The 55001-nt window shown below is 64.6% G+C and carries 64 protein-coding genes (2 of these 64 running past the window's edge); 26 read left to right on the top strand and 38 right to left on the bottom strand.

Annotation, left to right across the window (positions count from 1 at the left end):
* Positions 1-919 carry the 5' end (the start) of a molybdopterin guanine dinucleotide-containing S/N-oxide reductase gene (locus MLB1_RS01135; protein ID WP_180747923.1) on the bottom strand. The gene continues 1439 nt to the left of window position 1, outside the view, so only the first 919 of its 2358 coding nucleotides appear in the window; the start codon lies at positions 917-919; the stop codon falls past the left edge of the window.
* Positions 920-1029: 110 nt separating this feature from the next.
* On the opposite strand from MLB1_RS01135, the gene MLB1_RS01130 reads away from it, so the two are divergent.
* Together MLB1_RS01130 and MLB1_RS01125 are read left to right on the top strand one after the other, a co-directional pair.
* Positions 1030-2184 (top strand): acyl-CoA dehydrogenase family protein, encoded by a 1155-nt coding sequence (locus MLB1_RS01130; protein WP_180747922.1) that lies wholly within the window; start codon positions 1030-1032, stop codon positions 2182-2184.
* A 6-nt stretch (positions 2185-2190) separates the two neighbouring features.
* Positions 2191-2739 (top strand): GNAT family N-acetyltransferase, encoded by a 549-nt coding sequence (locus tag MLB1_RS01125; RefSeq protein WP_180747921.1) that lies wholly within the window; start codon positions 2191-2193, stop codon positions 2737-2739.
* Here MLB1_RS01125 and lexA read toward each other — a convergent pair.
* The gene (gene lexA / locus MLB1_RS01120; RefSeq protein ID WP_180747920.1) at positions 2736-3410 is read right to left on the bottom strand and encodes a transcriptional repressor LexA; all 675 of its coding nucleotides are present in this window, start codon (positions 3408-3410) and stop codon (positions 2736-2738) included. The two genes, MLB1_RS01125 and lexA, sit on opposite strands and share 4 nt — an antisense overlap.
* A gap of 229 nt (positions 3411-3639) precedes the next feature.
* On the opposite strand from lexA, the gene MLB1_RS01115 reads away from it, so the two are divergent.
* Both MLB1_RS01115 and nrdR read left to right on the top strand, forming a co-directional pair.
* The gene (locus MLB1_RS01115; protein WP_180747919.1) at positions 3640-4128 is read left to right on the top strand and encodes a LysM peptidoglycan-binding domain-containing protein; all 489 of its coding nucleotides are present in this window, start codon (positions 3640-3642) and stop codon (positions 4126-4128) included.
* Positions 4129-4258: 130 nt separating this feature from the next.
* On the top strand, positions 4259-4723 hold the full coding sequence (nrdR, locus tag MLB1_RS01110; RefSeq protein ID WP_180747918.1) for a transcriptional regulator NrdR: 465 nt from the start codon (positions 4259-4261) through the stop codon (positions 4721-4723).
* A 26-nt stretch (positions 4724-4749) separates the two neighbouring features.
* Here nrdR and MLB1_RS01105 read toward each other — a convergent pair whose 3' ends face one another.
* The 4 genes from MLB1_RS01105 to sthA form a co-directional block, all read right to left on the bottom strand.
* A complete protein-coding gene (locus MLB1_RS01105) occupies positions 4750-5433 on the bottom strand; it encodes a PhzF family phenazine biosynthesis isomerase (RefSeq protein WP_180747917.1) in 684 nt (227 codons plus the stop codon).
* Positions 5434-5519: 86 nt separating this feature from the next.
* Entirely contained in the window at positions 5520-6593 is a 1074-nt protein-coding gene (locus MLB1_RS01100) for an alpha/beta fold hydrolase (RefSeq protein ID WP_180747916.1), read from the bottom strand.
* Positions 6594-6647: 54 nt separating this feature from the next.
* Entirely contained in the window at positions 6648-7673 is a 1026-nt protein-coding gene (locus tag MLB1_RS01095; RefSeq protein ID WP_180747915.1) for a PAC2 family protein, read from the bottom strand.
* A gap of 139 nt (positions 7674-7812) precedes the next feature.
* Positions 7813-9231: a Si-specific NAD(P)(+) transhydrogenase gene (gene sthA, locus MLB1_RS01090; RefSeq protein WP_180747914.1), complete on the bottom strand. Its 1419-nt coding sequence runs from the start codon at positions 9229-9231 to the stop codon at positions 7813-7815.
* A gap of 122 nt (positions 9232-9353) precedes the next feature.
* Between sthA and MLB1_RS01085 the strand changes: the two genes are divergently transcribed.
* Positions 9354-10097: a hypothetical protein gene (locus tag MLB1_RS01085; RefSeq protein WP_180747913.1), complete on the top strand. Its 744-nt coding sequence runs from the start codon at positions 9354-9356 to the stop codon at positions 10095-10097.
* Between the two features lie 86 nt (positions 10098-10183).
* On the opposite strand, the gene MLB1_RS01080 is transcribed toward MLB1_RS01085, so the two are convergent.
* Positions 10184-11293 carry an alanine/ornithine racemase family PLP-dependent enzyme gene (locus tag MLB1_RS01080; protein ID WP_180747912.1) on the bottom strand — a complete coding sequence of 370 codons (1110 nt, stop codon included), beginning with the start codon at positions 11291-11293 and terminating at the stop codon, positions 10184-10186.
* Positions 11290-12465, bottom strand: a complete 1176-nt coding sequence (locus tag MLB1_RS01075; protein ID WP_180747911.1) for a DUF1611 domain-containing protein — start codon at positions 12463-12465, stop codon at positions 11290-11292. The genes MLB1_RS01080 and MLB1_RS01075 overlap by 4 nt, the downstream gene beginning before the upstream one ends.
* Before the next feature lie 373 nt (positions 12466-12838).
* Between MLB1_RS01075 and MLB1_RS01070 the strand changes: the two genes are divergently transcribed.
* Entirely contained in the window at positions 12839-13876 is a 1038-nt protein-coding gene (locus tag MLB1_RS01070) for a DUF4192 domain-containing protein (protein WP_180747910.1), read from the top strand.
* Between the two features lie 16 nt (positions 13877-13892).
* Here MLB1_RS01070 and MLB1_RS01065 read toward each other — a convergent pair whose 3' ends face one another.
* From MLB1_RS01065 to MLB1_RS01055, 3 genes are all read right to left on the bottom strand, one after another.
* The gene (locus MLB1_RS01065; protein WP_180747909.1) at positions 13893-14579 is read right to left on the bottom strand and encodes a metal-dependent transcriptional regulator; all 687 of its coding nucleotides are present in this window, start codon (positions 14577-14579) and stop codon (positions 13893-13895) included.
* 134 nt (positions 14580-14713) lie between these two features.
* The gene (locus tag MLB1_RS01060) at positions 14714-15685 is read right to left on the bottom strand and encodes a sigma-70 family RNA polymerase sigma factor (protein WP_180747908.1); all 972 of its coding nucleotides are present in this window, start codon (positions 15683-15685) and stop codon (positions 14714-14716) included.
* A 147-nt stretch (positions 15686-15832) separates the two neighbouring features.
* Positions 15833-16225 carry a DUF3099 domain-containing protein gene (locus MLB1_RS01055; RefSeq protein ID WP_180747907.1) on the bottom strand — a complete coding sequence of 131 codons (393 nt, stop codon included), beginning with the start codon at positions 16223-16225 and terminating at the stop codon, positions 15833-15835.
* Between the two features lie 25 nt (positions 16226-16250).
* Between MLB1_RS01055 and MLB1_RS01050 the strand changes: the two genes are divergently transcribed.
* On the top strand, positions 16251-16487 hold the full coding sequence (locus tag MLB1_RS01050; RefSeq protein WP_180747906.1) for a DUF3039 domain-containing protein: 237 nt from the start codon (positions 16251-16253) through the stop codon (positions 16485-16487).
* Here the strand turns inward: MLB1_RS01050 and MLB1_RS01045 are convergent.
* Positions 16484-17446, bottom strand: a complete 963-nt coding sequence (locus tag MLB1_RS01045; protein ID WP_180747905.1) for a YihY/virulence factor BrkB family protein — start codon at positions 17444-17446, stop codon at positions 16484-16486. The two genes, MLB1_RS01050 and MLB1_RS01045, sit on opposite strands and share 4 nt — an antisense overlap.
* 62 nt (positions 17447-17508) lie before the next feature.
* Complete coding sequence (locus MLB1_RS01040; RefSeq protein ID WP_180747904.1) at positions 17509-17703, bottom strand: hypothetical protein; 195 nt, start codon at positions 17701-17703, stop codon at positions 17509-17511.
* A 162-nt stretch (positions 17704-17865) separates the two neighbouring features.
* Here MLB1_RS01040 and MLB1_RS01035 point away from each other — a divergent pair, with 162 nt between their 5' ends.
* The 4 genes from MLB1_RS01035 (at position 17866) to MLB1_RS01020 (ending at position 19865) form a co-directional block, all read left to right on the top strand.
* On the top strand, positions 17866-18243 hold the full coding sequence (locus MLB1_RS01035; RefSeq protein WP_180747903.1) for a DUF952 domain-containing protein: 378 nt from the start codon (positions 17866-17868) through the stop codon (positions 18241-18243).
* Between the two features lie 62 nt (positions 18244-18305).
* Positions 18306-19202, top strand: coding sequence for a DUF692 family multinuclear iron-containing protein (locus MLB1_RS01030; protein ID WP_180747902.1), 897 nt, complete (start codon positions 18306-18308; stop codon positions 19200-19202).
* Complete coding sequence (locus MLB1_RS01025) at positions 19195-19623, top strand: hypothetical protein (RefSeq protein WP_180747901.1); 429 nt, start codon at positions 19195-19197, stop codon at positions 19621-19623. Before MLB1_RS01030 ends, MLB1_RS01025 begins: the two co-directional genes overlap by 8 nt.
* Entirely contained in the window at positions 19620-19865 is a 246-nt protein-coding gene (locus MLB1_RS01020; RefSeq protein ID WP_180747900.1) for a hypothetical protein, read from the top strand. The genes MLB1_RS01025 and MLB1_RS01020 overlap by 4 nt, the downstream gene beginning before the upstream one ends.
* Here MLB1_RS01020 and MLB1_RS01015 read toward each other — a convergent pair.
* Genes MLB1_RS01015 through MLB1_RS01005 form a run of 3 tightly spaced genes read right to left on the bottom strand, consistent with a single transcriptional unit; the run spans position 19862 to position 21635 of the window.
* Positions 19862-20554: a sterol desaturase family protein gene (locus MLB1_RS01015; protein ID WP_180747899.1), complete on the bottom strand. Its 693-nt coding sequence runs from the start codon at positions 20552-20554 to the stop codon at positions 19862-19864. The genes MLB1_RS01020 and MLB1_RS01015 overlap by 4 nt on opposite strands.
* Positions 20551-21279, bottom strand: coding sequence for a GntR family transcriptional regulator (locus MLB1_RS01010; RefSeq protein WP_180747898.1), 729 nt, complete (start codon positions 21277-21279; stop codon positions 20551-20553). Before MLB1_RS01010 ends, MLB1_RS01015 begins: the two co-directional genes overlap by 4 nt.
* A 50-nt stretch (positions 21280-21329) precedes the next feature.
* The gene (locus MLB1_RS01005) at positions 21330-21635 is read right to left on the bottom strand and encodes a Rid family hydrolase (RefSeq protein ID WP_180747897.1); all 306 of its coding nucleotides are present in this window, start codon (positions 21633-21635) and stop codon (positions 21330-21332) included.
* A gap of 55 nt (positions 21636-21690) precedes the next feature.
* Here MLB1_RS01005 and MLB1_RS01000 point away from each other — a divergent pair, with 55 nt between their 5' ends.
* A complete protein-coding gene (locus MLB1_RS01000) occupies positions 21691-22521 on the top strand; it encodes an LLM class F420-dependent oxidoreductase (protein WP_180747896.1) in 831 nt (276 codons plus the stop codon).
* Here the strand turns inward: MLB1_RS01000 and MLB1_RS00995 are convergent.
* From MLB1_RS00995 to ppgK, 9 genes are all read right to left on the bottom strand, one after another.
* Positions 22510-23166 carry a hypothetical protein gene (locus MLB1_RS00995; protein WP_180749612.1) on the bottom strand — a complete coding sequence of 219 codons (657 nt, stop codon included), beginning with the start codon at positions 23164-23166 and terminating at the stop codon, positions 22510-22512. The genes MLB1_RS01000 and MLB1_RS00995 overlap by 12 nt on opposite strands.
* Before the next feature lie 48 nt (positions 23167-23214).
* Entirely contained in the window at positions 23215-24591 is a 1377-nt protein-coding gene (locus MLB1_RS00990) for an FAD-containing oxidoreductase (protein WP_180747895.1), read from the bottom strand.
* Positions 24588-25070, bottom strand: coding sequence for a DUF4126 domain-containing protein (locus MLB1_RS00985; protein ID WP_180747894.1), 483 nt, complete (start codon positions 25068-25070; stop codon positions 24588-24590). Before MLB1_RS00985 ends, MLB1_RS00990 begins: the two co-directional genes overlap by 4 nt.
* Before the next feature lie 64 nt (positions 25071-25134).
* Positions 25135-25689, bottom strand: a complete 555-nt coding sequence (locus MLB1_RS00980; RefSeq protein ID WP_180747893.1) for a methylated-DNA--[protein]-cysteine S-methyltransferase — start codon at positions 25687-25689, stop codon at positions 25135-25137.
* Positions 25690-25737: 48 nt separating this feature from the next.
* Positions 25738-25947, bottom strand: coding sequence for a hypothetical protein (locus MLB1_RS00975; RefSeq protein ID WP_180747892.1), 210 nt, complete (start codon positions 25945-25947; stop codon positions 25738-25740).
* Between the two features lie 20 nt (positions 25948-25967).
* Positions 25968-26906 (bottom strand): hypothetical protein, encoded by a 939-nt coding sequence (locus tag MLB1_RS00970; RefSeq protein WP_180747891.1) that lies wholly within the window; start codon positions 26904-26906, stop codon positions 25968-25970.
* Positions 26907-27039: 133 nt separating this feature from the next.
* Positions 27040-28005 (bottom strand): sulfite exporter TauE/SafE family protein, encoded by a 966-nt coding sequence (locus MLB1_RS00965; RefSeq protein ID WP_180747890.1) that lies wholly within the window; start codon positions 28003-28005, stop codon positions 27040-27042.
* A gap of 192 nt (positions 28006-28197) precedes the next feature.
* Entirely contained in the window at positions 28198-29616 is a 1419-nt protein-coding gene (locus MLB1_RS00960) for an RNA polymerase sigma factor (protein ID WP_371750584.1), read from the bottom strand.
* 115 nt (positions 29617-29731) lie between these two features.
* Positions 29732-30535, bottom strand: a complete 804-nt coding sequence (gene ppgK, locus MLB1_RS00955) for a polyphosphate--glucose phosphotransferase (RefSeq protein WP_180747888.1) — start codon at positions 30533-30535, stop codon at positions 29732-29734.
* A 125-nt stretch (positions 30536-30660) separates the two neighbouring features.
* On the opposite strand from ppgK, the gene MLB1_RS00950 reads away from it, so the two are divergent.
* Entirely contained in the window at positions 30661-31500 is an 840-nt protein-coding gene (locus MLB1_RS00950; protein ID WP_180747887.1) for an inositol monophosphatase family protein, read from the top strand.
* Here the strand turns inward: MLB1_RS00950 and cei are convergent.
* Positions 31497-32144, bottom strand: coding sequence for an envelope integrity protein Cei (gene cei, locus MLB1_RS00945; protein WP_180747886.1), 648 nt, complete (start codon positions 32142-32144; stop codon positions 31497-31499). The genes MLB1_RS00950 and cei overlap by 4 nt on opposite strands.
* Positions 32145-32346: 202 nt before the next feature.
* Here cei and MLB1_RS00940 point away from each other — a divergent pair, with 202 nt between their 5' ends.
* Positions 32347-32649, top strand: a complete 303-nt coding sequence (locus MLB1_RS00940; RefSeq protein ID WP_043077966.1) for a DUF4193 domain-containing protein — start codon at positions 32347-32349, stop codon at positions 32647-32649.
* Positions 32650-32683: 34 nt separating this feature from the next.
* Here MLB1_RS00940 and MLB1_RS00935 read toward each other — a convergent pair whose 3' ends face one another.
* On the bottom strand, positions 32684-33196 hold the full coding sequence (locus tag MLB1_RS00935) for a DUF3093 domain-containing protein (RefSeq protein WP_180747885.1): 513 nt from the start codon (positions 33194-33196) through the stop codon (positions 32684-32686).
* Here MLB1_RS00935 and dut point away from each other — a divergent pair.
* Both dut and MLB1_RS00925 read left to right on the top strand, forming a co-directional pair.
* Complete coding sequence (gene dut, locus MLB1_RS00930) at positions 33189-33659, top strand: dUTP diphosphatase (RefSeq protein ID WP_180747884.1); 471 nt, start codon at positions 33189-33191, stop codon at positions 33657-33659. The genes MLB1_RS00935 and dut overlap by 8 nt on opposite strands.
* Entirely contained in the window at positions 33659-34405 is a 747-nt protein-coding gene (locus tag MLB1_RS00925; protein WP_180747883.1) for a DUF3710 domain-containing protein, read from the top strand. The genes dut and MLB1_RS00925 overlap by 1 nt, the downstream gene beginning before the upstream one ends.
* Before the next feature lie 35 nt (positions 34406-34440).
* Here MLB1_RS00925 and MLB1_RS00920 read toward each other — a convergent pair whose 3' ends face one another.
* Positions 34441-34845, bottom strand: a complete 405-nt coding sequence (locus MLB1_RS00920) for a nitroreductase family deazaflavin-dependent oxidoreductase (protein ID WP_180749611.1) — start codon at positions 34843-34845, stop codon at positions 34441-34443.
* 74 nt (positions 34846-34919) lie between these two features.
* A complete protein-coding gene (locus tag MLB1_RS00915) occupies positions 34920-35765 on the bottom strand; it encodes an NAD(P)H-binding protein (protein WP_180747882.1) in 846 nt (281 codons plus the stop codon).
* Positions 35766-35900: 135 nt separating this feature from the next.
* Here MLB1_RS00915 and sigI point away from each other — a divergent pair, with 135 nt between their 5' ends.
* Entirely contained in the window at positions 35901-36782 is an 882-nt protein-coding gene (gene sigI / locus MLB1_RS00910; protein WP_180747881.1) for an RNA polymerase sigma factor SigI, read from the top strand.
* Position 36783: 1 nt separating this feature from the next.
* On the opposite strand, the gene MLB1_RS00905 is transcribed toward sigI, so the two are convergent.
* The gene (locus MLB1_RS00905; protein ID WP_180749610.1) at positions 36784-37446 is read right to left on the bottom strand and encodes an alpha/beta fold hydrolase; all 663 of its coding nucleotides are present in this window, start codon (positions 37444-37446) and stop codon (positions 36784-36786) included.
* A 189-nt stretch (positions 37447-37635) separates the two neighbouring features.
* On the opposite strand from MLB1_RS00905, the gene MLB1_RS00900 reads away from it, so the two are divergent.
* The gene (locus MLB1_RS00900) at positions 37636-38007 is read left to right on the top strand and encodes an OB-fold nucleic acid binding domain-containing protein (RefSeq protein WP_180747880.1); all 372 of its coding nucleotides are present in this window, start codon (positions 37636-37638) and stop codon (positions 38005-38007) included.
* The gene (locus tag MLB1_RS00895; RefSeq protein WP_371750535.1) at positions 38008-38781 is read left to right on the top strand and encodes a DUF3159 domain-containing protein; all 774 of its coding nucleotides are present in this window, start codon (positions 38008-38010) and stop codon (positions 38779-38781) included.
* Here the strand turns inward: MLB1_RS00895 and MLB1_RS00890 are convergent.
* Complete coding sequence (locus tag MLB1_RS00890; RefSeq protein WP_180747879.1) at positions 38770-39429, bottom strand: TrkA family potassium uptake protein; 660 nt, start codon at positions 39427-39429, stop codon at positions 38770-38772. The two genes, MLB1_RS00895 and MLB1_RS00890, sit on opposite strands and share 12 nt — an antisense overlap.
* Positions 39426-40115 carry a TrkA family potassium uptake protein gene (locus tag MLB1_RS00885; protein WP_180747878.1) on the bottom strand — a complete coding sequence of 230 codons (690 nt, stop codon included), beginning with the start codon at positions 40113-40115 and terminating at the stop codon, positions 39426-39428. The genes MLB1_RS00890 and MLB1_RS00885 overlap by 4 nt, the downstream gene beginning before the upstream one ends.
* A 132-nt stretch (positions 40116-40247) precedes the next feature.
* Between MLB1_RS00885 and MLB1_RS00880 the strand changes: the two genes are divergently transcribed.
* From MLB1_RS00880 to dxs, 4 genes are all read left to right on the top strand, one after another.
* Positions 40248-42242 (top strand): APC family permease, encoded by a 1995-nt coding sequence (locus tag MLB1_RS00880; RefSeq protein WP_180747877.1) that lies wholly within the window; start codon positions 40248-40250, stop codon positions 42240-42242.
* An 11-nt stretch (positions 42243-42253) separates the two neighbouring features.
* Positions 42254-43420, top strand: a complete 1167-nt coding sequence (locus MLB1_RS00875; RefSeq protein WP_180747876.1) for a TRAM domain-containing protein — start codon at positions 42254-42256, stop codon at positions 43418-43420.
* Between the two features lie 120 nt (positions 43421-43540).
* Positions 43541-44839 (top strand): Na+/H+ antiporter NhaA, encoded by a 1299-nt coding sequence (nhaA, locus tag MLB1_RS00870; RefSeq protein WP_180747875.1) that lies wholly within the window; start codon positions 43541-43543, stop codon positions 44837-44839.
* Positions 44840-44860: 21 nt separating this feature from the next.
* The gene (gene dxs / locus MLB1_RS00865) at positions 44861-46777 is read left to right on the top strand and encodes a 1-deoxy-D-xylulose-5-phosphate synthase (RefSeq protein ID WP_180747874.1); all 1917 of its coding nucleotides are present in this window, start codon (positions 44861-44863) and stop codon (positions 46775-46777) included.
* Here the strand turns inward: dxs and MLB1_RS00860 are convergent.
* The 3 genes from MLB1_RS00860 to MLB1_RS00850 form a co-directional block, all read right to left on the bottom strand.
* Positions 46774-47433, bottom strand: a complete 660-nt coding sequence (locus MLB1_RS00860; protein WP_180747873.1) for a CatA-like O-acetyltransferase — start codon at positions 47431-47433, stop codon at positions 46774-46776. The two genes, dxs and MLB1_RS00860, sit on opposite strands and share 4 nt — an antisense overlap.
* A gap of 68 nt (positions 47434-47501) precedes the next feature.
* Positions 47502-48704 carry a ribonuclease D gene (locus MLB1_RS00855; RefSeq protein WP_180749609.1) on the bottom strand — a complete coding sequence of 401 codons (1203 nt, stop codon included), beginning with the start codon at positions 48702-48704 and terminating at the stop codon, positions 47502-47504.
* 54 nt (positions 48705-48758) lie between these two features.
* Positions 48759-49340 carry a DUF3000 domain-containing protein gene (locus MLB1_RS00850; protein WP_180747872.1) on the bottom strand — a complete coding sequence of 194 codons (582 nt, stop codon included), beginning with the start codon at positions 49338-49340 and terminating at the stop codon, positions 48759-48761.
* A 79-nt stretch (positions 49341-49419) separates the two neighbouring features.
* On the opposite strand from MLB1_RS00850, the gene hemE reads away from it, so the two are divergent.
* Genes hemE through hemQ form a run of 3 tightly spaced genes read left to right on the top strand, consistent with a single transcriptional unit; the run spans position 49420 to position 52598 of the window.
* Positions 49420-50514 carry a uroporphyrinogen decarboxylase gene (hemE, locus tag MLB1_RS00845; RefSeq protein WP_180747871.1) on the top strand — a complete coding sequence of 365 codons (1095 nt, stop codon included), beginning with the start codon at positions 49420-49422 and terminating at the stop codon, positions 50512-50514.
* A 7-nt stretch (positions 50515-50521) separates the two neighbouring features.
* Positions 50522-51910, top strand: coding sequence for a protoporphyrinogen oxidase (locus tag MLB1_RS00840; protein WP_180747870.1), 1389 nt, complete (start codon positions 50522-50524; stop codon positions 51908-51910).
* Complete coding sequence (hemQ, locus tag MLB1_RS00835; protein WP_180747869.1) at positions 51903-52598, top strand: hydrogen peroxide-dependent heme synthase; 696 nt, start codon at positions 51903-51905, stop codon at positions 52596-52598. The genes MLB1_RS00840 and hemQ overlap by 8 nt, the downstream gene beginning before the upstream one ends.
* A gap of 68 nt (positions 52599-52666) precedes the next feature.
* On the opposite strand, the gene msrB is transcribed toward hemQ, so the two are convergent.
* The 3 genes in view from msrB to MLB1_RS00820 are tightly spaced (at most 46 nt apart) and all read right to left on the bottom strand, a layout consistent with a single transcriptional unit that may run on beyond the window.
* A complete protein-coding gene (msrB, locus tag MLB1_RS00830; RefSeq protein WP_180749608.1) occupies positions 52667-53056 on the bottom strand; it encodes a peptide-methionine (R)-S-oxide reductase MsrB in 390 nt (129 codons plus the stop codon).
* A complete protein-coding gene (locus tag MLB1_RS00825) occupies positions 53013-54389 on the bottom strand; it encodes a glycosyltransferase family 87 protein (protein WP_180747868.1) in 1377 nt (458 codons plus the stop codon). The genes msrB and MLB1_RS00825 overlap by 44 nt, the downstream gene beginning before the upstream one ends.
* Positions 54390-54435: 46 nt before the next feature.
* On the bottom strand, positions 54436-55001 hold the 3' end of the coding sequence (locus MLB1_RS00820) for an alpha/beta fold hydrolase (RefSeq protein WP_180747867.1). It continues 976 nt past the right edge of the window; 566 of the gene's 1542 nt are visible here — the last part of the coding sequence; its start codon lies off the right edge, out of view; it ends in the stop codon at positions 54436-54438.

The raw sequence follows: 55001 nt of genomic DNA, 5'->3' as shown, positions 1-55001 counted from the left end.
CGAGCCCGCTGATGGGCGCCGCCCATTCCGGGCTCTTCTGCACGCCATCGTCGGTGCCCAGTAGATAGCGTTCGAATCGCTCGTAACCGGTGCAGTAGGTGCTCAGGAACGCCCGATCGGCCAGATTCTCGGTAGCCAACACGTGGGCCAGGGCGAGCATGACCGCGACGTCCGTCCCGGGAACGGGCGCGTGCCACTCGCATTCGCCGTCGATATCGTCGCGCAACGGACTGAACGAGACGATGTGCCCACCGCGGGCGCGGAACCTGTTGAGCGCATCGCGCGCCGGGTGGGCGGTGGTGCCGCCATGGTTGACGCTCGTGTTCTTGAGGGCGATTCCGCCGAATGACACCAGCAGATCGGTGTTCTCGACGATGACGTCCCATGACGTCGACCTCTTGAACAGCCCGTCGTGGGTGCCGATGACGTGCGGCATGATGACGCCGGTTGCCCCCAGACTGTACGAATGGCGCGAAAAGGTGTACCCGCCAAGTAGTTTCAGGAAGCGATGCACCTGGCTCTGCGCATGGTGGAAGCGTCCGGCGCTGGCCCAGCCGTAAGAGCCGCCGTAGATGGCCTCATTGCCGTGGGTATCGACAATGCGCCGCAGTTCATCGGCCAGCAGTTCGGTGAGCTCCTCCCAGGACACTTCCACGTACTCGTCAGAGCCGCGTGCCGCGCTGGGGCCGGGCCCGTCCCGTAGCCAGCCGCGGCGCACGGATGGCGCGGTTACTCGGGCCTGATGTCGGATCGAACCGGGAATGTTCTGCAGCAGCGGTGACGGATCCAGGTCGGTGGCGATGGGCACAACACCGACGACCTCTCCATCGCGGACCTGAGGTGTGAAAGCACCCCAGTGCGTGTGTGAAAGTTGCGATGAGCCGCTTGCGTGAAGAGCCGAAAACGCACCAACGGTCATCTGAATAACCCTAGGCTTTCTCTCTGCCAAAGCAGAGTAGGCGAGTACCGACCGACCAGTGGGTTGGTATACATTCTGCCGAGTACGTAAACCCAAACCGGAAGGTGATCATGGCCGGCGCCGTTAAGTTCACACGCACCATCTTCGAACCCGAGCACGAACTGTTCCGCGAGTCGTTCAAGACCTTCCTTGCTCGGCACGCCGAGCCCTACAGGGAGGAGTGGGAGGAGAACAAGATTGTCGACCGCTCCCTCTGGGTTGAGGCTGGCAAACAGGGCTTTCTGGGCACCGACATGCCCGAGGAGTACGGCGGCGGCGGCCTCATCGATTTCCGCTACAACGCCATCATCGGCGAAGAGGTCACCAAGGCCCGGCAGTCGGGTATCGGTTTCACTTTGCACAACGATGTCTCGGGCCCGTACTTCCGTGACCTGGCCAATGACGAGCAGAAGGCGCGCTGGTTCCCCGGATTCTGTTCCGGTGAGCTGATCTCGGCGATCGCCATGACCGAGCCGGGCACCGGTAGTGACCTGCAGGGCATCAAGACCCGGGCCGTCAAGGACGGCGATCATTACATTCTCAATGGCTCCAAGACCTTCATCACCAACGGCATCAATGCCGACCTGGTGATCGTGGTGGCGCAGACCGATCCCGAGAAGGGTGCATTGGGCTTCAGCCTCATCGTCGTGGAGCGCGGTATGGAGGGTTTCGAGCGCGGCCGCAAGCTCGACAAGATGGGCTTGGATGCGCAGGACACCGCCGAGCTGTCCTTCACCGATGTGCGGGTGCCCGCTGCCAACCTGCTGGGTGAAGAAGGCCAGGGCTTCGTGTACCTGATGCAGAACCTGCCGCAGGAGCGCATGTCGATCGCCGTCGTGGCCGCCGCTGCCATGGAAACCATGCTTGAGGCGACCATCCAGTACACGTCCGAGCGTAAGGCGTTCGGTAAGCCGATCAAGAGCTTCCAGAACAGCCGCTTCCTGCTGGCCGAGCTCGCCACCGATGCCACGATGATCCGGATCATGGTCGATGAGTTCATCACCCTGCTCAACAAGAAGGAACTGAGTGTCGAGCAGGCCGCGATGGCCAAGTGGTACAGCACCGAGAAGCAGGTTCACCTGATCGACCGCTGCCTTCAGCTGCACGGTGGCTACGGCTTCATGCGTGAATACCCGGTCGCCCGCGCCTTCATGGACTCGCGCGTCCAGACCATCTACGGCGGAACCACCGAGATCATGAAGGAGATCATCGGGCGTTCGCTCTAGCGCCTAATGATCATTCGTGACGCGGCTGCGGACGACGCGGCCGCCTGTGCGGCGATCTATGCGCCGTATGTGACCGATACGGCCATCTCGTTCGAGGAGGTGCCGCCGTCGGATGTCGTTCTTGCCGAACGCATCCGGTCGGCGGCCCACCGGCACGCCTGGCTAGTGGCCGAGGATGGCGGCGAGATCCTTGGTTATGCCTATGCGGTGCCATGGAAATCGCGCACCGCCTACCAATGGGCGTGTGAAGTTAGCGTGTACGTGGACGGCACTCGGCACCAGCGGGGGACGGGGCGCCGGCTCTATTCTGCGCTACTCGATCGGCTCCGCGATCTGGGTTACCGCACGGTGCTGGCCGTAGTGGTGGTGCCCAACGCGGCGAGTGAAAAGCTGCACCGAGCAATGGGATTCGAGCAGGTTGGGCTCTACCGGAAGATCGGGCACAAGCTAGGCGCCTGGCACGATGTCGCGCATTTCCAGATGTTCCTGCCGTCTCCGGACGGCAGGAACACAGAGGATGGCAGTGCCCCCGGGGCGCCGCCGGGCGCAGCCTAGATCTTGCGGAGGACGGTGACGACCTTGCCGAGGATGGCGGCGTCATTACCGGGGATCGGCTCGAACAGTGGGTTGTGCGGCATCAGCCAGACTTGACCCGCTGTCCGCTTGAATGTCTTGACAGTCGCCTCACCGTCGATCATCGCGGCCACGATATCGCCGTTGTCGGCGACGTTCTGTTGGCGGACCACGACCCAGTCGCCATCGCATATCGCGGCGTCGATCATTGATTCGCCGACCACCTTGAGCAGGAACAGTGATCCCTCGCCGACCAGCTCGCGGGGGAGCGGGAACACGTCCTCCACGGCCTCCTCGGCCAGGATGGGCCCACCGGCGGCGATACGCCCCAGGACCGGCACGAATGTCGGCTCGGGCAGATCGCCGGAACCGGCCACGTCAGTGGTGGCCGATGTCCTCTGTAGATCGCCAATCCCTCGCACATCAACGGCACGTGGGCGATTGGGGTCGCGTCGCAGGAAGCCCTTCTGTTCGAGCGTGCGCAGCTGATGGGCGACCGAAGAAGTGGATGTGAGGCCGACGGCGTCACCAATTTCGCGGATGCTCGGGGGGTAGCCCCGCTCATTCACCGATGCGCGGATGACCTCCAGAATGGTCCGCTGGCGCTCTGTCAGTGAACCGGTGGCGGATCCCTTGCTGGGTGTATCGCTCATGGGCCCGAATCTAGACCTGTCGACCTCTTTTATCAAACATGTGTTCGATGCGTGTCGCATTTTACGTCTCCGTGGCCGGCTGGCGTGGTGATTGGCGCTGGTCAGGGGCACTTGTCGGTGGTGGATGCTACAAATCGATCACATGTTCGGACATCGAACACATGATCGAGTACATTCGAACATAAGAGCGAACGGGCCTCCCGATCGACAGGACAGGAAGGGCATACAGATGAGCACAAACGTTCTCACCACACGCCGTGAATACACGCCACGCGAGTGCGCCCCGCAGGCACGTGCGTACAGCGCGCAATACCCGCTGACGCAACGTCGTGCGCTGCCTGTGCGCACTGTCGCATACCGGAGGCCCGCCGGCCGGCCGGTTGCGTACCGAGGCACCGGGGTTCGAGTCTCGACCGCAGTGCATCATCGCCGGCCGGTGAGCCTGAAGGCCACCGTCGTCGTTGCGGTGGGCGCTGCGGTGGCGACGATGTGGCTGCTGATGCTCGGACAGGTCAGCGCCGCCGGAATCGGAGGATCCGGCCTGCCGGATCGTGTGGCGGTAGTCCAGGTCGCTCCAGGAGAGACCCTGGCTGACGTGGCCTCGCGTGTCGCACCGGATGCGCCGCGCGCGGCGGTGGTGTCCAAGATTCGTGAACTGAATGAACTCGATTCAGCGACAGTGCAAGCGGGTCAGACGTTGGTTTCCCCGGTCGGCTGATCGGCGCACGGACGTGACCTTCGAACGAGCCGGAGCACGGGTATCCTCGACACCGGTCTGGGCGCGCTGCACTGTGCGTCAGCCCATCCAGACCAACGACTTGGAGTCTAGAACCGGCGAAGGAGCAGTAATGCACTGTCCGTTCTGCCGTCATCCCGACTCACGCGTTGTCGATTCCCGCGAAGCGGATGAAGGTCAGGCGATCCGTCGACGGCGCTCATGCCCTGAGTGCGGCCGTCGTTTCACCACCGTCGAGACCGCTGTGCTGGCCGTCGTGAAGCGCAGCGGCGTCACCGAGCCGTTCAGTCGCGACAAGGTGATCAAGGGGGTGCGTCGGGCCTGCCAGGGGCGTGATGTCGATGACGACGCACTGAATCTCCTCGCCCAGAAGGTTGAGGATGCCGTCCGGGCTGCCGGATCCCCGGAAATTCCCAGCAATGAAGTAGGTCTGGCCATTCTCGGCCCGCTCCGCGATCTTGATGAGGTCGCCTACCTGCGCTTCGCTTCGGTATATCGCGGATTCAGCTCAGCCGAAGACTTCGAGCGCGAGATCGCCGCACTGCGGGCCCACCGGGACGCACCGACGGCATCCTGACCTTTTGGTCGTGCGCTCTGGCTGCTCTAGTCCAACGTCAACGATTGATCGGCGACGACGTGGCCGCCGATCGTCACCCAGCCCTCCGGGCTCCACTGCGTGAGAATCTGCGATCCCTTGCCCTGATTGATGATCAGGTCGCGGCTCAACAAGTCGGTCAACCGCGCTGCCACCGCCCCGGTCGCTTCGTCCTCGGCGAGACCCAGGTCGGAGGCGAACACACGTGATCGCACCAGGCTGGCGTTGCGGTCCTGCCAGGCCCATACGCAATGCAGCAATTCATCCGCGTAGTCGGCGGGATCGGCGGCTTCCACATCGGCGGGGGAGTCTGACTCGTGGAAGTCGGTCTCCGGGGCCCACTCGGACCGTGCCCGTATCCACGTGCGATCGTCGTAGTTCACCTGGAGGACCCCCGCGGGGACCTGCAGGGTATTGACCGGCGTCCCGCGTTCGCGCAGCCACCACGCCAATCCCACGGTCGGATGTCCGGCGAAGGGGAGTTCGGATGCCGGAGTGAAGATCCTCAGATGTGCGGTGTTGGATCCTTCAGCAGGAAGATCGACGAAAACTGTTTCGCTGAAACCAAGCCGGGTGGCGACCTCCTGGCGTTCCGTCGCGGCCACGTCGGCTGCGTTGACGATCCCCAGGGGATTGCCGAACTTGCCTGTCTCGTCGGTGAATACGCGAACAACCGCAACAGCAACGCTCATTCTTCGACTCTACGTCTCCCGAGCGCTCCGTACTCGGGTACCCGTGAACTGCGGAAACCTCTAACAGCGCTTGGTCTCTCGTGCGATTAGGTAGCGCTGCGTTCGTCGGTGCCCATGGCGTCGAGTACTGCCATGCGTGTGCGAGCGGCCCCGCTGATCGCATGTTCGGTGACGCCGGTGCGCAACATGCGGCGTAACTCGGCCTCGTCGTACTCGGCGGGTTCGGTGGAAGCGATGAACTGGCGAACGATGCGGATGAACCGCTCAGGGTCGTCATGGAACGGAAAATGTCCCGACCGGTCAAAGATCTCCAGGGTGGAGCCGGGCATCGCGGCGTGTGCGAAATGGCCATGGCTGACGGGAATGACCAAATCGTCGCTACCCCAAATCAGCTGCACGGGAACCGATTCAGTCAAATAACATCGGTCCAGCATGGTCACCACCTGGCCTCGCCAATCCACCACGGCACGCAGTGTTCGGGTGAATGCGGCCGAGGCCCGGGGTTCGGGGAGATCGGAGAGAACCCGCAGCACATCGGGGATATCGCGTGCCATTCCCGCGCGGCCCAGCGTCGCTCGCGCCAAGGCGCCCGTGAGCCGAACGATCGGCATGGCCAGCGGCAGTCTCAACAGCCCGAGCGCATCGCCGACGAAGGGCAATGATGCGCAACGCAATACGATGTTGACGTCCTTGGTGACCCCGCCGGGCGAGACCAGGATGAGCCGCTCGACGAGATGGGGGAACTGGTAGGTGAACTGCATCGCGACGCCGCCACCGAGCGAATGTCCGACTACCGTGACCTTCTCGATGTCCAGTACGGCCAGCAGGTCCCGCATGCCGTTGGCGTACGCCGCCACCGAATAGTCGGCGCGTGGCTTGTCCGACTGGCCGTGCCCCAGGAGGTCCGGAGCGATTACGGTGAAATGCTCGGCGAGCTGCGTGTGGACACTGTCCCAGGTTGCCGAGTTGTCGCCGATCCCGTGGATCAGCAACACCACAGGTCCCGATCCCGCGATCCTGAAGGCGCGACGGTAACCGTGGATTGTGCGGAACGCCAGCCGCGGCCGCAATGCCGCATCGACGGCAGGTTCCGCCTTGTCGCCAGTATCGGCGTGCCCGGCATCCGGCACCGGACGCAATAGGCGCGGTGGTGGATTCATGTGGAGTATTTTCACCCGTCGCCGCAAATTTGGCGCGGTGAGCGCATAACTCGGCTAGAGAATCGGTCCGTCCGCCGTCGGATTGGTCGGGTCTTCACCGAACTTGGCCTGCTCGGCGAGGAACTTCTCGAACTCTCCGGCCAATTCGTCGCCGCTGGGCAGTTCCTCGTCCCGCGCCAGCAGAGAGCGGTTCTCCTGTGCCGACACAAAGGCGTCGTATTGGCGTTCCAGCGCGTGGACCACCTGGGCTACCTCGTCGCTACCGTCCACCTGATCGTTGATCTGGTTGCGCACCTTGGCGGCCGCCTCGGTGAGCTCCTGCAGTGGCAGATCCAGATCGCCGGTCCTGGCCACTTCCTCCAGTAGGCGTTGCGAGGCCTCCGGGTAGTCGGTCTGCGCCAGGTAGTGCGGGACGTGGACGGCGAAGCCGACGACGTCATGGCCGTGCTGAGCGAGTCGGAATTCCAACAGATTGGAGGCGCTGCCCGGCACCGTCACCTCGTCGATCCAGCCGGGATGCTCCTCCAGCGTCTTGCGGTCGTTACCGTGCGCGGTCAGGGTGATGGGGCGGGTGTGCGGAACTGCCATCGGAATCGCGCCCAGCCCAATGGTTTTACGGACGCCGAGCTGCTCGGCCAGCAGCCGGATGGCGTTGACGAACCGTTCCCACTTCAGGTCTGGCTCCAGGCCCGCGAGCAGCAGGAACGGCGTGCCCTTGGTGTCCTTGAGCGCGTACAGATTGAGCTCGGGGGTGGCGTACTCGGTGAAGTGATCGCTCTTGAACGTCATCAGGGGTCGACGCGACCGGTAGTCGAGCAGATCGTCGATGGCGAACGACGCCACCAGCTCACTCTCAAGGGTGCTGCGCAGATGGGTGGCCGCCAGTCGGACAGCGTGGCCGGAGTCGGAGAAGCCCTGCAACGCGTGCACCAGCACCGGGCCGCGGCCGTCGGGGGACGATAGTTGTGGACCGGGAAACTCCAGCTCGTACATGCTGGATGAGCCGCTTGCGCGCAGACCGTCCGAACCCGTCTGATCGGGTCGATACGGTCGCTGCTCTCCGTCGTCAGTGCCTGACATCGCTTTCGCCTCCCTTCGCGTCCTTGTCCTACCAGTGTCCCTTACCGGCAGACAAACGGCGAATGTACCTGCGGGTGTCAACGGCCCAGACGGGATGCTAATTCCGGGAACAGGGAGTATTCGCCGAGCGCGAAATCCCTCAGATCTTGAACTGGTTGAGCGCGCGGATCTTGTTCATCACGTCGAGCGCGGCCACCTTGTATGCCTCGGAGAAGGTTGGGTAGTTGAACACAGCATCGACCAGGTACTCAACAGTGCCGCCGCAACCCATCACCGCCTGGCCGATGTGGACCAGGTCGGTCGCATCGGAGCCGAAGATGTGTACCCCGAGTAGTTTCAGATCCTCGGTGGACACCAACAGTTTGAGCATGCCGTAGGAATCTCCGGCGATCTGCCCGCGCGCCAGTTCGCGGTACCGCGAGATACCCACCTCGTAGGGGACCGAATTCTTGGTGAGTTCAACCTCGGTGGCGCCCACATAGGACACTTCGGGGATCGAGTAGATGCCGATGGGCTGCAGATCGGTCATGCCCTTCGACGGCTCGCCGAACGCGTGGTAGGCCGCCAGGCGGCCCTGGTCCATCGAGGTGGCCGCCAGCGCGGGGAACCCGATCACATCGCCTACCGCGTAGATGTGGTCGACCTTGGTCTGAAAGTTCGCGTCCACCCAGATCCGGCCGCGGTTGTCGGCCTCCAGGCCCGCATGGGCCAGGTCTAGCTGATCGGTCTGGCCTTGTCGCCCTGCCGAATACATCACGGTATCGGCCGGGATCTGCTTACCGCTGGCCAGTGTCGTCAGGGTGCCGGAGTCGTTGACGTCGACGGTGGTCACCTCCTCGCCGAAGCGGAATGTCACCGCGAGGTCCCGTAGGTGAAAGCGAAGGGCCTCAACGACTTCGGGGTCGCAGAAGTCGAGCATCGTGTCGCGTTTCTCCACCACGGTCACCTTGGTGCCCAGGGCGGCGAACATCGACGCGTATTCGATGCCGATGACGCCCGCACCGACCACCACCATCGAACCGGGGATGAAGCGCAAATCCAAAATGCCGTCCGAATCGAGAACGCGCCGCTCGTCGAAGGCCACGCCATCGGGCCGGGCGGGTTTGGTGCCGGTGGCAATCACGACGTAGTCGGCATGGAGTGTCGTGCGCTCGCCGCGAGAGGGTTCCTCCACCACGACGGTGTGTTCGTCGACGAAGTGGCCGATCCCGGTGATCAGGTCGATGCGGTTGCGCAGCAGCTGGGACCGCACCACCTCGACTTCCTTGCGGATGACGTGTTCGGTGCGGGCCAGCAGATCGTCGGGGGTGATGTTGGCCTTGACTCGGTAGCTCGCGCCGTACAGCTCGCGCTGGTTCATCCCGGTCAGATACAGCACGGCCTCGCGCAGCGTCTTGGACGGGATGGTTCCGGTGTTGGTGCAGACGCCGCCGAGCATCTTGTCGCGTTCGACCACTGCCACCGTCTTACCCAGCTTGGCCGCGGCAATGGCGGCCTTCTGGCCACCGGGGCCGGAGCCGATGACGACGAGATCGTAAGTGGGGGTGTCTGCAGCCATGGGAGTACTCATACGCCGGTTCGCCGAATCGCGCATGCCGTCCGCGTCACGACCACGTGAACAGTTGTCCCCACCAATCTCGCGCGCGCCTCCTCAGACCCGGGGTATGCCGATGGCAGCATGTGAGCGTGAAGGCATCGCGGCTGGTAGCGACGATAGTTGTGGCTGGGTGCTGCGCTGCTGTGTGCTTGTCGGCGCCCGCGTGTACGCGGGCGATCGATGGTTCCCCCGTTGAGGGTGCGGGTGGCGCGCCTGGCCCACTGACAACTGCCACCACGACGCTGCGGGCACCGGCGGGCCCGGTGGGACCGCTGCTACTGGCGCCTACGGACTTCCCGCACCAGTATCCAGCCACCACGTTGGACCCCGATGCCGCAGGTTTGGCGCTTCGCGATATCCGGGGTGTGCCCGATGCCGCGACGGTCGCGCCGGCTGCCTGCGCGCCCGCGCCCGTTCCCGCCGTGCCGCATGATGCGGCGGTGGTTGTGGGGACCAACGACTCCGACAGCTCGAGCATCACGGTGGCGGTGTTGCGCGTGCCAGAGCCGCTCGCCACTTACAAAACCCAGGTGGAGCGTTGTACCTCGTTCACCTTCACCGGTACGGATCAGATCCAGAGCACGGTGACGGCATCTCAGGCGGTGGCGCCGCCCATCAATGCCGACGATTCGGTGGCGGTCAACCAGACGGTGTCCCCGGCGGGGGTCGGTAGCGGCAGCCGGACCACGCTGTCATTGATAGCGCAGATCGCCGATATCCGAATCCAGGCCACGTACATGACTTTTCAGGGAACCGAGCCCGACGCGGTGCTCCTGGATCAGGCCTTCACCGCCGCCGTACTCAAGGTGCACGACACCTTCCGCTGACCGGCAGCCGTGAATGCGGCCGTAGGCACTGAAGGTGGGGAAGGCGGGTCGGCACCGGCATCAGCGGCCGGTACCGAGCGGGCGATCTAAACCTGGATCGGCGTCGGCACCCGGGTCGCCTCGGGTGCGACGGAACGGCCAAGGTGCTCGATCTTGGTGACGAAGGGCGATGTCATCGCCCGCACGAGCGCGCCGTAGCCGACACCGAAGCCGATCTCGTCGCCGACCGCGGCGGGGTGATCGCCGAGGTCGACGATCAGGTGGTCGCTGCTCATCCCGAGGATTGTGATGCCAGCGGGCGGTTGCAGCCCGTCCACGTCCACGTCCTGGCGACCGAGGGCCAGTATTGCTTGGTGCACGGTCTTGCAGCCGGTGCGGGCAGGCGCTTCGCCAAAGGCCGCCTGAGCGCGATCGCCCCAGGGCTGAGCAGGTTTCATGGCGACCTCGATGATCTCGGCGGTCAAGGTGAAGGCGTCCGTGTGAAGGCCGGGGATCGGTGTCCGATACAGCGGGTCGACACCGAGAAGGATGGCTTCGCCGAGTCGGAGCTCGTCGATCCGGCCGACGTCATGGGTGTGCAGAGCCCAGTTCAGGTTCGCCGAGTTGCCGCCAGAGATGACGTCGAGCGTGATCCCGTGCAGTGACTCGATGTCGTTTGCGAGCCCGGTGAGGATGCCCATGTTGCGGTCGTCGGGCACGACACCGTTCTGACAAGCTAGGTTGGCGCCGATCCCGACGAGCCGCAGCGAGGAGTGACCGAGGACGGCCCGCACGGCCTCGGGGGCGTCGTCGAGTGCAATGCCCTCACGCAGGTCACCTAACTCGACCATGAGTAAGACGGCGTGCATCCTCTTCTGCTGGGATGCGGCCTGATCGAGCGCCGCCAGCACGACAGCTTCGGTATTCAGACTGATGTCGGCGACGTCAACGATCCGTGCCACTTGGCTGAGCATGGGTGAGCGGATCAACGTGCGTAGCGGTAATCGGTCGAGCCTGGCCAGCCGAGCGAGGTTCGGCACCCGGGAATCACCGAGGCCACAGACGCCGCCCCGCAGCATCGCCGCGCCGACTCCCGGCGAGCCCAACACGGCCTTGGTGATCCCGGTGACCCGGATGCCCGTCAAGGCGAGCCGGTCAACCAGGATCCGCGTGTTCTGCTCGAGCTTGTCGAGATCGGTCTCGAGCCGAAGCGTCACACGGGGGTGGCGGTGTCGGCCACCACCGCGAGCGCGGGGAAGGCCGCCAGCACCATGTCGACCAGATCCGAGGAGGGGCGCGTCAGGGGGTCGGTTACCGGGAGGCCGAGCCGCGAATGATGCTCGGAGATCGCGGTGCTCAGTTCTTCGTCGGTCATCTCTTCGTGGTTGATCGTGACTCCGATGACGCGGGTGTCGGCGAACGCCTCGATCAGCGCGATCTCGCTGGCCGCAGTCGGCATCGGCACCATCGGGAAGTCGCCGAGCACCTTGCGCTTCGGCGCGTGCTGCACGATCACGCCGGCTGGTTGGCTGCCGCGCAGGATGTGAGCCGACGTGATGTACGCGGGGTGGCTGAGCGCGCCTTGGCCCTCGACCACGATCACGTCGGGGTCTTCACCCTCGAACGCGGCGACGACCTGGTGCTCGACCTCGCCCGAGCAGAACTGGGGGACCAGCGCATCCAGCGCGACGCCGTACTTCCCGCCCTGGATCAAGGTGGTCTGACCGGTGCCGACCATGACCGCTTTGATACCGCGCGCGTTGAGCGCCTGGACCAGCAAGGTGGCGGTGGTGCGCTTCCCGATCGCCCCATCCGTACCCAGGATCGCGATCCTGGGGCAGGTGACATCGAAGATCCGGCCGGAGAACAGGTGCAGGTCGCGCTTAGCCTTGGGCCGGCGCACATCGGTGATGGTGACGCTGGCGATCACGGCTGCCGCAGCGAACTCGGCGTCGTCGTTGAGGAACTCGTGTAGGCCGTTGATGATGTGCATCCCGCGGGCAATGCCATCGAGCAGCACGACACGCTGCTCGTTCGACAGCAGGCCGTCGGCAGGCGCCACCCCACAGATCAGGTAGTCGGGTACGTGGCCGGCGTGAGCTATGGACTCGGCAAGTGACGCCAGCACCGGGATGCCGTTGGCGGTGCCGTCGAGGAAGTTCCCGGCATCCACTCCGGCGCGGAGGCTGTCGATGACGCTGAGGATTTCGTACTTCTCCGAGTGCCGGACCAGGCCGTTGGCGGTTTTACCGTCCTGCTCGCCGAACTGGCCCTCGCAGTAGACGATCGCGGTGGAACCGGCAGGCAGAGCGAAGGGATTTGCGGGAAGGATCGACTCGCTGTGTTCGGACGCGTTGAGAGACGAGGTACCGCTGGTGAGCGAAGACATAAGATCCTCTGAGAAGTCTCAGAGAAGGCGACGGGATCGAGGCGGGGCGGTGAGCCCAACGTCCAGCGAGTGGTCTGCCCTGAGGGTCGGCAAGATTACCGACATGTTAATGATACCCGATCTGCGCTGGCTGTCCTGTTTTCGTTGACCCTGAGCCATGCGGTGCGTCCGCACGCCTTGACCGGGAGCAAGACGATATGCGGGCAGCCTGACCATCACCGCCGTACTCAAGGTGCACGACAACTTCTGCTTAACGACGGCAGTTTCGGGCGTCTCGTCCACAATTCCCGCGATATCCACAGATCGTCGGACGCGCCCCATAACGCGAGGTCGTCTTCGGGGCGGTGACGGCCGTCGCTGTGACCCTGCGGTCATGACATCGCTCATTCCCGGGCTCCCCGGTCGGCCCGACTTTCGACTGAACCGGCCCTCCGCCCTGATCGCCGCATTGCCGGCGATGCTGGGATTCGCCCCCGAAGACTCCCTCGTGGTCGTCACGCTCGCCGATGGGCTGGTCGAGGCGATATTGCGGAGGGACCTCTGCGATCTTCATGACCCGGATGGCGAGGCCTTCGCGGCACTGGCCAAGGTGGTGGGTTTGGGTCCGACCGATGCGGTAATCGTGGTCGTTATCAGTGCGGATCTTGACGATCTGGAGGCCGGTGACATCATTCGTCGGCTGGCCAAACACATGGAACCTCACGGCATCTCGTTACTCGCGGGCCACACGGTGGACCGGGTCGCCCCGGACGGGTGGTGGCGGTGCTACGACGGGTGCGGTGCCGGCGGGCCCGTCGACGACCCGGGGTGTTCACCACTCACCGCGGCCGCGGTGCTGGCGGGCAGGACCGTGCATCGCCGCCGCGAGGATCTCGTGGCGATGATCGCGCCCACCGACGGTCGCCGCACCGCCGTCCTGGCTGACTCACTACGACGGTCATTCCGGAGGCAGGGTGACGAAGGGGTGCAGGACCGGCGCGCGGTGAGTCGCATCATGCGGGCGGCCTGTCGGACGGCAGAAGGCAACCCGCTGACGAACCGCGAGGTCCTTGCCATTGCGCGTTCCCTGACCGTCCTCCGCGTTCGAGACACGGTGTGCGCATTGGCTGTCGGTGTGTTGGCGGTCGATGTGGAGCGGCTGTGGATGGTGCTGAGTCGGCTGCTTCCGGCGCCATGGCGGGCGGAAGTGTTGGTGTTACTGGGCTTCAGTGCCTATGCGCGCGGCGACGGTCCGCTGGCGGGTGTTGTGCTGGATACCGCTCTCACGCTCGATTCGGGTCACAGGCTGGGGCAGCTGCTGATGTCCGCGCTGCATTCCGGCATGCGTCCCGATGAGATTCGCACCCTGGCCGATACCGGTTTCCGGCTTGCCCACGAAATGGGAATCAGCCTGCCCCCCAGGGAGATCTAGAAATTCGGCGCGCAGGTCAGACCTTCTCGACCATGACGGCATGTGCCATTTCGTGCGGCAGTTCAACGCTTTCATGACCGGGAATGACGATGATGACGCCGTCGGGAGAGGACTCCACGGTGACGCGGGCGTTGGGCACGATACCGGCGTCCTTGAGACGGGACAGCAGCCCGGTATCGGCCTGCACGTGCTCTGCCAGCCTGCGTACCACTACGGCAACCTGCGACCCCGCCTGGATCTCGGTGAGTCGCACCGCGCTGGCATGCTCGGACCGGTCGCCGGTGACACCGAGCTCGGACAGGCCCGGAATGGGGTTACCGAACGGTGAGGTGGTCGGGTTGTTGAGCACCGTAAGCAGGCGTCGCTCGACATCCTCGCTCATGACGTGCTCCCAGCGGCACGCCTCGGCGTGTACGTCCTCCCAGGGCAATCCGATGACATCGACCAGCAGGCACTCGGCCAGCCGGTGCTTACGCATCACCGAGACCGCGAGCGCGCGGCCCTTGTCGGTGAGTTCGAGGTGGCGGTCGCCGGCGACGTTCAGCAGGCCGTCGCGCTCCATCCGCGCCACCGTCTGGCTGACCGTCGGGCCGCTCTGCTCCAGCCTCTCGGCGATGCGGGCACGCAGCGGCACCACGCCCTCTTCCTCGAGGTCGTAGATCGTCCGCAGATACATTTCTGTCGTATCGACAAGATCGTTCACCACTCGCCCCTTACGGTCGTGCTCAGTCTACCGATGTACAACGCAAATCGGGGCGCTGCGCTTCCGATGAGCCGCTTACGCGAAGAGCATCGGGCTAAATAACGCAGCGCCCCGAGGGCAGGGTAGTGGGTGAACTAGCTTGCGTACGAACGCAGGCGCTCGGCGCGGTCGCCGTGGCGCAGTTTGTTCATGACCTCGCGCTCGATCTGGCGCACGCGCTCGCGGGACAGTCCGAACAGCTTGCCGATCTGATCCAGCGTGCGTGCCTGTCCATCATCGAGCCCGTACCGGAGCCGGATGACCTGCTGTTCGCGTTCGTCGAGGGTGGACAGCACGCTGCGCACATCGGAGTGCAGTAGCTCGGCGATGACGGCGTTCTCCGCCGACATGGCCTCTGTGTCCTCGATGAAGTCGCCGAGCGGCGCTTCCTCGTCGGCTCCGACCGGCATGTCCAGGCTCACCGGATCCCGGCTGTGGTCCAGCAGATCCCCGATCTTCTCCACGGGAATGCCGGACTCCTCGGCCAGTTCCTCATCGCTGGCCTCGCGACCGAGCCGCTGGTGCAGTTCGCGTTTGATGCGGGCCAGCTTGTTGACCTGCTCGACGAGGTGAACCGGCAGGCGGATGGTGCGGCTCTGATCGGCCATACCGCGGGTGATGGCCTGACGAATCCACCACGTCGCGTACGTCGAGAACTTGAACCCCTTGGCGTAGTCGAACTTCTCCATCGCCCGGATCAAACCCAGGTTGCCCTCCTGGATGAGGTCGAGCAGCGGCATGCCGCGGCCGGTGTAGCGCTTGGCGAGCGACACGACCAGACGTAGGTTCGCCTCCAGCAGGTGGCTGCGCGCGGCACTGCCCTCGCGCACGATGACTGCCAGGTCGCGTTTACGTGCTTCGCCGAGTCGTTTCTTGGTGTCCAAAAGGTGCCGGGCGTACAGCCCCGCCTCGATCCGTTTGGCCAGCTCGACTTCGTCCTCCGCCGTGAGTAGCGCGGTCTTGCCGATGCCGTTCAAATACACTCGCACGAGGTCGGCGGCTGGACTTTGAGCGTCCAGATCCTCGGACTCGGTGGTGCGGGCCGGACGGGTGGTGGCGTTTGCCATCGCTGCCTCCTAATTGATCCGTAGCTCTCATGTGGTGCAACGCTCGGTCGGCCCAGAAAGTTCCTGAGGTTCCCAAACAGCGGTGTCACTGACCTGCGGATTCATCGTCGACAGCTGAGAATGTCCTGAGAATTGACATAGCTGTACCTAAGACGAGCCGGCGGAGTCCTCCGGCGGGGTGTGCGGTTGCGGCGGGGAAGCGGGATCAATCGCTCTGCGCTCTGCGGTGGGGAACAGCGGGTGGTGCTGCGTCTGGGGCCCGTAACGGCGCGGCTCCTCGGACTTCCGGGGAGGCCGGTCGTTGGCGATCAGCACGGCCATCCATGGCAGTGGGATCGATGCCGCCAGGATGGCCAGCGAGATCCACCCGTTGTGCCATGCGCTGTAGGCCCATGCGGCGCCGATCAGGGCCGGAATCCGGAACGCCATGAGCGACAAATAGCGGCGTACTCGGGCGCGATGTTGGTCCTCGACCGAGTACGCGGCCGCAGTGATGAGTACTGGTCGGCCGTCGTCATCGAACGACAGCTCTTTTCTCATGCCTCCACTGTTGCACAATGAACACATGGACACGCAGACGATCGAGCGTCCGGACACCACCGTCGACGAAAGCACTGATAGCGATACGCCCAAGGTCTTCCATTACGTCAAGAAAGACAAGATCGTGGAGAGCGCGGTCATGGGGAACTTCGTCGTGGCCCTCTGCGGTGAGGTTTTCCCTGTCACCCGGTCGGCTAAGCCCGGCTCCCCGGTGTGCCCCGACTGCAAGCGCATCTACGAAATGATGAAGCGGGAGGACTAGCAGCCCTCAGGGGAGTCCTTTGGCGTCACCTCTGCTGGGCTGTTCTGGCCATTTTGGGGGCTCAGCCACTCGCGCAGCTGCCGCGCGTGGGTCGCCCCGGCCGGCCAGCGCTCCTCGATGGCGGCGTTGAGCTCCGCACCCAGCACGATCGCGAATCCGAGCATGAAAGCGAATAGCAGGAACGCGATCGGAGTGGCCAATGCGCCGTAGGTGTAGCCCGTCCGGGTGATCCAGTTCAGGTAAAACCGCAGCCCCAGGCTGGCGATTACAAAGAATGTGACCGCCAGCAGCGCGCCGATCAAAAGGCGGTGCGAAGGAAGCGGTTTGGGTAGGGATACCCGGTATAGCAGCGCCACCAGGGCCACCAGCGCGATGCCCAGGAGAGGGGCGTAGCCGTACCGCAGCAGCCCGTTCCATGAGTCGGGCACGATCTCGGCGATCCGCTTCGGTCCCAGTGCGATGACCGGCAAGGTCACCACCGCCATCGCCAGCGCGGCGACGTACAGCCCCAGCGCAAAGAACCGCTGACGAACGGGGTGGCGCAGGGGTGTCTGGTCGTGCGCCTCGACGACGGAGTCCACGAAGCTCGATATCGCCGACGATCCGGCCCACAGCGAGATGACGAACCCGATCGACACCACCTCACCGCGCCCATCACGCATGATGTCGGTGACCGTCGGCTCGATGATCTCCGCGACCACGCTCTTGCTGAACACGCTGTTGGCCACCCGCAGCAGTCGCTCTTGGATCTCGGGCAGCGTGTCCGGACCGAACAGCGGTCCGACGAACGTCAAGCTGCCGAGGATGCCGAGCAGCAGTGGCGGTAGCGATAACACCTGCCAGAAAGCAGCCTGGGCCGACTGCGCGAAAATCGAGTCGTCCCAACTCTTTACGGCGGTGCGGCGCATAACGTGGAGGACGTCCCGACCTATCGAGACATGGCGCGGCTTCTCACTCATGGCCACACCAGCATTCCTGATGGGGCGGTCAGAGGTGACTACCGGGGGTGAAACCGCGGTGACTAATCCTCGACAGCGCTGCTGATGTACAGAACCGCCGACATGGCGGTCAGCCTGTCGGAGTGCTCATTTGCATGATGCCGGCAAAAAAGCAGCTCGGCTCCGGAGGGGAGCGTGGCGCGAACCCGGGCAGCCGCTCCGCAACGATCGCAGCGGTCAGCCTTCGTGAGTTCTGGACTGGTCAGAGTTGCGTTCATGGCTCCTCCGTAATCTCTCCTCCGCTTTGCGGTCCGGTGAACCGCTCGGCGCCTATGTATGTACTTTGTCAGACGTTTGGGGGGTTTCGGTTGTTCCCCATGTGTCTCCGGTGTGTCGCGGCTCACGTCCGTTGTGTTACTGGGCTGAGGCAGGCTGGTGTGATGTATTCGACGTCGCCGAGCGAACCCGAACTCGTTCACATGTGTTCGGTCGAGGAGTGGGCACTGGCGCGCGAACGGGGAGAGCATCGGCCCACGTCACTGGCCGAAACCGGATTTATTCACCTTTCCGCGCCATACCAGGTTCACCTTCCGGCCAACCGCTTGTATCGCGGAAGGTGTGATCTGGTCGTATTGTCTGTCGCCCTGAATCTGCTCGACTCTCCGGTACGTTGGGAACCGGGTGTGCCCAGCGACCCTGAATCGATGTTGTTTCCTCACCTGTACGGCCCACTGCCGATCGCCGCAGTTACTTCTGTGGCTACATTCCGGCCGGGATCGGACGGCTTTTTCAAGCCGCTGGCACCTAGCACTTCCTAAGCTACCAACGTGGTAGCTAGACTGACCTAGTTCGTTGGTCTTTAGATAAGGGGGTAACCGCGGTGGCCTCTTCAAATCACCCGCTTACGACCGTGCTGGCCGATGAGCCCGCGGTCGGTGCCTCGTGGCGTCCCGAGCTTGCTGGAATGTTTAACCAGGGTGCCGTCACGGATGACGCCCTCAACCTCGCTTTCACCGAGATCGTCGCCGAGAACTTTCGCCCCGGACAGCTACCCGTCGAACTGATGCGCCTTCGTGAGGCCGGCACCGTTGTCGTGCCACATGGTGTGTCACTGGGTCTTGCCGGGGCCGACCTGCCGGATCCCAAGCGCGTGAAGCACCTGGCCGCTCTCGCCGCCGAGCTGAAAGCTCCTCTGGTCAGCGAGCACGTGGCCTTTGTGCGGGCAGGCTTTGAGAGCGACCGGCGCAGCGGTGCGCTGGAGGCGGGCCACCTGGTGGCTCCGCCGCGCACCACATTGGCCCTAAATGTGCTGGTGGACAACGTGTCCCGGGTCCAAGACGACCTCGGCGTGCCGCTGGCGCTCGAGAATGTGGCCACCACGCTGCAGTGGCCCGAGAACGAGCTCAGCGAGCCCGATTATCTGCGCGAACTGTCCCGGCGCACCGGCTGCTGGCTGGTGCTCGATGTTGCCAACCTCTACGCGACTGCGGTGGCCTCGGGTACCGATCCCGTCGCTATGCTGCGCCGATTCCCCATCGAGCGTGTCGCGTACGTGCACATCGCGGGCGGCCGATTTGAGGGCGACCTGTACTGGGATACCCATGCCGACACCATCATCGATCCGGTTGCCGATTTGCTCACCGAGCTCGTGGTGCTCACTTCGGGACGCAGCTTGGGCGTACTGATCGAGCGCGACGGGTCGATCGACGAAGCGAGCGTCAGCGCGGACCTTTCCGTGGTCCGGCAGGCGATCAAGGCTGGTGTCGTTCATGCTTGACAACCGAGAGATGCTGCGGCGCCGTCAATTCTCGGTGCTGTCGGATTTGCTCGCCGGGAATGCCCCGTCGGGATTCGATGAGTACACGGCGTTGACCGCGGGTGCGCAGCTGCGTATTAAGCGTCGCTTCGACACCGCCAAGGCGCTGCCCTGGCTCGCTGAACTGCCCAACTGGGAACACGAATTCGAGCAGTACGCGCGGTTGCACGCGATGCAGTGCTGTGTGCTGTGTGATGCCAAGGAATTCCGCCAGTACACCTACGAGTTGCCGCATCTGCGCAACTGGATGATGGACCGCGAGGTCGCCGAGGGTCTTCGTCGTATTGCCCTGGTGCGCCGCGGTGGCCGTCGGGAACTTCAGATCGCGTTTGGAAAGAAGTTGCGCTACTTCGCATTACGGCCGGAGCGGGTCGACGCGTGATCGTCGCGATCATCGTCATTGCGACGGTGATTCTCCTGCTGATCATCGCGGGCGCCGTTGTCGTGTCGTCCAATTCCGGAAGCCGGCCGCGCAGCGGGGACGGTTCCTCAGGTAACGGGTACACCGGTTACTCGGGTAGCGGCTGCGGTGGTGGCAACAGCGACTCCGGCAGCGGTCACAGCGGCTGCGGTAGCGGATCAAGCGGTTGCGGCGGCGGCAGCAGCTGTGGCGGCGGAAGCTAGCCGATTATGCTGGGCGCGTGCAGATTCCGCACCGTTGGTGATGACTGGACTTGCTGCGGATCGGGGTAGGTTCCCAGTAGGCGGTCGGCCGTTCCCGAGCTGGTGACGGTGAACCAGTAGTTTTCGTTCTTGAAATGGTGGTACCGGTGGTTTCGCCATACCGCGCGATAGATCGCGTGACGCGGTTTGTAGTCGGTGTGGACGAGGTAGTGGATCCACTCGTAGAACACCAGGAACAGTGCCACAGTGAGCGCGAATGTGAGTCCAAGTCCAGTGCGCGGGAACGCAAATAGTGCGATTGCGGTCAATCCGGCGATCACCACGACCAGGCTGGGCCATGGGATGAACACCAGGGGGATGTCCCGGGGATCCTGGTGATGAAGACGGTGGTCACGGGCAAGCCGGGAATCGACGGTCACCGGTCCGACTGAACGCGGACGCCAGTGCAGGATGCCGACGTGGATCAGCCACTCGGCGACAGGCGAGATGGCCACGAGCAGGATGGGTGTGATGGCATCGATGATTGTCCAGCCGCCCACAGTGATTCGCGCGCCAAGCAACGCCGCGGACCACGCCACCAGCATCCATGGGGTGGGGTGTTTGGCGAACTCGACAAAGGCATCGCGCAGGGTCATGCCCTTGCGAATCGCGGTGTTCGACCTTCTCGGAGTAGGTGATTCAGAAGTCATTTCTGGTTCTCCATCTCGAGTAGGAGATTGTCAAAGGCTTTGGTGCCCAGGGCGAGCATCGCCGCGGCGGCCTCCTGCGCGGCATCGGGATCTTCGTCGGCGATCGCATCGGCGAGCGCTCGGTAGTGGCCGATATCGCCGACCTCGGCGGCCATGATGTTCACGAGCACATCCAGCGCCCTCACATACGAGTCGCGCATGGTGTTGAACACCAGCCGGAAGGCAATCGAATCTGCGGTGTCGATAACCAGCTCCCAGAACGCGAGCGCCTGCCACATTCGTTGCAGTGGATCACTTTCCGATTCCAGATCGGTGGTCATGGCACGCAGGCGATCGGCGACGCCGGGATTTTGGCGAGATCGTTGCGCGGCCAGTCGCGCCACTTGGGGGCCGATGATGGCCCTTGCCTCGATGACGCTGGCAAGCGTGCGGCGGTCCACATCGCCGCCATAGGCGAGCAATAGTGGCAGCACGTCGAAACCGGCCTCGCTGCGGTAATCCCGGATCACCGTCGACCCGCCCTGGCGGATGTGAATCAGGCCCGAGCGCTCCAGGCGGCCCAATGCTTCGCGGACCGCGGTGCGGGACACCCCGAGGGCCTCGGCAAGGGCTCGTTCACTGGGCAGGGTGTCGCCGGGGGTGCGGTCACCGGTGAGAACCTGCGCCGCGAGCTGACTGAATATCTCGTCGGGTATCGACTGACGGGCGATCGGCTGCAGTGTCATGTCGTCACGGTAGCACCGCGATTGGTAGGAGGTCTAGTGGTCCGACCAGTTTAATTCATGATGGCGTCGACCTCAATCTCCACCAGCAGCGCCGGATCGATAAGTGCTGATACCTCGACCATCGTGGCGGCCGGGCGGATATCGCCAAAAAACTCGCCGTGCGCCAAACCGACCTCGCGCCACCGCCCGATATCTGTGACGAAGATGCGGGTCCGTATGACATCGCCCAGTGACGCGCCTGCCTGGCCGAGCGCTGATTCGATACGACGGAGCGCTTCGCGGGTCTGTTCGGCGACGTCGTCGCCACCGACCGTCCCTTCCCACTCGCCGTCCGAGGAAATCGTCATGCGTTCCATGGCCGCAGCGTAAGTGGCGGGAATACCGGCGGCCATCGAATAATTGGACTTCCATGTGACAAGACCCATTCGTATCGGTATCCAGCTTCGGCCCGCCCAGGCGCAGAGCTACAAGCAATGGCGAGACGCAGTGCTCCGCGCCGAGGACAAGGGAGTGGACGTCGTCTTCGGATACGACCACTTCCATTGGCCCGCCGGCACCATCGGTAGTGACGGAGTGGTGCTCGATCCGGTACAGCCCGATGTCAACAACTTCGAGGGCTGGACGGCACTGGGGTCGTGGGCCGAGATCACCTCGCGGGTGGAGATCGGACTGCTGGTCACCGGCGTGGGTTATCGCAATCCTGACCTGCTTGCCGATATGGCTCGCACCGTCGATCACATCAGCGACGGGCGGGTGATTCTCGGCGTCGGTGCCGGCTGGTACGAAAAGGACTACACCACATACGGATACGAGTTCGGTACGACGGGTTCGCGATTCGATCTGTTCGAGGACAGCCTGGTTCGGATTGAGAACCGGTTGGATCAGCTGTTGCCGCCGCCGGTGCGTCCGATCCCGATCCTCATCGGCGGTGGGGGAGAGAAGCGCACCATTCCGCTGGTGGCCCGACATGCCCATATCTGGCATGTCTTCGCCGATATCGACACCTATCGGCGCAAGAACGAAATCCTGATCGCCCAGGCCGAGCGAATCGGCCGCGACCACAATGAGATCGAACGGTCGACCAGTTGGGGGCTGGATCCTGATCGGGGTTTGACCCCCGCGGAAGCCGACGCCTACGCGGACGCCGGAGCAACGCTGTTCACGGTGGGGATCAATCCAGACCCGGACTATGACTTGTCGGTGCTGGACGGGCCCTTGGCCTGGCGTGATTCACGCTCCTAGCGGCCGAATCAGGTAAAACTCGCCGATCTCCAGTGCGGTGGGTACATCGGCCGTCACCACGGTGGGCGCGGCAGGTGGTGGGATCCGATTTTCCGGGCGCCACGTGATATCGGAGGGCACCAGGATGAAAAGGCCGTCGTGATCGCCCACCGGGCCGAAGCCGGGGCTCGGCTCCCCGAAAGGCGGCAGTCCGAGCTTGTCGTGCATGAGCCTCTGAGTCTCAAGCACATCGGATACCCCGAAACCGACCTCGCTGAGATGGCGGATGTCGTCGACGCCGAAGGGGTGGTCGATGCGGTTGTCGAGCGTGTTGCGTTCGATGAGCTCGAGGACGGCATTGTCAGGACCGGTGAAGTAGATGCTGCGGGCCTGCCAATTGGGCGCGCAGTCGAATTCGTCATGCCATTGACCATCGGTCTGCAGCGTGACGCGCTGCGACAGCCACTCCTTGGCCGCAGCCAGGCTGCCCGCGGGAATGGTGAAGGCGATGTGATGCGCACCGTGATACGCGTGGCCCGGCAGCATCGTGAGCGTGCTGTCCCCGATATGAACCGACGCCCGGTCTCCGTCGAGTTCTACCGGCAATTCCAGGGTTTCGGAGTAGAAGTGAGCAGCTCCGGGCACGTCGGTAGCGGTGATCTGCACATCGTGAATCTTCACGCCAGGACGCTATAACCTCAAGCGCCCTTGAGGTCAAACGAGTGGCTGAAGCTCACCCAAGACGGTTGGCAAGAACTCCGCCACAGTGGGATGAATGTGTACGGTGCGCTGAAGTTGTCGCGCGGGCACGCCGTACTGCATGGTGTCGAGCAGGCAGTGCACCACTTCATCGCCGCCCACCCCGAGGATGGTCGCGCCGAGGATGAGATCGGTATCGGCATCAACCAAAACCTGCATGTAGCCGTCGGTTTCGCCCTTCTCGATGGCGCGGCCCACCTGACTCATGGGCTTGCGGCCGACGAGCACGGTGCGACCTGAGGCGCGCGCCTGCGTCTCCGTCATACCGACCCGACCCAGCGGAGGATCGGTATACAGGGCATAGCAGGGCAGCCGGTCGGTGACCCGTCGAGGATCGTTATCGAGCATGTTCGCGGCGACGATCTCGAAATCGTTGTACGAGGTATGGGTGAATGCCCCGCGCCCATTGCAGTCTCCCAGCGCCCAGATGCCTGGAACGTTGGTGCGCAGCTGATCGTCAACCGTGACGTACCCGCGATCGTCGGTGGCGACCCCGGCATTCTCCAGGCCCAAGTCGTCGGTGTTGGGTCGGCGGCCCACCGCGACGAGCACGTGAGACCCGGCCACCTCGGGTGCGCCCCGGGTGCAGTCGACGCCGACGGCGACCCCGTCGTCTCGCCGGGACAGGCTGATACAGGAGGCGTTGAGGCGGAAGGCTATTCCCTCGCGCTCCAGCACCTCCTGGATGATCGCCGAGGCGTCGGGATCCTCGCGTTCGACGAGCCGTGGTCCGCGGTGCACGACGGTGACCTTGCTACCGAACCGTCGGTAGATCTGCGCGAATTCCAGCCCGACATAGCTGCCGCCGATGACGATGAGATGCGCTGGGATCCCGTCGTATTCGATGAGTGAGCTATTGGTGAACAGCGGAATGTCGCCGACACCCGGCCAGTCCGGAACCACTGCCCGGCCGCCGACGTTCAGGAAAACCCTTTCGGCAGAGATGATCTCGTCGCCCACGGCGAGTTCGGTGGGGGAGATAAAGCGGGCATGCTCGTGGTAGATCGTGCAGCCAAGGTCTTTAAGCCATGTCTCACCACCATTGCGCGAGGGCAGGATCACCGAATCTTTGCGCTCCCTCACCCGGGCCATGTCCATGCTCACCGAGCCGGCGACAACGACACCCCAGCGCGCGGCGTCGCGGGCGGTGTGTGCGGTATGTGCGCTGGCCACCAGCGCCTTGGTGGGGCGGCAGCCGGTGTTGACACAGGTACCGCCGAACAGATGTCGCTCGACGATCGCCACCGTCATCCCCGCGCCACGTAACCGGGCCGCCAGAGAGGGGCCGGCCTGTCCGGCGCCGACGACGATGGCGTCGAAGTGGGTGCTCATCCGGCGAGCGTGAAGGTGATGGCAAGTGCCGCAGCGACCGTTATCGCATCCTCGGTCAGTGCCGCGGGCAGATCCTTACCGAAGGCGTCGGCCAGCTTGCCGCGGGCCCACGCCCCGCCGAGCGTGCCGATCACCGCGCCTGCGGCGCCGAGCAGCAGCCCGATTATGAGTCCGGGGGAGGTGCCGTCGGCCAGGGTGCCGAACACGGCCCCGTAGAAGCCGCCGAGTACCACGCGCGCCGCGAAAGCAGGCGGTGCCTTGCGGCTCGGAGTCTTGGGCAGTTTGTCATTGACGATCTCGGCGACGGCCAGCACCGTGGCGACGATGGCCACGATCAGGCTTGCCAAGAACGATGCCCAGGTGCCCTCTACTAGAAGGCATTTGGCGAATGCGGCCCAGCTCAACACGGCGAGGGGAGTCATCGCACGCAGGCCGGCGACGATTCCGATGAGAAGGGCAGCTAGGTACAAACCGGTCATGAGTTCTCCCGATGCGTAGGCCTGTGATCTTGCTAGAGCGTAGACCCGCAGTACGGCTTTCGCGTCAGAACAGCGTGGGGTCGTCGAAACCGGGAGCGTGCTCGAGTCTGAGCAGTTCACGCTTGGTCACGACACCGCCGTAGGCGGAGAAGCCGTGCAGGCTGTGATCAGCTGCCAGCACCCGGTGACACGGGACGAGTAGCGGAATCGGATTGCGGCCCAACGACTGTCCCACGGCCTGCGCGGCGCCCGGTGCCCCGACGGCGGCCGCCACCTCACCGTAGCTGCGGACCCGGCCGGGTCCGATTGCTCTGGTTACGGCGTACACATCGCGATCGAACTCGGTGATCGCGTCGAGATCCAACCGGACCCACTGCAGATCGTCGTCCTCGCCCGCGAGGACCCGTCGGATGCCGTCTATCGCCTCGGACACCAACGGAGGCGGGTCGAGTTCGCCGGCGCCCCGTCGGATGCGCGCACGGGTCGTGGCGTCATCGCCCTCGGGCAGCTGCAATGCGACGATGCCCTCGGCGCTCCACGCGATGGCGCAATTGCCGATGGCGGTGTCGAACAGGCAGTAACCGACTACTGGCATAGCGCCCAGTATTGACGCACCCACCGACAACCAATGGCTATGGGTGGGTGCGTCCCGGCGTCATCGTGGCCATCACTCGAGTGCACGTCTCAGTTCTTCGATTGCGGCCGCTTTCTCCTCGGCAGTGAGATCTGGATCGCTCTTCACGATCTCGATCTTGTGCTCGATAAACGCGCGGTCATCCGACCCCTCCCGGTGCCGGCGGCTGAGTTCTTCGAACTGCTGCCGCCGGTCGGCGATGGGGCCGGTACCGGGAGGGGGAGGTGATCCGTCATCACTCATGAACGGCTGCTCCTGCTCGGTCAACTCTTGACCACGAACGAGTAGTTCGGGTCCAGGAACAGTGGTGAGAATCCATGTCCGTCATTGCGTATGGTCGAGTCGGCCGCGCGCAACAGCGCCCATTGTCCCCAGTTGCCGGCCGCGTCGCGGCCGACCAGCATCGTGTTGAGGAATCCGAGCCAGCGGGTGTTCGTGTAGCTGTTCTGGAATGTCTCGACGATCGGTCCCCAGCTGCCGACCCAGCCGGATGTCTGTTCGGCGGTAGAGGACTGATAGTCGAAGCGGTACACGAGATCCCAACGGTTGGCCGCCCGGTTGTGCAGCAGCACCTCGTTGCGCCACCGGTTTGGTGCGATTTCAAACGACTGATTCCACACGAGCAGCGTCTGCAGACCCCAGCCGTGCGATGAGGTACTACGCAGATACGACGTCAGATTCGCGAACGGGATGTCGGTCTGCCAATGATCCGAGCGTGCCCAGTCGAATACCTTGAATCGGGCGATGTCCTGAGCGTGGTACGAGACGAACGCCTCGACACCTTTTTGTGCTCGGTTGGTGGCGGTCAGGTACAGGTAGTCGCTCACGTTCCCGCCGGGCTGGTGCGGGCAGACGATCTCGTAATAGAACGAGGTACCGCGCGCGAAGCGTGTGCGAAAGCTGTTCGTGTAGAACATGCCGTAGCCGACACCGCCGGGTGGCGGGGTTATCGCCGCGGCGAGTTCGGCGCTGTCGGCCACTCCCGCGGCTTCGGCCAGCGTTGCCTCGGCCTCCTGGCGGGTAGCCGCCGAGAGCTTCGGATGTGATTGCAGTACAGCCAGTTTCGATGCAAGGAACGCACGCTCTGCGTAGGGGTCCCTGACGGTTTCGGCGGTCAGCTTGCGAAACTTACTTCGGCGGTCGGCCACCTCGCCGTCGAAGGGCGGCGGCGCGGTCACTTCCGTGTCGAGTGTTGCGGTCATGGTGGGTCCTCATCTTCCAGCCCTGGTGACGGTCACCGGGGTGGCACCATGCTGCTGGAACGGAGATCCACTCGACATGCGTAGCGGGCTACTCCATTCGCGCTTTGATCGCCGCGGGTCTTGTTATTGGCTGCTACTTCGGTGCGGCAGCGACATCGTCGTCGGGCGTGTCTGCCAGCGCCCCTACGGGTTCCACGCCCTCTGCAATCTCGCTGAGGTCTCCCGCGGCTTCGGCGGCCGTGAGCTTGGCCTTGCGCCACGTGTACGCGACCAGTGCCACCCAGGCGATGACAATCACCAGGTAAATAGGCGTACGCACCGAGTCAGGAGTGTCGAAATACCGCAGCAGTGTGCGGGTGTTGGTCAGCACCAAGATTCCGCCTACTGCGGTACCGAGCACCACCGAGTTGACGCGCGAGACGAGCCAGGCGGCGATCGGCGCGGCGATCACGCCGCCCAAGGCCAGCCCGGCGATCACGATCAAGTTGTTGAAGAACTCCGAGCCGAGTCCGAACAGGAAGCCGATACTCGCCGAGACGGCGACGATGAACTCCGACGCACTCACTGAGCCGATCACCGTGCGGGGTGCAGCCGTTCCACGAGTGAGCAACGTACTTGTCGTCACGGGCCCCCAACCGCCGCCACCGGAGGCGTCGATGAATCCACCGAACAGGCCTAACGGGGCCAGGAACTTCGCCGAGAATGGCGTCGATGGCGCGTAGTTCCCGCGGGGCGGGTTGGTGCTGAAGCGGTACACCAGGTAGACGCCGATGGCGAGCAAGATTCCCGCCGTGATCGGGGCCGCGGCTTCGGTGGACAGTCGCGACAACACGGTGGCACCCAAGAATGCGCCGATGCCGCCGGGTATGCCCAGCCGCAGCAGGACACGTTTGTCGACGTTCCCGAACCGCCAATGCGAGACACCCGACGCCAGTGTGGTGGCGACCTCCGCGAAATGCACCGCGGCGCTCGCGTGGGCGGCACCGACACCGGTGAGCACCAGCAGGGTCGTGGCCGTGACGCCGAACGCCATGCCAAGCGTTCCGTCGACGATCTGGGCACCGAGACCCACGAGGGTGAAGATGAGAAGTTTGATCACAGAGGGTTCGCTCCTGGCGGGACTTGCGCGGTTAGCGGAAGTCCCGACATTAGCCGTGAACGTGTTCTGGGCAGCGAGTTGTGGTTGACGTGATCCAAACTCGGACCGACGGCTGCCCGCGCCGACCGCCGACACTCCGGTTTAGGAAGCGTTACGCGAGTAGCGCGCGCAGAACACGGCGCGAAGGGGGGATTAGTCGAGGTAGTCGCGCAGCACCTGTGAGCGACTGGGGTGGCGCAGCTTCGACATGGTCTTGGACTCGATCTGCCGGATGCGTTCACGGGTCACCCCGTACACCTGACCGATCTCGTCGAGCGTGCGCGGCTGGCCGTCGGTAAGACCGAACCGCAGACGCACGACGCCGGCCTCACGCTCGGACAGCGTTTCCAGCACCGACTGCAGTTGATCCTGCAACAGCGTGAAGCTCACCGCGTCCACCGCGACAACGGCCTCACTGTCTTCGATGAAGTCGCCGAGTTGGCTATCGCCTTCGTCACCGATGGTCTGGTCCAGCGAGATGGGTTCACGCGCGTACTGCTGGATCTCCAGCACCTTCTCCGGCGTGATGTCCATTTCCTTGGCCAGCTCTTCGGGCGTGGGCTCGCGGCCCAGGTCCTGGAGCAGCTCGCGCTGAATGCGGCCGAGCTTGTTGATGACCTCTACCATGTGCACCGGGATACGGATGGTGCGGGCCTGGTCGGCCATCGCGCGGGTGATGGCCTGACGGATCCACCAGGTGGCGTACGTCGAGAACTTGTAACCCTTTGTGTAGTCGAACTTCTCGACTGCGCGGATCAGGCCCAGGTTGCCTTCCTGGATGAGGTCCAGGAACGCCATGCCGCGGCCCGTGTAGCGCTTGGCCAGCGACACCACCAGACGCAGGTTGGCCTCCAGCAGGTGGTTCTTGGCGCGGTCACCGTCACGGCAGATCCACGACATATCGCGGCGCTGTGCGGCCGGAAGCTTCTCGCCCTTTTCGGTCAGCTCGGTGACGATCTGGGTTGCGTACAGACCGGCCTCGATCCGCTTGGCCAGCTCAACTTCCTCTTCGGCGTTGAGCAGGGCCACCTTGCCGATCTGCTTGAGGTACGCGCGCACCGAGTCTGCCGACGCGGTGAGCTCGGCGTCTTTGCGGGCCTGCCGCAGCGCCTCGGATTCCTCTTCGTCCCAGACGAAATCCCCTGAAGCCTTGTCCTTATCGGAGGGCTCGTCGCTTTCGGCTTCTGCCTCGGGCTCGGCGACAACCTCGACGAGGTCGACCTCGATCTCGGCGTCATCACCGAGCTCGGCTTCGAGATCTTCGCCGGGCTCGACCTCGGTGTCCTCGGCGCTGCCCTGCGGTTCGAGAGCGGGATCGGTGCCCTTGGCGGCGGCCTTCTTGGCGGGTGCCTTCTTGGCCGCGGCCTTCTTGGCGGGTGCCTTGGCCGGGGCGGCCTTCTTGGCGGCGGCCTTCGCGGGCGCCTTCTTGGCCGGTGCCTTCGCGGGGACTGCCTTGGTGGCGGTGGTCTTCGAAGGTGTTGCGGCGGTGGCCTGCTTTACCGGAGCTGCTTTCGTGGCTGCCACGTACGCCCTTTCCTGGCTACTTCTTCGACGCGCATGGGCATGCAAAATCGAGAAAATTGGCTGTCTGCTTGATGTTCGTCGCTGCCTCGGAGCACCTGCGTGGCCCTGCATGCGGCTGTCTGACTGCCATTGTAACGATAAGAGTGGGGAACCTGTGAAAAAGCTAAGGTGAAACGCCAGCGTGTGCGGCCATCGCGGCACCCACGATCCCCGCGCTGTTCTGCAGTGCAGCAGCCACCACCGGGGTGCGGTTCGTTAGCAGCGGCACCCATTTTTCGGCCTTGCGACTGATGCCTCCGCCTACGATGAACAGGTCGGGCCAGACCGCGTTCTCCACCGCCACCAAGACCTTGGTGACCTCGGGTGCCCACTGCTTGTAGCTCCATTCGTTCTTTTCCTTGATCGACGACGCTGCGCGGTGTTCGGCCTCCATGCCGTCGACCTCGATGTGTCCGAACTCGGTGTTGGGCAACAAAATCCCGTTATGCAGGACGGCGGATCCGATTCCGGTTCCGAAGGTCAAGAGGACGATCACGCCCGACTGGTCCTTGCCCGCGCCATACCGGTCCTCGGCCAGTCCGGCGGCGTCGGCGTCGTTGAGCACGGTGACGGTCTGGCCGTGCAATTCGGCGCTGACGATGTCGTGGACGTTGACGCCTAGCCACGATTTGTCGACGTTCGCCGCAGTGCGTGCCTCGCCGTGCACGATCACGCCCGGGTATGTCACGCCGACGGGCCCCGTCCACGAGAAATCGCGGACGACTGTGGCGATGGTCTCCGCGACGGCCTCGGGCGTGGCGGGCTGTGGAGTCGGATATTTGACCCGTTCGCCGATCAGCTCGCCGGTTGTCAGATCCACGATCGCGCCCTTGATACCGCTTCCGCCGACGTCGATGCCGAACCCTCGCTGCTCGGCGTCACCTGCTCCCGTTGCGGGTGCGGAGGGTCCGGATTCGGTGGTGGTCATCGGCGCTCCTTGGTCCTGGATATACGTGGCTGGCGAACATAGCCGGAACACACTGAATGCGAGTGACACCTTAATGCCCTCCGGGACGATGCGCGTGACCCTGACTGGTGTGCTGCGATAGAGGCATGGGAATCGAACCGGGAGCGCTGCGTTCGGTCGCGGTGCGGCTGGCGTCTGAGGCCGCGGAATTCGTGCGGCATCGTCGAAGTGCCGTCGATTGGGCGACGTCCGTGCGCACCAAGACAACCGAGACAGATCCCGTGACGCTTGTCGACACCGAATGCGAGCGGCTGCTGCGCCGCCGGTTGGCTTCGTTGCGACCCGATGACGCGATCCTGGGCGAGGAGGACGGGGAGACCGGCGACGCGGGCCAGTCCCAGGTGCGTTGGGTGATCGATCCAATCGACGGCACGGTCAACTTCGTCTACGGCATCCCCGCCTACGCGGTTTCGGTGGCCGCACAGGTCGAAGGTGTATCCGTGGCGGCAGCGGTCGCCGACGTCGCGGCCGACCGCGTCTTCTCGGCGGCGTCCGGCAGCGGCGCGACAGTTCGTGAGGCCAATGGTCTGCAGCGGCCGCTGGGATGCAATCCGGTCAGCGAGGTACGGCTCGCGTTGGTGGCCACGGGTTTCGCGTACTCGACGGTGCGACGGGAACGTCAGGCCAGGTTGGTGGCGCAGTTGTTGCCTCGGGTGCGGGACGTGCGACGGATCGGCTCGGCGGCGCTGGATCTGTGCGCAGTGGCCGAGGGGCGCGTCGATGCCCAATACGAGCATGGGCTGGGGCCTTGGGACTGGGCTGCGGGCGCCCTCATCGCGCGTGAGGCCGGTGCGGTGCTGGTGTTGCCGGGCGCCGATGCCCCCAGCTCGGATGGCGAACTCATCGCGGCGATGGCACCCGGAATCGCCCGGGAGTTCGGGCAGCTCCTGACAGATATCGACGCCAGGTCACCGATTCCCGGCTAGCAGGTGCTCTGTCGCGCCCGGGCGATGAAATCGGAGTTGGCCTGGTTACCGGATTTGAGGCTGCTCAGTGCCGAGGTGACCGCATTACCCGAGGCGAGTTCGGTGAACTCGCTGCCGAGTGCCAGATCCACCGAATCGTCGGATCGCTTGTCCTCGACGAACTCGACACACGGTGCCACCAGCGAGAGCGTTACGGCGGTGGCGTACCCGGATTCCCCGAAACGTATCTGGCCGACACAGTTCAGGCGGGAACCGGCGGGGTAGAACGGGTCGTTATCGGCGGTTGGTGAGGGGAACCCCACATCGCGCAGCGAGGTGGATACCTCTCCGGCCTGACCGGCCTGGCCGTTGGCGTTCAGGACACGCACCTTGACGTCGCTAAGAGTGGCCGGGCTGGTGCCTGCCAGCGAGGAGCGAGATATCGGGTTGCCGATGCCGGCGCCACCCGGCTCGGTCTGCTGAGCGGGCGAGTTGCATGCCGTCGCCTCCTTGACCGGTGCCTCCCGGGTGAGCGCCGAAGCCCAGACAAACACGGTGACGGTCAGGAGTGCCAACCCGACACATAGGGCTGGCAAATAGTTCCGGCGTCGAAAAGGGCGCCCAAGCTTGTCTACCGAGGTGCCCTCGGTGATGTCTGCGACCACGGATGGCACTCTAGGCCAGCGGACTTCTTCGCGACAGACGGCGAAATAGACCGGGTGTCCACTGCTGTGTGATGCAAATCACACTAAGAACCGGCGGAATCCGGGCACTAATAGTTTGTGATGTCCGTTTCAGCCTGGTACAAAGCCTTGCTGCGCCTATTGCAGAAGCTAGATGACGAGATGTTGATAAGGGGATGGACGCATGGCTACCGACTACGACGCTCCGAGGCGAACTGACGCCGACGATGTGTCAGAGGACTCGTTAGAGGAGCTCAAGGCTCGTCGCAACGAAGCACAGTCGGCGGTGGTCGATGTCGATGAGGCGGAAACCGCCGAATCGTTCGAGCTACCGGGCGCCGACCTATCAGGCGAGGAACTATCGGTACGGGTGATCCCGAAGCAGGCCGATGAGTTCACCTGTTCGAGCTGCTTCCTGGTGCATCACCGCAGCCGTTTGGCGAGTGAGAAGAACGGCCAGCTGATCTGCACTGACTGCGCGGCGTGACGAGCTAGCTCCGGAGCCGCAACGTCGGCGACATTCAGCTCCGCAGGGCCGCCAGCACCCGATCGGGGTGGCGGCTGCTCACCAGCCAGTACGGCGTCGGATCATCCGGGTCGTCGAGCACCACCAGCACCATCGGACCGATCCACGCCCGATGTACGACGAAGGCTGCCGGATCGAGTTGGCGGCCGAGTGCTGCGCTTTTCGCGGTGTCCGGAATCGCCGCGGACTTGGCGATCACACTGACCGGCAGGTGCGCGGATCCCGCCCGCAGCTCGGCGATCCCGCCCGGTCCGGTCGCAACCTCCACGCGGATCCTGCTGAACCACAACAGGACTCCCGTGACTATCGCGAACAGGATCGGGTAGGGCACCCAGCTGGGAAGCTGGCGCATGCCCTGATTGATTTCCAGCCCGAGCAGCGTTGCCGCACCAAAGCCGGGCAGCGTCCACCACCAGGGAACCCACAGCCGCTCGATATAGCGGGTATCGGTCGTGTTGCTGGGGGATGCCGTCACGCGGCCAAGGGTAGTCTGGGCGATCGTGCCCACACCTACGAGATTGGCGATCGTTCGCCTCGATCGAGAGCTTCCCCTGCCCTCCCGTGCGCATGCCGATGATGCGGGAGTCGATCTCTACAGCGCCGAGGATGTCGTGATCGAACCCGGGCGCCGGGTGCTGGTGGGCACCGGTATCGCCGTGGCCGTCCCGAGCGGGATGGTCGGGTTGGTGCATCCGCGTTCGGGCCTGGCTGCGCGCGTGGGCCTTTCGATCGTCAACAGCCCTGGCACGATCGATGCCGGGTATCGTGGCGAGGTGAAGCTCAGCCTGATCAACCTGGATCCGGAGACCCCGATCGTCATCACCCGAGGCGATCGGATTGCGCAGCTACTGGTTCAGCAGGTCGAGTTGCCGGAGCTGGTTGAAGTGGATTCCTTTGACGAGGCCGGTCTGGCCGTGACCACCCGCGGTGTGGGTGGACACGGGTCCAGCGGCGGACATGCGAGTTTGTGATGGCTTTACACCGTAGTGGCGGTCTCAACGACCTAGATGACACAGTCGATGTGTCGTCCGGCGCGGCATCGGGCGAAACATTTGACGGCCCATACGAAATCGAAGACTTTGACAGTCCGGAGGACGCCGGAACCGGACGCCTGGACTTGGGCTCGGTGCTCATTCCCGTGCCTGAAACCGGGCAGATTCAGGTTGAGTTGACCGCCTCCGGCGAGCCCGGGGCCGTCTTCGTGCTGACGCCCAACGGGCGTTATTCGGTCGCCGCGTACGCCGCACCCAAGTCGACCGGGCTCTGGCGCGAGATCGCCGCCGAGCTGGCCGACTCCCTGCGCAAGGAATCGGCCGAGGTGTCGATCGTCGATGGTCTCTGGGGGCGTGAGGTCGCCGGTGTCACCGCCGGAGGGTCGGTGCGCTTCATCGGCGTCGATGGCTACCGATGGATGATCCGCTGCGTGCTGACGGGCCCGCCGGAAACCATCGAGGCGCTGACTAAGGAGGCGCGCGAGGCGGTGGCCGACACCGTCGTCCGCCGTGACGATCACCCGTACCCGGTACGGACCCCGCTGCCGGTGGCACTGCCCGAACCGATGCTGGAACAGCTACAGGCGGCCCAGGCACAAGCGCAGGCGCAGGCGGAAGCCGCCGTCGAGGATCCGGCCCCACAGGATGATCCGACGCCGGTCGCTCGCCGCAGTGTCTCGGGCTCTGCCATGCAGCAGCTCCGGTCCACGATCACCGGCGGCTAGGTCCGGCGGGCGGAAGCCAAAGCGACCTTGGGGATCTAGTCCGGATCAAACCGGAACACCGCCAGTGTTCCGGCCAGTGCTTCGAACTCGTCTGGAGTTCCATGCCGAACGAGTCCAGCGTTTTTGGCGAACCGCACGCCCACCGGAACCTTCATGGCGAATTCCCGCAGCGCCCGTCGCGCCGTCTCGGGCGGTACAGCGACGATCCTGACGTGCTGGACACGGTTTCGTCTGGTGAGGGTTCCAGAACCGGCTGCGGCGGCATTGCGGGGCCAATCTGAGCCCGGATAGCCGCCGACGGCGAAGAGCTGGCCGTCCATTTCGAATGGTGTGATCGGTGTGGGTCGAGGTTGTCCCGTCTTCCTCCCGGGGACGGTCAGAACCATGGCCGGACCGGTGGGGATGCCGAGGCGGTGGAATGCCCGCACCATCTTGTTCATCGGTTTGAGCCACCGCGGTGGGTGGTTGGATGAGCCGCTGGCGTGAAGGCCGTCAGGCACGTTGGACATGGCGATCAGCCTTTCTGAGGTGTGAATTCGGCCCGAAACCTGTTGGCCCAGGCCGCGAACGTCTCTGCAGGGCGCCCGAGTATCCGATCCACCTCGTGCGTGACAACCGCCGGCGTGGAGACCGTGGACGCCTGCATCGCCAGGTACGCGTCAGCGAATCCGTCCGGAAACCCCAGGCCGGTGAAGCGCTGGCGCACAAGATCGTCGGGGACCTGGTGGTACTGAAGCGGGCGGTGCAGAACGTCTCCGAGAACCGCGACCAGCTCGGCGTTCGTGTAGGCCTGCGGGCCGGTCAACGGGATGCGTCGGCCGACGAGATCGTCCGTCAGCAGCGCGTGGGCTGCGATCTCGGAGATGTCCCGGTCGGCGATCGGGGCGGTCGAGGCGGATGCGTGCGGTCCGCGGACCACATCGCCCGCGCTGAGCTGGCCGGACCACATTCCGCGGAAGTTGGATGCGAAGACGGTCGGACGCAGGCTCACCCACTCCACTCCGGACTCGACGGCGTACTGCTCCACCTCCTTGTTCCGATCTCCGCGGAACCGTGACGGCTGTCGGGAGAAGTCGTCGTCACAGTTGATGGCCGACAGTGCGACGAGTCGCGAAACCCCTTCGTGCACGGCCTGGTTCACAAAGCCGGCGAGATCGTCGCCCAACGCCCGTGAATTGAGAAAGACGGCCGTGGCGCCGCTGAGCCCGGTTCGGGCCGACTCGATGGTTTTCACTTCCGGTGAGAAATCCGCGTGCTCGGGCTGCCGGGTGACCGCGCGTACGTCGGCTCCGGCCTTGGCGAGCAACTCGACAAGTGGACGCCCCACATTGCCTGTTGCGCCGGTGACGAGAATTGTCATATCGGGTTCTCCATTTCGGGAGGTTCGAGATGGCCGGATGGCCACATGACTACGACGAGGCGGGGACATAGAAAGTTACGCAAGTTACTCGGGCTTGATCGGTAACTTTTTTGGGCGCGGAATCGTCGTAGTGACATGAGTGGTTCCTCATCTATCCACGACGCACTGGTGGCGGCCGCCTGGCGCGACCATTACCCCTATCTGGTCAACCTGGCCTATCAGATGCTCGGAGATATCGGGGACGCCGAGGACGCCGCTCAGGAGGCCTTCGTGCGGCTGGCGCGGGCCGAGGAGTCGGAGATCGACGAGCCGCGCGCCTGGCTATCGGTGGTGACCGGTCGGTTGTGCCTGGATCAGCTGCGTTCGGCGCGGATGCGTCGCGAGCGGACGGGGGAGGAGTTGATCGTGGAATCCGGCGCACCGCTGCATGTTTCGGGAAGTACTGATCCCGCCGAGAGAGTCACCCTGGACGACGAGGTGCGCAGCGCTCTGCTGGAGGTGTTGCGAACGCTTAGCCCTGGTGAGCGGGTGGCCTTCGTCTTGCATGACGTGTTCGGGGTCCCCTTCGAGGAGATCGCGTCTACCGTGGGCCGTCCGGTAGGCACCTGCCGTCAGCTGGCCCGACGGGCGCGGAGCCGCTTCCAGCAGTCCGCCTCGCGAACCGGTGATGTCACGGGTGTCGAACACCAGCAGCTGATCGAAAAGTTCGTCACCGCATGCGCCAACGGCGACCTGACCGGGCTGATGGCGGTGCTGGACCCAAGCGTGTGGGGAGTGGGCACCATCATCGGAGATCCCGCGCCCCCGCCGCAGGTCAACCACGGACGCACCGATGTCGCCACCAACCTGCTCGTCTATCTCGGCCACGGTGCCACCTTGGTCGGTGGGCCGTTTGGGCAGCCGGTACTGCTGGCGTTCGCCCAGCGCAGGCTGTTTGCGGTCGTCACCCTCACGACACGGGACGGTCTGGTGCTGAAGATCGAGGCCACTGCCGACCCGTCGGCTCGCGGACTCTGAATCAGATATCGCTCAGCGCGCCGATACAGGCCGCACCCAGGCAGGACGGATCGGCGCCCAGCTGATCGAGGGTGAATGTGCGCAGCGCCGCGCGCGGCGCCCAGGATGCCCAGTCTCGGCCGACCGCGAGCGGATGTATCGGGTCATCGGTGGCCGCTGCCACCGCCAAGGGCACGGTCAATCCGCGGAGATCGTCGGCGGACGGGTTCACAAACGCCGACACCTCCTCCATGGCATCGGGCAGGCCCGGCCACTGGACGGCCCATGAGCGCGTGAGCTCGGCGGCGAGCCAGCCGGGGCTGCTGGCCCGCATCGCGGCGGTCACCGCCTGCAACCCGTCGGCACGCAGCGATTCGGCGGTGATCCGGGCGGACACCGAGGCCGGAGAGTTCTCCGGCGCGCCTGTCCACGCGGGCATAGCTGCCAGCACGGCCACCGTCGCATCGGGGTTCTGCAATGCCCACGTCAAGGCCACGGCGGTGCCGATGGACATCCCGCCGACGATGATCGGGCCATTCTGAGCGGCCCGATCGAGCGCCCGCCAATAGCCGTTGACCAGGTCATTCGGCTCAGGGCGCACCGCGAGCAGGGTGGCCCCCGCGGCGGTAAGAGCGGGGCCGAACGCCCGTGTGATGTAGTCGTCGTCGGAGCCGGTACCGGGCATGAGAACAGCCGTGTGGCCATCGATTTCTATGGATGAGCCGCTTGCGCGAAGACCGTTGATGGGCGTCACACACGTGATACTGCCCGGTGGGCGGGACACCCTGAGAGTCGCCTGGCATCGCGCGGCGCAAAGGTCTACCGTGGCGGATGCACCGATCAAATTGCGCATGCTGAGAGGCCAGGACTGGAAGTGGCTACCACCGGCGGTTATCTGCGTCGACTGACTCGTCGACTGACAGAGGACCTGGAGCAAGTGGACGCCGAGAAAATCTGTGACGCCGCCACCGCCACCGGTGCTCAGCGTGTCATCGATTGTCAACGCGGCCAAGAAGTCACCATGGTCGGGACGCTACGCACCGTCGAAACCAACTCCAAGGGCTGTGTGGCCGGCGTGAAGGCCGAGCTGTTCGACGGCACCGATACCGTGATGCTCGTGTGGCTGGGCCAGCGCCGCATCCCCGGTATCGAATCGGGATGCACCCTGCTGGTGCGCGGTCGCCTCGGCAAGCTTGAGAACGGCGGCAAGGTGATTCACAACCCGTACTACGAGATTCAGCGGTAAGTGCCAGAAACCCCACCGCACGAGCCCGACCGCGGCTCGGGCGACCCCGACGCGCATAACGGGCCACAGCTGAAGATCAGTGTGCCCGGGACAAAGCCCGAGGAGCCGGGCAGCTCGCCGCTGCACGAGATGTGGCATCAGGCCGGGGGATGGCAGGGAATCGTCTATTCGTCGATCCCCGTGATCGTGTTCGTCATCGCGGTCAGCGTGTCCTCACTGACGCCTGCGATCGTCTCGGCGCTGTCCGCCGCGACCCTGATCCTGCTCTGGCGCTTGGTAAGGCGCGAATCGCTGCAACCGGCAGTCTCGGGGTTCATCAGCGTCGGCATCAGCGCGCTGATCGCCTACCTGCTCGGAGAGGCCAAGGGCTACTTCCTCATTGGGATCTGGGCCAACTTCTTCTGGGGCATCGTGTTTTTGGCCTCGGTCGTCATCCGCAGACCGATCGTCGGCTATGCCTACAGCTGGGCCACCGGGGGTGATATGTCGTGGCGCAACAACCGGCGCATCGTGCTGGCCTTCGATATCGCCACGGTGTCATGGATCGTGTTGTTCGCCACCAGGTTTGTGGTGCAGCAGTGGCTCTACCTCGCCGGTAATACGGCCTGGCTCGGTGGTACGAAGATTGCGATGGGCTGGCCCTTGACGGCGGTCGGCGCACTCATCACCCTGCTGGTGATCCGCTACGTGCGGCGCCACACCGAACCAGTGGCCGAGGAACCGGCCGAAACCCGGGGCGATAGCGCTTACCCGCCCGAGGGATTACTCGGGTAGCACGGCCCGGTGTAGCTCGTCCTCGATATCCGCGGTGGCCACCAGGATCAGCTCGTCGCCGCCCTCGAGGGGCTCGTCGGATTGCGCCGCGATCACCCGCGATCCGCGCAGAATCGCCACCAGCACCGCATCGCGGGGAAGCTCCAGTTTCCGTACCGGCTTACCGGCCCACGGGGTGTCGTCCGGAAGCGTGATCTCCACCAGATTGGCCTGCCCGCGGCGGAATTCCATGAGCCGCACCACGTCACCAACGGCCACGGCCTCTTCGACCAGAGAGGCCAGCATCCGCGGTGTCGAGACCGCGACATCGACACCCCACGCGTCGTCGAACAGCCACTCGTTGCGTGGATCGTTCACACGGGCAACTACGCGCGGGACCGCGAATTCGGTCTTGGCCAGCAGGCTCAGCACCAGATTGGCCTTGTCATCACCGGTGGCCGCGATCACCACGTCAAAGGTATGTAGCTGCTCGCCTTCCAACAGGCTGATTTCGCAGGCATCACCGAGCCGCCACTTCGCCTCGGGCACGGACTCCGGATCGATGTGCTCGGGGTTGCGTTCGAACAGGGTGACTTCGTGCCGGCTCTCGATGAGCTCGCGGGCGATGGACCGACCGACGGCGCCGGCACCTCCGATGGCGACCTTCATCGGGAACCTCCGTGGTCGTCATCGGCATCTTCGCCCGGTGGCTGCGCCGCGATCGCCATCGCCTCGGCGGCCCGGCCCGATACGGCCGATACGTAAACCTCGTCACTGTCTTGGATCACAGTCTTGGCGTCGGGAAGCAGACCGGTGCCGAACCGAATGATGAAGGCCGCTCGGGCGCCGGTTGCGGTTTCCAATGCCGTGATGCGCTTGCCGATCCACTCTTCGTGCAGGGCCAGCTCGGTGACCACGACAGAACCGGACGGGTCACGCCATTTGGTGGTGTCGCTCTCACGGGTAAGCGCGTGCAGCAGGCGATCGGTGGTCCACGGCACGGTGGCTACGGTCGGGATGCCCAGGCGCTCGTACACGGCGGCGCGTTTGGCGTCGTAGATACGGGCGACCACTCGGTCCACGCCGAAGGTCTCACGGGCCGCCCGGGCCGAGATGATGTTGGAGTTGTCACCGGAGGAGACCGCGGCGAAGGCCTGTGCCCGCTCGATTCCGGCCCGCAGCAGGACATCGCGGTCGAAACCCATGCCGACGATGCGTTCGCCGGTGAACTCGGCGCTGAGCCTGTTGAACGCCGACGCTTCCTTGTCGATGATCGCCACCTCGTGGCCGATTCTGGCTAGGCCGCCGGCCAGCGCTGCGCCTACGCGCCCGCAGCCCATCACCACTACTCGCACCAGTAGACCTTTCCGGATAAAGCATTCGGCTTAGTGCTTGTCGCACTACTTAACGCCGCGTCGCGGCATCAGACACAGCGATGTCAAGTGAGACCGTACCGCGATTGCTCGCGTGGCCTACTGTTGGCGTTCGTGTCTACGCTTTCCAAGCTGTCGACGGCGGCTCGGCGCCTGCTAATCGGCCGGCCGTTCCGTAGTGACAGCCTTGGCCATACCCTGCTGCCGAAGCGGATCGCGCTCCCGGTTTTCGCCTCCGACGCGTTGTCCTCGGTGGCATATGCGCCCGAGGAAATCTTCCTCGTGCTCTCCGTCGCGGGGATGTCCGCCTATGCCTTGACGCCATGGATCGGGCTGGCGGTGGCCGCGGTGATGATGGTGGTGGTGGCAAGCTACCGGCAGAATGTGCACGCCTACCCCTCCGGCGGTGGTGATTACGAGGTGGTGACCACCAACCTCGGGCCCACTGCGGGCCTGACGGTCGGCAGCGCGCTGCTGGTGGATTACGTGTTGACCGTTGCCGTTTCGATGTCCTCGGCGATGTCGAATATCGGCTCGGCCATTCCTGTCGTCGCTCAGCACAAGGTCGCATTCGCCGTAGTGGCCATCGTGGTCCTGATGTCGATGAACTTGAGAGGTGTCCGCGAATCGGGTGCCATGTTTGCGATTCCCACGTACACCTTCATGATCGGCATGTATCTCATGCTGGGCTGGGGTCTGTTCCAGATCTACGTGCTCAATACCCCGCTGAGGGCCGAATCGGCGTCTTTCGAGATGCACGGCGAGGGCAGCGGCATCATGGGATTCGCGCTGGTGTTCCTCGTCGCCCGCGCGTTCTCGTCTGGTTGTGCCGCGTTGACGGGTGTGGAAGCGATCAGCAACGGCGTGCCGGCATTCCGGAAACCCAAGTCACGCAACGCGGCCACCACGTTGCTGCTCCTCGGCGGCATCGCCATCACGCTTTTCATGGGCATCATCCTGTTGGCCGAGCGCACCGGTGCGAAAATCGCGGAGGATCCGGCCCAGCAGCTGGTGGGCGCCCCCGCGGACTATCACCAAAAGACTCTGGTTGCCCAGTTGGCGGAGGCGGTGTTCGGGGACTTCCGGATTGGATTCCTTTTCATCACCGTGGTGACCGCGCTGATCCTGGTGTTGGCCGCCAATACCGCCTTCAACGGCTTCCCGGTGCTTGGATCGATTCTGGCGCAAGACCGTTACCTGCCGCGGCAGCTACACACCCGCGGTGACCGGCTGGCGTTCTCCAACGGCATCATCTTCCTGTCGGCCGTCGCGGTCCTGTTCGTGGTGGCATTCAAGGCCGAGGTGACGGCTCTCATCCAGCTGTACATCGTCGGTGTCTTCGTGTCTTTCACGCTCAGTCAGATCGGCATGGTGCGGCACTGGACCCGGCTGCTCAAGACCGAGACCGACCCGGCGGTGCGCCGCAAGATGTTCCGCTCGCGCGTCATCAACACCGTCGGTTTTCTGATGACCGGCGCGGTGCTGCTGGTCGTTCTGGTCACCAAATTCCTTGCCGGAGCGTGGATCGCGATCCTGGCGATGGGCCTGCTGTTCGTGCTCATGAAGATGATTCACAAGCACTACAACACCGTGGCCCGTGAGCTGGACAACCATGAGGGAGAAGTGGTGCTGCCCAGCCGCACCCACGCGGTAGTACTGGTCTCCAAGGTGCACCAGCCCACCCTCCGCGCACTCGCCTACGCCCGGGTCACCCGCCCCGACGTGCTGGAAGCGGTGACCGTCAGCGTTGACGATCGGGACACTCGCGAACTTGTCCGGGAATGGGAGATAAGCGATATCAGCACCCCGCTCAAGGTGATCGCCTCCCCATATCGCGAAATCACCCGGCCGATCCTTGATTACGTCAAACGCATCAGTAACGAAGCGCCGCGCACTGTCGTCAGCATCTTCATCCCCGAGTATGTGGTGGGTCATTGGTGGGAACAGGTGCTGCACAACCAGAGTGCGCTGCGGCTCAAGGGGCGTCTGCTGTTCGTCCCCAACGTCATGGTTACATCCGTTCCGTGGCAGCTCGACTCGTCCGAACGTCGCCGAGAGCTCGACGAGCAGCCCGCACCCGGTGACTCACGCCGCGGTTTCGATTCGTAGAGGCTGAATAGATGGCTATAGGCGACATCCTGGAGGTCGAGACCGGCGGGCCGGCCAACGGAGGCAGCGTGGTGACCCGACATGACGGGCGGGTCATCTTCGTCAGATACGCGTTACCGGGAGAACGGGTACGCGTTCAGATCACCGACGACCGGCAAGCCAGCTTCTGGCACGGCGCAGCGATCGAGGTCCTCGATCCATCACCGCACCGAATTGAACCGCTGTGTCCGATCGCGCACGGTAGCGGTGAATCCGGTTGTTGTGACTTGTCTTTCGCTGATCCCGCGTATCTGCGTGAGCTCAAGGGCGACGTGGTGAGCCAGCAGCTGGCCCGGCTCGGCAAGTATGACTGGCAGGGTGTGGCCGAGGAGGTGGGGACCGGCGGCCCCACCGCTTGGCGGACTCGGGTGCGTCTGGATGTGAATGCCTTGGGGCAACCTGGTTTTCACCGCTATCACAGTGACGAGCTGGTGACCGATCTGCGGTGTGCCCAAGTGGTACCTGGGCTGCTTGACGGGCTGGATGAACCGCATCTCGGTTCCGAGGGGCCGTTACATGCCGTGATGGACGATCAGGGCCGCAGGCATGTGCTGCGCGGACGCACGGTCGCCGAGGGCGAGGACGTGACTGTGCAGAAGGTGGGGGACCGGCATTGGTTGGTGCCGGTGACGGCCTTCTGGCAGGCACATCGCGACGCGGCGAGCACTTACAGTCGGCTGGTCTCGGAATGGGCCGAGCTGGAACCGGGGATGAGTGCCTGGGACTTATACGGCGGCGTCGGGGTTTTTGCCTCGGTGCTGGGGGAGGCGGTGGGTCCCACGGGACGCGTCGTGAGCGTCGACACCTCGCGCCCGGCGTTCCGCAGCGCCAAGGGTGCGCTTGCAGATCTGCGCCAGGTCACGATGATCTGCGGGTCGGTACGCCATGCCGTGCGGGACCTGGGTGAGGCCGATGTCGCGGTGCTGGACCCGCCGCGAGCGGGGGCGGGACGCGAGGTCATTGGACGAATCGCCGAGGCAAACGTGCCGAGGGTGATTCATATCGGCTGTGAGGCAGCGGCATTCGCGCGGGATGTGGGCCTGTACCTGGAGCAGGGATATCAGGTGCGTGAGCTGCGAATGTTCGATGCGTTCCCGCTGACTCATCACATCGAGAGCTTTGCGCTCCTCACCCGGTGATCGGGCGCCGAGCGTCAAGATCTTATAAAGTAGCCAGCAGGTGTGCCGGGAAGTCTGGTCGGCGTTTGTACAGCTCTGCAGAAAAGCTGACGTAACTCACGAGGACGGACACCTAAACTCATGCGCCTGCGCCAACGCGTCTTCACCCGCGGATCGTGGGCGGAGTCGTCTCGTGTCGCAGAGATCCTGCGCAAGGAAACCGTCGGCGGCGTGCTGCTGGTCCTGGCGGCACTGGCGGCACTCCTGTGGGCCAACTCGCCCTGGAGCGCCCACTACTACCGCCTGGCGGGATTCGTGGTCGGGCCGGAGCGGTTGCACCTGAACCTCACGCTGGCGGGATGGGCCACCGATGGGCTGCTCGCGATCTTCTTCTTCGTCGTCGGCGTCGAACTCAAACGGGAATTCGTCGCGGGGGATCTGCGGGACCCGGGTCGCGCCGCGCTGCCGATCGTTGCTGCCATGGGCGGCATGCTTGTTCCGGCCGCCATTTATCTCGCCGTGAATGCATCCGGTGGCGTCGAGGCGATGCGAGGCTGGGCGATCCCCACGGCCACCGATATCGCCTTCGCGCTTGCGGTACTCGCGGTGATTTCCACGCATCTGCCCTCGGCGCTGCGCACATTCCTGCTCACCCTGGCGGTGGTGGACGATCTGCTGGCGGTCATTGTGATCGCGGTCTTCTACACCGATGAACTGCACTGGGGACCGTTGGGCCTGGCGATCATCCCGCTGGCGCTGTTCGCGCTGGCGGTGCAGCGTCGTCGCCGGGAATGGTGGCTGCTGGTGCCGCTGGCGGTAACGACCTGGGCGTTGGTGCATGCCTCGGGTGTGCACGCGACGGTGGCGGGCGTGCTGCTGGGCTTTATGGTGCCGGTTCTCAGGCGGGACGGACGCACGGACGTGCACGGAATGGCCGAGCGGTTCGAGCATCGGCTACGACCACTGTCGGCGGGTGTCGCGGTACCGGTATTCGCGTTCTTCGCTGCGGGGGTGACCCTGGGCGGCTTCACCGGATTGGGCCAGGCGCTGTTGGATCCAGTGGCTCTCGGCGTGGTCCTCGGCCTGCTGGTGGGCAAACCGATAGGGATCTTCGTCACCACGTATCTGTTGGCGCGATTCACCCGAGCCAGTTTGGACGACGATCTGAGTTGGCTGGATATCGCTGGTGTGACGCTGCTTGCCGGGATCGGGTTCACCGTGTCGCTGCTGATCGGGGAGCTGGCATTCGGGACCGGGCCGGCTGCCGAACACGTCAAGGTCGGTGTCCTTGCCGGATCGCTTACCTCGGCGGCCGTGGCGGCGGTGGTGCTGAGGCTGCGGAACCGGGCATATCAGCGGATTGAGGCCAAGGAGACACTTGATGCCGACCACGATGGAGTGCCCGATGTTTTTGGCTCCGCTCCAAGCGACCAGATCTGAATCGCTGCGTAGACTGACCAGATGCTTGACGACATCAGGGGACCGGGTGACCTGCAGGGTCTCTCCAAGCGAGAGCTGGACTTGCTCGCTGACGAGATCCGCGAGTTCCTGATCCATAAGGTGGCTGCCACCGGCGGCCACCTTGGACCCAACCTGGGTGTCGTCGAGCTGACTCTCGCGCTGCATCGCGTCTTCGAGTCACCGTATGACCCGATCATCTTCGACACTGGCCATCAGGCGTACGTGCACAAGATCCTGACTGGACGTTGCGGAGACTTCGACACGCTACGCCAGAAGGACGGACTATCGGGGTACCCGTCGCGCGCCGAGAGTGAACATGACTGGGTGGAATCCAGCCATGCGTCCACTGCACTGTCCTACGCCGATGGGCTTGCCAAGGCCTTCGAACTGACCGGGCAACGACGTCGTCATGTCGTCGCCGTGGTCGGTGATGGCGCGCTTACCGGCGGCATGTGCTGGGAGGCGCTGAACAACATTGCCGCCGGCGAGCATCGGCGCATCATCATCGTCGTCAACGACAACGGGCGCAGTTATGCGCCGACCATCGGCGGGCTCGCCTCGCATCTGGCGGGGCTGCGGCTCACGCCCACCTACGAGAAGGTGCTCGACGAGAGCAGGAAGCTGCTGCGCGGTATGCCGGTGGTGGGGCCGTTGGCTTACGCGTTGATGCACAGCCTCAAGGTTGGGGTCAAGGATGCGGTCTCGCCGCAGCTGATGTTCACCGATCTGGGAGTGAAATACGTTGGGCCCGTTGATGGACACGATGAACACGCGGTGGAGGACGCGCTGCGCCGCGCCCGTGGTTATGGTGGCCCGGTCATCGTGCACGTGATCACCCGCAAGGGCATGGGATACGGCCCGGCCGAGGACGACGAGGCCGACCAGATGCATTCTACGGGCATCATCGACCCGAAAACCGGCCGCTCCATCAGTGTTTCAGCTCCGGGCTGGACATCGGTGTTCTCCGAGTCGCTCATCGATGTGGCCAGCGAGCACCGCAATATCGTGGCGATCACCGCGGCCATGCCCGGGCCGACCGGTCTGAGCGCGTTCGGTGAGCGTTTCCCTGATCGACTGTTCGATGTGGGTATCGCCGAGCAGCATGCCGTCACCTCCGCCGCCGGGCTTGCGATGGGTGGCATGCACCCCGTGGTGGCGATCTATTCCACGTTCCTTAACCGCGCATTCGATCAGGTGATGATGGACGTTGCGCTGCACCGGCTTCCGGTCACGTTTGTGCTCGATCGGGCGGGCATCACCGGCAGTGACGGTGCCAGCCACAACGGTATGTGGGACCTGTCGATCCTGAACGTGGTGCCCGGGATGCGCGTCGCGGCCCCGCGGGATGCCGCACGGCTGCGCGAAGAGCTGACCGAGGCCCTGGCCATCGAAGATGGGCCGACAGCGCTGCGTTTCCCGAAAGGTGAAGTCGGCAAGGATATCCCGGCGGTCGAGCGGCGTGACGGAGTCGACGTACTCGCCCGGCCGGCGAGCGGTTTACATGCCGATGTGCTGTTGGTGGCGGTCGGTCCGTTCGCATCGACGGCACTGGCGGCGGCCGAGAGGTTGGGAAAGCAGGGGATCGGGGTCACCGTGGTCGACCCGCGTTGGGTGCTGCCGGTGCCCGAGTACGTGGTAGAGCTGACCCGCCAGCATCGGCTGGTGGTAACTCTCGAGGACAGTGGCGTGCACGGCGGTGCGGGCACCGCGGTGACGAGGGCGATGCAGGATGCCGATATCGATGTGCCGAGCCGGGATATCGGTGTGCCACAGCAGTTCCTGGAGCACGCCTCGCGCGGGCAGATCCTTGAAGCGCTCGGCCTGACCGATCAGCATATTGCCCGAAAGATCACCGGCTGGGTGGCCGCGATGAGCCGGGAAAGCACCGACAGCCCGGTTTCCGAACAGGTCGACTAACCCCGTACCCAGTCCGGAGTGGCGAGGATTTCGCGCAGTTCCTCCACGAGGCGTGCGCTGTGGTACCCGTCGGCCGCGGCATGGTGAATCTGCAGGGCCAGCGGCATGATGGTTCGGCCGTCCCGCTCGTGGAACTTGCCGATGGTGAAGATAGGGGCCAGGTGTTCCCAGCCGGGAGCGATGGTGAGCGTGAAGCCGGAAAAGCTCGCCCACGGAATGCTAGAGATGTCGAACACGTTCCGGGGCCGGGGCAATCCTTGCGGGAAAAGGGTTGAGGAGTAACGATATTCGGCCATAAGGTCGATGACTTCGGTGTGGAAGGCGTCGAAGTCGCTGGTGTAGTTGGCGCTGATCCCCGCGAAGGTCTCGCGGTCGGGATTGAACACCGTGAATGCAGGGTCCACGACATCCCAGATTCCTGGATTTCCCTGATCGTCGAGGGCCATGCGGAACTCCGGATGACGGTTCACGACGGACGCCAATGCCCAGATCTGAGTCGGATATGTCTTGCGGCCGGATGCACGAATCGCCCCGAGGAGATCGGTGACATCCAGCTCCACCGTCATCGAGTAGTAGGTGGGACAACGGTCGAGATAGTGCGCGAACCATTCACCTCGTGGCCACTGCTGCACGTCGACGGGTTGAAGTGTCGCCATGGGGACCAGCACAGCGTGTTCCGCGCGACCGTGCAACTCAGTTTTCGCCGGCGGTGAGATCGCCCGAGTTAGTCGGCCAACGCCTCGGTAAGGATCGCGGCCGTCAGCTCGCGCTGCCACGGACGCGCGCCGTGACCGGCCAGTAGCTCCTCGACGTCTGCGTTTCCGTCCCAGTCCCAGCAGATCCGCCGCACGATCTCGGGGGTGACGATGTTCTCCACGGGCACCGAGATCTGCTCGGAGAGCGCAGTCAGGCCCGTCCGCACCGCTTCGAGGCGCGCGTACGCCTCGGGTTTGCGCCGCGACCACCGCGATACCGGCGGTGGCCCCGTAGTTGGTTCGTTGACCGGTGGAGGAGTCGCGCCGCTGCGCGCCTTTGCCAGTGCGGCGAGCCACCGGTTGGCCTGCTGTTTCTGTCGCGGGCCGCCGAACACCGGCAGCGCGATCAGCTCGTCGCGTGTCTTCGGATCGGCCAGCGCCGCTTCGACGATCGCCGAATCCGGCAAGATCCGTCCGGGGGCGATATCCCGTGTACGCGCTAATTCGTCACGGCTGAGCCATAATTCGCGTACAGCGGCGAGCTGTGCGGGCTTGCGTACCTTGTGCAGGCCCGAGGTGCGGCGCCAGTTGTCCCGCCGGGTCGCCGAGGCCGGGGTATGCACCAGATGCTCGAACTCCTGCCGGGCCCATTCGGTTTTGTCTTGTTCGGCAAGCACTTCGGCGATCTTCTCGCGGAGCTCAATGAGCACCTCGACATCGAGTGCGGCGTAGTTGAGCCATTCATCCGGTAATGGGCGTTTGGACCAGTCCGCGGCCCCGTGTCCCTTGGCCAGGCCCAGGCCTAGCAGCCGGTGCACCATCGCGGCCAGGTTCACCTTCTCGAATCCTGCAAGACGCCCGGCCAATTCGGTGTCGTATAGCGACGGCGGTCTCATATCCAATTCGGCCAGGCACGGCAGATCCTGGTCGGCGGCATGCAAGATCCATTCGTCGCTGCCCAGTACCTCGACAATCGGTTCCAGGGCTTCCGGAACATTCGTCGGATCCAGCAGGACCGTTCCCGCGCCGCGTCGGCGAATCTGGATCAGGTAGGCACGGTTGGAATAACGGAACCCCGAGGCCCGCTCGGCATCGACGGCAAAGGCGCCGGTGCCGGATGCCAAATATTTTGCGGCCGATCGGATTTCATCCGTAGAGGCGGTGATCGGCGGTACCCCGTCGGCGGGGAGCCGTAGTGGTGTCGGTTCCGGGAGCTCGGCGTCGGCGTCCATATCGTCGGCGTCCATATCGTCGGTTTTCATATATCTGAGTCAGCAGCGCGAGTGCTAGGCGCGATGACGCGTCCCCAGATCCGTCACACCCACCGGCGGCAGGCCTGCCGCATGCTCAAGCACCTCGCAGAACGCCTCGACGTGGGTTTCGATATCGGTGCCGGTGGCGGTCCAGGATGCCCGCAGCTCCAGCTGGTGGGCACGTCCCGGACCGGCGATATCGCCGTAGCGGACCGAGGTGGTTGCGGTCACGGTTCCGCCCAGCGCCGTCACGTCACTGGAGCGGGTCGACAACGCATCCACAAGCCAGCTCCACGCAACCTCGGGCAGCAACGGGTCGACGGCCTCGGAAGCATCGAGATCGGCCTGGATGTAGGCGACTAGCCGCATGGTGCCGTTCCATGCCTCGTCGCCCTCGGGGTCGTGCAACAGAATTAGCCTGCCGAACGCGTCGCCCTCGGATTGTTCGGGCACGTTATCGGTATCGCGGTGCTTGACCTCTGCGCCGAGTGCGTAGCTGAACGGGGCCAGCCGTTGCGGGGGACGAATGGTGCCCAGCTCGATCTCCGGACGCGCGGTCACGGAGTTCATCGCGTCGACCGCCGCGCGGAACGGGGCTGGTTCGGCAGACGTCACAGCAATGAACGGTAATGCGCCGGGCCGACATGCTCCCGGAGGCGCGCCGTGCGAGGTCGCCATGGCAGCATGGGGCGTGATGACCGGATTGAACGAAGATCGCGCGACGGGGCCGCGAACCCCTTCGAAAATACGACGTGACCTGCCATTTTCTCCCTACCTGGCGGCTGCCTCGGGGAAGGCCCCCAGCCACCCTCCGGTGTGGTTCATGCGGCAGGCCGGACGTTCGCTGCCCGAGTATCGCGCGGTACGGGCCGATCACGCGATGCTGGACGCCTGTTTCAATCCTGAGTTGGTTTGCGAGATCACCCTGCAGCCGATCCGTCGGCACCATGTAGATGCCGCCATTCTCTTCTCCGACATCGTGGTTCCGCTCAAGGCCGCCGGGATCGACTTGGACATCGTTCCCGATGTCGGACCCGTGATCGCCAACCCGGTGCGCACCACCGCCGACGTGGCGGCGCTGCCTCGCCTGGAACCCGGTCAGGTCGATGCCGTCGGCGATGCGGTGCGACTGCTGGTCGCCGAGCTGGGCGCGACCCCGCTGATCGGTTTCGCGGGCGCCCCCTTCACGCTGGCCTCCTACCTCGTCGAGGGCGGTCCGAGTCGCAACCATCAGCGCACCAAGGCTCTGCTGCAGGGCGATCCGCAGACCTGGCACGCGCTGATGACGGCGCTGACCGATATCACCATCGCTTTCCTGCGCGCCCAGCTCGACGCCGGCGTGGATGCACTGCAGTTATTCGACTCCTGGGCGGGCGCACTGTCCCTGGCCGACTACCGCTCCGCTGTATTGCCGCATAGCACAAGAATTTTCGATGAATTTGCGGGCGTTGGCGTGCCCATGACGCACTTCGGGGTGGGTACCGCCGAGCTGCTGGGTGCGATGGGCGAGGCCGGGGCCACGGTGGTCGGCGTGGATTGGCGTACCCCGCTGGATGTCGCCGCGCGTCGGATCGGCTCCGGAAAAGCCTTGCAGGGCAACCTCGATCCGGCCGTGCTGTTCGCAGGCTGGCCGGTGGTGGAGAGTGAGGTGCGCCGAATCGTGGCCGAGGGGCGTCAGGCCGTGGCTGCCGGCGCGGCCGGGCATATCTTCAATCTGGGGCATGGGGTGCTGCCGGATACCGATCCGGCTGTGCTCACCGATGCGGTGGCGTTGGTGCACTCCTTGTGACGCCGAGGTGACACCGCCGCCGTCTGCCGGACCACGCTCCATTGCCATTGTGGGGGGCGGTATTTCGGGGCTGACGGCGGCGTATCGGGTGCGGTGTGCGGTCGGTGACGATGCCCGGGTCGTCGTGTACGACCCGGCCGAACAGCTCGGTGGAATCCTGCGCACCATCACCCTGGGCGAGCATCGGGTCGATATCGGTGCCGAGGCCTTCATCACCCGGCGCCCCGAGGTGGTGGATCTACTGAGCGAGCTCGGGCTGGCGGACCGCACACTCGAGACCTCGGGGGCGCGCCCGCTGGTGTACGCGGGGGGCCGCCTGCGCCCGTTGCCCACGCGGACGGTCAACGGAATCCCTGCCTCGGGGTCCTCAGTAGTCGGGTTGGTCGACGACGACACCGTGGCGCGCATCGACAGCGAGCCCCAGCGCGGTATGCAGTGGACCGTCGGTGCCGAACCAACCGTCGCCGACCTGGTGTCACTTCGGTTCGGTCCGCAGGTGGTGGCTCGGCTGGTCGATCCGCTGCTCGGAGGCGTGTACGCGGGTTCGGCGGCAACGACGGGTCTGCGCACGGCGGCACCCGGTATCGCCCGCGCACTCGACGAGGGGGCGGGCAGTCTGCTCGTCGCGGCCCGCCAGGCGTTGCCTCCGATCTCGGCCACCGGCATCTTCGGTGCCATCGACGGTGGCTATACGGTGCTGCTGGAGGAGCTCTGGTGCCGCGCCCGTGCCGATCACCGGCAGCTCGCGGTCACCGGTATCGCACGTGAGGGCGACGGATGGGTGCTCACCGGCGAGAATCAAGCGGACATCACGGCCGATCACTTTGATGCCGTCATCGTCGCTGTCCCCGCACCCCGCGCGGCGCGCATTCTCGACGCGGTGGCACCGGAATCAGCGGTGGCGGCGCGACGCATCCCGGTGGCCTCCTCGGTGGTGGTGGCCATGACCTTGCCCGACGACGCCCCGATTCCCGCCAATTCCGGTGTGCTCGTTGCATCGGGAGAAGCGTTGCATACCAAGGCCATAACGTTCTCGACCAGCAAGTGGGGATTGCGTGGACGGGGCACCCAGGTGGTGCGGTTGTCCTATGGACGCTTCGGCGACACCGTGGCTCGGGCGACCAGCGACGAGCAGCTGCGGCACTGGGCCGTCGCCGACCTGGAAACGGTGCTCGGTGCCACGGTCGCTCCCATCGATTTGGCGCTGGCCCGCTGGATCGACGCCATGCCGCAGTACGGGCCCGGCCACGCCGATGTGGTGGATGCCATCCGTGCCGGGCTGCCTCCGGGAATCGCGGTGGCGGGCTCCTACCTGGACGGCATCGGGGTGCCGGCCTGTGTGGCCTCCGCCTCTCAAGCGGCACAGGTGATCGTGGCACGATGGGGACATGCCTAGCCTCGATTTCGACACCCTCAACTCCACCGTCCGTTACCTGATGTTCTCGGTGTTCCAGGTGCGCGACGGGGGACTGGGCGAGGACCGCGACGGTGTCGCCGATGAGGTGGCCACCCTGATCAAGCGGCACGAGGACGACGGTGTCGTGGTTCGCGGCATCTACGACGTCGCCGGTCTGCGTGCCGACGCCGACTTCATGATCTGGTCGCACGCCGCATCCATCGAGCAGCTGCAGGCCCTGTACCGCGACTTCCGGCGCACCACCGCACTGGGCCGGGCCAGCACTCCTGTATGGAGCAACGCCGCCCTGCACCGGCCCGCCGAATTCAACAAGAGCCACATCCCGGCGTTCCTTGCGGGTGAGGATCCGGGCGCCTACATCTGTGTGTATCCCTTTGTGCGGTCCTACGATTGGTATCTGCTGCCCGATGAGGAGCGGCGCAAGATGCTCGCCGATCACGGGATCGCCGCACGCGCATACAAGGACGTGCGCGCCAACACCGTGCCCGCGTTCGCGCTCGGCGACTACGAGTGGCTGCTGGCCTTCGAAGCCCCCGAGCTGCACCGCATCGTCGACCTGATGCGCGACCTACGTGCGACCGAGGCGCGGTTGCATGTGCGCGAGGAGACGCCGTTCTTCACCGGCCCGCGGGTATCGGTCGAGGACCTCGTCGCCAACCTGCCGTAGCCGCCGACACGCCGTCTCGTGGCGGAAACGTGCGATACGAATCCGCCGTAATGCGGCGTGTCGCGGAATTAGGACGGCTGCAGCCGCAGCGAGATCGAGTTGATGCAGTACCGCTGATCGGTGGGCGTGGGATATCCCTCGCCCTCGAAGACGTGCCCCAGGTGGCTGTGGCAGTTGGCGCACACCACCTCGACGCGGCGCATGCCCAGCGACTTATCGGGCTTGAGGATCACCGCATCGGAATCGGCCGGGTCGAAGAATGACGGCCAGCCGCAATGGGATTCGAACTTCTCGGTGCTGCGGAACAGCTCGGCGCCGCATGCCCGGCAGGCGTACACGCCCTCGGTCTTGGTATCGGTGTACTCGCCGACGAACGGTCGCTCGGTGCCCGCGCGGCGCAGCACCGAGAACTCCTCAGGAGTCAGTCGCTCCCGCCACTGCTCGTCGCTCAGATTCACTGTCGGGTCGCTCGGTGTCGTCATCGGCTGGTGTCTCCTTGGTCTTGGCCTTCTCGCGCATCCACACGGGATCAAGCCCTTGGTCCAGTGTGCCAGCGGCCTTGGCATCCCGGTAGCGCAGCAGCAGCACCATCATCACGACGATCAGCAGCAGGCACCAGCCGTAGGTGATCTTCAGGTATTCCAGGGCGCGTCCGGTCGTCAGCCAGTGGTTGAGCAGCCAGCGGTCCATGGAGAAGAACCCGTAAATCGCAAGCCAGGCCGGCCAGTTCCGCAGCACCGAGTTGGGCAGCACGATCGTCATGACGAACGGGAACAGCGCCATCGAGTAGTAACCCTGGCCCAGACCCAGTAGCAGGAACGAAGCCGTCAGCACCACGCCACCGGTGGTCAGAGCCCAGAACCTGGGGTCTCGCTGCCGGTAGTACTTGTACAACAGCCACACGCTCACCAAGGCGATCACCAGGAACGCGATGCGCAGGAAGGCGATCAGCGGCTCGGGCAATCCGTAGTACAGGCCATTGCCGGAGATGGAGCTGTTGAAGTAGTCGCGGGTTTCCGCCAGATATTTCAGGGTGCGCCGGAGATAGTCCCAACCGTCCACGATCCTGACCTTGTGCGGGCCGAACATCGCCACCGCGTTGAAGAAGGCGGGGATACCGAAGGCGGCCGCGAAAACCCGCCACTGCCGGTTCAGCAGCGGCAGCAACAGTAGGGGAGCCAGGAGCGGTTTGATCACCAGTGTCAGGCCGATCGCGACACCCGCCCACCACTGCGCACCCTTGCGTCCGTCCAGCAGCCAGCGGAAGAACAGCACCTCCAGCAGCAGCATGACACCGTTGATATTGGTGAAAACCAGTGTATTAGTGACGCTTTCGGTGCAGAACATGGCCAGCAGGAGTGCGGGCGCGGCCACCGAGGCCAGCGTGAAGTCGAACAGCCGCAGTAAGAAGTACGCCGCGATGACGATCGCGATCGTGTTGATGGTGATGAACCAGTAACGCGATGCGTCCACCGGCAGGTATGCGAAGGGGGCGAGCAGCAGGGTCCCGCCAGGCGGGTAGATGTAATGCGGGTCGACGTACGCGAAGTTCTCGCCGTACACCGGCAGGTGCCGCTTGAAGGCGATAACGGCCCGGTACACGGGCCCGAAGTCGTCGGTGATGTAGCCGTTGGTGCCCAGCACATAGCTGCGGTGGATCAACGCCATGATGGCGAGTGGCCACAGTGCCGAGCGCACGATGGTCGTTACCGACGGTGCCGCCGTGGGAGGTTTCAAAGAGTTCTTGAAGCCGGCCACTAGGCCGGAAAACAACGCATCGACTGACACCACGCAGGCACCGTACCCTGAGCGCCCCGCAGGGCTCTGGCAAGTGCGATTAGGCCGGGCAGAACGTGTCGGTCTCCGGGAGCTTGCCGCTGTCTAGATATCCGAGGGCCGGCGGCTGCGCGCATGCGGTGTAGACGATGGCGCCGTGGCCGATGCCCTGCCACATGACGCGCTTGCTGGCCGCCTTGGCGTTGATGATGACCGCGGCGGTGGCCGAGACGCCCTCGCTGCCGGCGATCGGATCGTGTTGCACGCCGAGGATCAGCACGTTGATCTTCAAGTCCTGCGGCGGATTCGACTTCGATCCGCTGGGCCACTGCAGGCAGTTCACGAGTTCGAGGGCGGAGGTGCGCCCAAAGAGGGGGTATTGCTTGCCCCAGGCGACCACCAGCTCGCGTACCCGGTCGGGAGTGGGGCGGCTGAGCGCGTCGCTGCACGAGTTGACGAACTGTCCATCGGCATCGCGCAGCGCGTTGGCCCGCTCCACCAGCGGGGTGAGTGCCTCGCGGTCAGGACCGCGCGCAGCGTTGAGTGCGTTCGCGAGGTTCTGCACGACGGCGTTGCCGTCGCCGACCGGATACGCCAATGCCGTGGTGATCGCCCTGACGACGGTCG

The organism is Mycobacteroides sp. LB1, from assembly GCF_013449725.1.
Classification (GTDB): Bacteria; Actinomycetota; Actinomycetes; order Mycobacteriales; family Mycobacteriaceae; genus Mycobacterium.
This window is presented reverse-complemented; position numbering and strand designations above follow the sequence as displayed.

Coding starts and splice junctions, on each gene's coding strand:
- dxs (WP_180747874.1), top strand. CDS start 44,861: ATGCTTGACGACATCAGGGGACCGGGTGACCTGCAGGGTCTCTCCAAG.
- nrdR (WP_180747918.1), top strand. CDS start 4,259: ATGCACTGTCCGTTCTGCCGTCATCCCGACTCACGCGTTGTCGATTCC.
- MLB1_RS01025 (WP_180747901.1), top strand. CDS start 19,195: ATGCTTGACAACCGAGAGATGCTGCGGCGCCGTCAATTCTCGGTGCTG.
- MLB1_RS01050 (WP_180747906.1), top strand. CDS start 16,251: ATGGACACGCAGACGATCGAGCGTCCGGACACCACCGTCGACGAAAGC.
- hemQ (WP_180747869.1), top strand. CDS start 51,903: ATGCCTAGCCTCGATTTCGACACCCTCAACTCCACCGTCCGTTACCTG.
- MLB1_RS01055 (WP_180747907.1), bottom strand. CDS start 16,225: ATGAGAAAAGAGCTGTCGTTCGATGACGACGGCCGACCAGTACTCATC.
- MLB1_RS00990 (WP_180747895.1), bottom strand. CDS start 24,591: ATGAGCACCCACTTCGACGCCATCGTCGTCGGCGCCGGACAGGCCGGC.
- MLB1_RS00915 (WP_180747882.1), bottom strand. CDS start 35,765: ATGACAATTCTCGTCACCGGCGCAACAGGCAATGTGGGGCGTCCACTT.
- MLB1_RS00855 (WP_180749609.1), bottom strand. CDS start 48,704: ATGGACGCCGACGCCGAGCTCCCGGAACCGACACCACTACGGCTCCCC.
- MLB1_RS00905 (WP_180749610.1), bottom strand. CDS start 37,446: ATGCCCGGTACCGGCTCCGACGACGACTACATCACACGGGCGTTCGGC.
- MLB1_RS00940 (WP_043077966.1), top strand. CDS start 32,347: ATGGCTACCGACTACGACGCTCCGAGGCGAACTGACGCCGACGATGTG.
- hemE (WP_180747871.1), top strand. CDS start 49,420: ATGACCGGATTGAACGAAGATCGCGCGACGGGGCCGCGAACCCCTTCG.
- MLB1_RS00985 (WP_180747894.1), bottom strand. CDS start 25,070: ATGACCGGTTTGTACCTAGCTGCCCTTCTCATCGGAATCGTCGCCGGC.
- ppgK (WP_180747888.1), bottom strand. CDS start 30,535: ATGACCACCACCGAATCCGGACCCTCCGCACCCGCAACGGGAGCAGGT.
- MLB1_RS01100 (WP_180747916.1), bottom strand. CDS start 6,593: ATGAATCCACCACCGCGCCTATTGCGTCCGGTGCCGGATGCCGGGCAC.
- MLB1_RS01015 (WP_180747899.1), bottom strand. CDS start 20,554: ATGACTTCTGAATCACCTACTCCGAGAAGGTCGAACACCGCGATTCGC.
- MLB1_RS00875 (WP_180747876.1), top strand. CDS start 42,254: ATGGCTATAGGCGACATCCTGGAGGTCGAGACCGGCGGGCCGGCCAAC.
- MLB1_RS00970 (WP_180747891.1), bottom strand. CDS start 26,906: ATGACCGCAACACTCGACACGGAAGTGACCGCGCCGCCGCCCTTCGAC.
- MLB1_RS01105 (WP_180747917.1), bottom strand. CDS start 5,433: ATGAGCGTTGCTGTTGCGGTTGTTCGCGTATTCACCGACGAGACAGGC.
- nhaA (WP_180747875.1), top strand. CDS start 43,541: ATGCGCCTGCGCCAACGCGTCTTCACCCGCGGATCGTGGGCGGAGTCG.
- MLB1_RS00925 (WP_180747883.1), top strand. CDS start 33,659: ATGGCTTTACACCGTAGTGGCGGTCTCAACGACCTAGATGACACAGTC.
- MLB1_RS01115 (WP_180747919.1), top strand. CDS start 3,640: ATGAGCACAAACGTTCTCACCACACGCCGTGAATACACGCCACGCGAG.
- MLB1_RS01070 (WP_180747910.1), top strand. CDS start 12,839: ATGACATCGCTCATTCCCGGGCTCCCCGGTCGGCCCGACTTTCGACTG.
- MLB1_RS01005 (WP_180747897.1), bottom strand. CDS start 21,635: ATGGAACGCATGACGATTTCCTCGGACGGCGAGTGGGAAGGGACGGTC.
- MLB1_RS01075 (WP_180747911.1), bottom strand. CDS start 12,465: ATGTCTTCGCTCACCAGCGGTACCTCGTCTCTCAACGCGTCCGAACAC.
- MLB1_RS01040 (WP_180747904.1), bottom strand. CDS start 17,703: ATGAACGCAACTCTGACCAGTCCAGAACTCACGAAGGCTGACCGCTGC.
- sigI (WP_180747881.1), top strand. CDS start 35,901: ATGAGTGGTTCCTCATCTATCCACGACGCACTGGTGGCGGCCGCCTGG.
- MLB1_RS00975 (WP_180747892.1), bottom strand. CDS start 25,947: ATGAGTGATGACGGATCACCTCCCCCTCCCGGTACCGGCCCCATCGCC.
- MLB1_RS01010 (WP_180747898.1), bottom strand. CDS start 21,279: ATGACACTGCAGCCGATCGCCCGTCAGTCGATACCCGACGAGATATTC.
- MLB1_RS00860 (WP_180747873.1), bottom strand. CDS start 47,433: ATGGCGACACTTCAACCCGTCGACGTGCAGCAGTGGCCACGAGGTGAA.
- sthA (WP_180747914.1), bottom strand. CDS start 9,231: ATGGCTGCAGACACCCCCACTTACGATCTCGTCGTCATCGGCTCCGGC.
- MLB1_RS00950 (WP_180747887.1), top strand. CDS start 30,661: ATGGGAATCGAACCGGGAGCGCTGCGTTCGGTCGCGGTGCGGCTGGCG.
- MLB1_RS01130 (WP_180747922.1), top strand. CDS start 1,030: ATGGCCGGCGCCGTTAAGTTCACACGCACCATCTTCGAACCCGAGCAC.
- MLB1_RS01060 (WP_180747908.1), bottom strand. CDS start 15,685: ATGGCAAACGCCACCACCCGTCCGGCCCGCACCACCGAGTCCGAGGAT.
- MLB1_RS01095 (WP_180747915.1), bottom strand. CDS start 7,673: ATGTCAGGCACTGACGACGGAGAGCAGCGACCGTATCGACCCGATCAG.
- MLB1_RS01035 (WP_180747903.1), top strand. CDS start 17,866: ATGTATTCGACGTCGCCGAGCGAACCCGAACTCGTTCACATGTGTTCG.
- MLB1_RS00890 (WP_180747879.1), bottom strand. CDS start 39,429: ATGAAGGTCGCCATCGGAGGTGCCGGCGCCGTCGGTCGGTCCATCGCC.
- lexA (WP_180747920.1), bottom strand. CDS start 3,410: ATGAGCGATACACCCAGCAAGGGATCCGCCACCGGTTCACTGACAGAG.
- MLB1_RS01125 (WP_180747921.1), top strand. CDS start 2,191: ATGATCATTCGTGACGCGGCTGCGGACGACGCGGCCGCCTGTGCGGCG.
- MLB1_RS00920 (WP_180749611.1), bottom strand. CDS start 34,845: ATGAACAAGATGGTGCGGGCATTCCACCGCCTCGGCATCCCCACCGGT.
- MLB1_RS01045 (WP_180747905.1), bottom strand. CDS start 17,446: ATGAGTGAGAAGCCGCGCCATGTCTCGATAGGTCGGGACGTCCTCCAC.